The following is a 57,671-nucleotide window of genomic DNA, read 5'->3' as shown; positions in this document are numbered from 1 at the left end:
CCGAGCTTGGCGGCGTGTGCCTCAACTGGGGGTGCATTCCCACCAAGACGCTGCTGCGCTCGGCCGAGCTGTTTCGGCAGGCGCAGTCGAGCGGCGCCTTCGGTGTGGTGATGGATGGCACGGTACGATTTGACATCCGGGCGGCCGTCGCCCATTCACGCGAGGTGGCGGGCCGTCTGAACCGTGGCGTGCGTGGCCTGCTCAAGAAGCATGGCGTGCAGGTGCTCACGGGCCAGGCGAGCCTGCAGGGTGAGGGCCGGGTACGCATTGAGGGCGGCGACGGTGCTCGGCAGGTGAGCGCGGACCACATCGTGCTGGCGACCGGTGCACGGCCGCGCGAGCTGCCGGGGTTCACGCCGGATAGCGAATGCATCTGGACGGCCCGCGAGGCGATGACGCCCCAGGCCCTGCCCGCTTCGTTGACCGTCATCGGTGCCGGGGCGATCGGCGTGGAGTTCGCCAGTTTCTATGCGGCGCTGGGCGTCGAGGTCACCTTGCTGGAAGCGGCGGAACGGATCGTGCCGCAGGAGGACGAGGAAATCGCCGCTCATCTGCATGCGCGGCTCGCCGAGCAGGGCATCGACGTTCACGTCGGTGTGCGGGCCGAGGCGCCGGCGGTCACGGCCTCGGGGGTACGAATGTCGGTCGACGCAGCTGGAGAACGATTCGACCATCACAGCGAGAAGGTGATAGTGGCGGCGGGCATCGTCGGCAATGTCGAGGATCTGGGGCTGGAAAATACCGCAGTGCAGGTGGAGAACCGGCACATCGTGGTGGATCGCTGGTCGGCCACCGGCGAACCGGGAGTCTACGCCATCGGCGATGTGGCCGGTCCGCCCTGGCTCGCCCACAAGGCCAGCCATGAGGGCGTGGCCTGCATCGAGCGCATAGCGGGGCTTGCCGATGCGCATGCGCTGGATCCCGAAGCCGTTCCCAACTGCACCTACTGCCATCCCCAGGTGGCCAGCGTGGGGTTGACGGAAGCGCTCGCCCGGGAGCGCGGCCATGCGGTCACCGTCGGCCGTTTTTCCTTCGTGGGCAATGGCAAGGCCTTGGCCTTGGGTGACTCGCAGGGCTTAGTGAAGACGGTAATGGATGCGCACAGCGGCGAGTTGCTGGGGGCTCACCTGATCGGGCCGGACGTGACCGAGCTGATTGGCACCTATGCGCTGGGTCGAACTTTGGAGACAACGGAGCTGGAGGTCATGCGCACGGTCTTTCCCCATCCGACGCTATCGGAAGCCCTGCATGAGTCCGTGCTTGCAGCCTATGATCGGGGCATTCACTTATAGAACTAACGTCAAAGTTTTCATCGACTAACTCAGGTCCAAAATTTGATTAGTAGCATGTTGTTCTGGTCAAGTCAGAGCGAACACATTTTTCAAGCCATAACTGCACATTCAATCTCCCTCGGCGTCTGGTAGCCCAAGTCGCCGACCCGCGCGGCGGCCAGCGGTAGGTCGGTGTGCAGTGTGGGTACATCACAGCTAAAAACTACACCTTTCAGCAGGCTTCATCTCTATTTCGACGATTACGACGCCAAGGGGGCATCGTCTTCGCCAGACGAACTGCCCGCCTGCTGCTACCCGACCTGCGCTCGTGGATCTATCTGGATGAGCCAAAGTTGCGACCTTGCCGACAGAGCAGCAGAACTACCGCAGGCTCTGTGTGACCACGCCGCCCGCCTGCCTGTTGGATACCCATTTGCCGACTACCTCGTCATCCGGCTTCACGAGCAACGAGGCCTACTTCAGCAGTAGTTTGGTGATTCACTGCAAGGGGTGCCTCTGGGTGATTCTGGGCTATGAGGGAAATCTATCCGCTATTCTTCGTTCAAACCGAAACCTACCATGGATATCTCGGGATTAGACTTTTTACCTAGACAAATTGGTAGTACTACGTATATCAATAGGTAGTGAACGCGCCTAATCTGAGGTGTAATAACAAGCACCTCAGGAGAAGCTTCCCTTGAATGTGGCAAACTACCTGGAAGTCAACTCCAGGAAATTCCCCGAAAGAACTGCAGTCCTGACGGGCACCGCGGTGGCTCACACCTATGCCAGCTTGGATGATAAGGCGAGGAAGATTGGGGCGTTCTTACAGGAGCGCATGGCGTTACAGCCCGGCGACCGCGTAGCGGTATTCCTGCCAAACTCACCTGAATACATCGAACTGCTATGCGGAATCTGGTACGCAGGCTTGGTTGCAGTCCCCATCAACTACAAGCTGACGACACCAGAAGTACATTACATCCTAGACAACAGCGAGGCTCAGGTAGTCTTCAGCGACCGAGAAGATATTGCAAAAGATCTAGAATGTACCAAAGTCCTACCGCCAGCAATATCTGTTGATGAGCTAGGCTCCTCCTTGGAGCGACATTGCTTTAGAGGCTCAAGGGACCCCGCATGGATCTTTTATACCAGCGGAACGACCGGAAAACCTAAGGGCGCTACACTTAGCCACCTGAATTTAGCTGCTATGTCCAGCAGCTACCTTATCGGCATTGACTCAATTGGAGAGGGGGACACATTAGTCCACTTCGCACCAATGTCTCATGGCTCGGGGCTCTATCTCCTACCATTTTTGATGGCGGGAGGAGCCAATCTCATACCTGAACCTGCCAAATTCACGCCCGAAAATTTTGTGGCTACGGTCAATTCCCACGAAAAACTTTCGATGTTCTTGGCTCCGACCATGGTAAGGCGAGTAGTGGATTATCTGGAAAGCGGAAACCAGCAATTGGCCGTCGAGAACCTTGCGACCATAACCTATGGTGGTGGTCCCATGTATGCCAAGGACCTTAATGACGCACTCGACGTCTTTGGATACTGCTTGGCACAGGTTTACGGCCAAGGCGAGAGCCCGATGACAATTACCTACCTTGATCGAAACCAGCACCGTTCCTTGAAAGAGAGCATTTCTGGCGTTGGGGTCGACGGTACCCAGATACTCCCGGTGGGCCAACCACACCCTCAGCTTGAACTGGCAATCCGGGCTGAAGATGGCACCTTCTTGCCTGACGGGCAGGATGGCGAGGTGTGTGTGCGCGGGGACATTGTCATGGAGGGGTACTGGGCAAACCAAGAGGCGACCCGCGAAACCTTGGTCGACGGCTGGCTGAGAACGGGAGATGTGGGACACCTGGATGCAAAAGGATTCCTATATCTAACCGACCGCTTGAAAGACGTGATCATAAGCGGTGGAACTAACATCTACCCAAGGGAAGTAGAAGAAATACTCTTGAAGTACCCAGGCGTAAGAGAAGTTTCCGTAGTTGGAAAGCGAGACCCTGACTGGGGCGAGGTAGTGGTTGCCTTTGTTGTTACCTCTGCCAAGACAACTGAGGATGATCTCGACAGCTTCTGCGTGGAAAACATGGCCCGTTTCAAACGACCAAAGTCTTACCGATTCGTGGAAGAGCTTCCTAAAAATGCCTATGGCAAGATTCTCAAGACAGAGTTGAGAACATTGCTCTAACAGAACACCAATCAAGAGGTGGCACGATGAAAACCAATATTATTGGAACCGGACATACCAAATTCGGCAAGCTTCCTCAGACTGTAGAGGATCTGATTGCCGAAGCCGCGACCGAAGCATTGAAATCGTCTGGCATTTCTGCCGAGGAAATCGATGCCATATATGTTGGCAACTTCAACAGTGGCATGTGCGACCAAGAGTTTCCAGCTTCGCTAATTCTCAACGCTCACCCTGAACTGCGATTCAAACCCGCCACCAGAGTAGAGAATGCCTGCGCTAGTGGTTCAGCAGCTATACACCAGGGCATCAACCTTATCGAGGGAGGGTTAGCAGATAGGGTACTGGTCATCGGTGTGGAAAAGATGACAGAAGCCGATGCACCTCGAATCGCGAAGGGTCTACTGGGAGCCAGTTACCAACCCGAGAGCCTAGGACTCAAGGCTGGCTTTGCGGGTGTATTTGCCGATGTAGCAGAGAAGTACTTCGACGCCTACGGAGACAAATCATTAGAGTTGGCTCGCATTGCTGCCAAGAACCATGCTAACGGTGTACATAACCCCTTGGCACAGTTGCAGAAGGACCTTGGCGTCGAGTTCTGCCATGCAACCTCAGAGAAGAACCCTGTGGTGGCCGGCCCGTTAAAGCGTACCGACTGCTCGCCAGTCTCAGATGGTGCAGCAGCACTTGTATTGACCTCTGATCGGGCGACCCCGTCGGCAACGAAGAAGGTGCGCTTTCTGGCTCGGACGCAGGTGACCGACTTCATGCCTATGAGTAAGCGTGATCCTCTGGTATTTGAGGGGGCTTCACGGGCTTGGCATCAGGTGCTCTCGGACGCAGCTATTACTCTTGACGACCTCTCTTTTGCTGAAGTACACGACTGCTTCACTATTGCAGAGTTGATGATATACGAGAGCATGGGATTAACTCCCTACGGAGAAGGTTTCCGTGCGATCAATGAAGGCTGGGTTATGAAAGATGGGCGTCTGCCCATCAACCCCTCCGGTGGGCTCAAGTCGAAGGGGCATCCGGTCGGCGCCACTGGTGTTTCCATGCATGTCATGGCGGCCAGGCAGCTTCTCGAGGAGGCAGGTGGATGCCAGATTCCCGGTGCAAAACTGGGAGCTGTATTCAACATGGGTGGCTTGGCAGTTGCCAACTATGCCAGCATCCTTACGAGTGATGCATGACGATGAGGAGTGATGGAACCATGCCAAAACAGCCTGTACATCGTACTGTGCTAGTTACAGGTGCCCTTGGCGGCATCGGTCGTGCGGTCTGCGAGTCCTTCGCTGACCAAGGGCACTCCATCGTCGCACATGATATCCACCAGCCAGGATCTGAGCCAGCTCAGGGCTTCATGAAAGAGCTAGAAAGCCGCGGAGCACCTAAAGCAAGCTACTATCGGGCGGATTTACGCTGCGTCGAAGAAATAGATGCAATGTTCGACGGCATCATAGAAGACAATACCTGTATTGACATACTGGTCAATAATGCTGGCATTCAGAAGACGGCTCCGATTGAGTCTTTTGACTACAACACGTGGTCAGACATCCTGGCAACAAACCTCACAGCCGTCTACCGAAGTATCCAACGTGCGGTACCCGGCATGCGTAAGGGCGGCTGGGGGCGTATTGTGAACATCTCATCCGTTCATGGCTTGGTGGGGTCGAAGGATAAGGCTGCATACGTTGCAGCAAAACATGGCGTAGTTGGGCTGACCAAAGTGATATCCCTGGAGACGGCAGGACAGGGGATTACCGTTAATTCAATCTGCCCAGGCTGGACTGACACCCCAATCCTTGAGCCCCAGATCACAGGCAGGATGGAAAAGCTAAACTCGTCGCGCGAAGAGGCAGTGTTCGATCTCGTAGTAGAGAAGCAACCGACCGGTAAGCTGGTATCCCCACAGCAAGTGGCAGGTCTGGTCGAATACCTCGCTAGTGACTTGGCAGAGAACATTACAGGTACAGCAGTGCCTATCGATGGTGGATGGACTTGCCAGTAGGCTTATTTTCTAATTTAGAACGAGGCATATGAACTCGATGGCAGTACCTAATGAATTTGTTGGCATAGCATTTTCGAATGCTCCCTGTGCTATCGTCGCCACAAAAAACAGGCACGTCATCGAGTGCAACAAGGCATTCTGCGAGTTGTTCGGCTTCGAAAGGGCTGAACTCCTTGGACAGCTTATGCTGAAGATGTACCCCTCCTATGAGGACTATGTAACGATCGGCGAGCTTCGCTACAAGGAGCTTCTTCAAGAAAATCGCTGCATCGATGAGCGGTTCATGAAAAACAAACAAGGGGAAGTCTTCTGGTGCCAAACACAAGGAATCACCTTAACACCTGACTCCCCTTTTGACCTTGCTGTTTGGACATTTACCAAAATAAGCATCAGGCAAGAAAAAGCGAGAAATTTATCGATACGAGAGCGAGAGGTATCTGGGTATATTGCCAACGGCTATACTTGCAAGGAGGTGGCAAAACATTTGGGAATATCACACCGCACTGTTGAAGCACATAGAGCCAAAATAATGAAGAAGCTAGGATGCCGGAACACGGCAGAGCTTGTTTCAAAAATTATTCAGCTCGACGCGTAGCTTAGCTCCCCTTAGCCCTATACGTAGTACTACGTATACCGGCAGGTAGGTGAAGTGACTAGGATGAATAATGAGCTGGACATCCGCTATGAGGCACAGAGTCAAGCGCCGGATTTCTAGCCCTGATGCGACAAGTGCCCCAGCCTGAAGGCGGGCAAAATAAGAATTATCGATAGCGCCAGGAGATTACAAGATGACAATGAAGAGAAGAGAATTCCTCAAGCTAAGTGCGGTTTCTGTGGGCGGTGTCATGACACTAACCACGATGCCCAACCTTGCATTTGCTCAGTCTGTGCAGCGACTCAAGTATGACTCATACGTAACAGAGCATGCATCTCCTTCAGTACTCGATCGTTGGTTTTTAGACGAGTTGGTTAAGCGCACAGATGGTGCCGTTGAAATCGAATACTACTGGGCGCAATCCCTGAACAAGGCAGGCGCCCACCTTAATGCAATCAAGAACAACATTTCTGAAATCTCTCTGATCTCTCCTGGCTATTACCAGAGCGACCTTCCAGTTACGCGAGGCCTTGAGTGGTACTACAAGATGGACCGCGCCGATGCGCTGCTCAGGGTTTGTCGTGACGTCTACGATAACTATGAACCTCTGCGCCAGGAATGGGAGTCACGCCACAAGGCTAAGGTCCTGTATTGGACAAACTGGTACTACTGCCCGCTGATCACCCGTGAACCGATCAATAGTATGGAAGACCTCAAGGGGAAACGTATTCGTGGCTACGGTGTAGGCACTGATGTCGTTGAGAGCCTTGGTGGTCGTGCGATTCCCATGGCTGCTCCAGAGGTCTATTCTTCACTCGAGCGTGGCGTTCTAGATGGTGCTTTCGGTTTCGACTTCATCACGGCTATCAGTTATGCCCTGCATGAGCCTGCACCTTATATTACTGAGATAGGCTCCGGCCCGCATGCTCCATCAGCCACGGTCATCGGCATTGATGCTTGGAATGCACTGCCAGATGATGTGAAGAGCGTTGCAAATGAATTAGCAGACGAGATCTATCAAGGTAAGTATCGTGAAATCTATGCGGGGATCGCCGAGGATCGTGTGCGAAAAGCGCTTGATGAGGGCGCACAGTTCTCGAAATGGGATGACTCTGAAATTGAGCGAGCCGCCAACTTGGTTCAGCCCGAGCAAGTTAACAGCTGGATTGAGAACGTAGCAAGCCAAGCTGGAATCGATGGCAGTGAAATGCAATCTATCGTCGACGAGGCAATTAAGCGTCACGATAGTAGTGGCTCTCTGAAAACACCTTTCGAAATCTATCAAGACATGTCCTAGCATATCGACCAATTCAACTGGCCTCTGTGGCAGGAAGGCAATATGCCTTCCTGCTCTTAACAATTTTCCGAGAGTGAGATATGTTAGATCATCTTAGAAAAACCGAGGCCTGGCTATCCAATGCTGCAGGCTTCATAGCGGTTTCAGCGATGATTTTCATGATGCTGTCTACCGCGCTGGACGCTACATCCCGAAGCCTCTTCAATTTCCCTCTGCCGGGTGTTTATGAGTTCTCAGAGATTTCCATGGCCATTATTGTTTACCTTGGCCTCCTCTGGACTCAAAGAGACAATAAGCACATCCGGGTATCTTTGGTGAGTGACAGAAAGCAGAAACGGATACGCCAGGCATGGGAGGGTCTAGCATGGTCCTGTGCCGCAATCTTCCTATTTTTTCTAAGCATCCCCACTATCGAAGGAGCTTACAGCTCTTTTCTTGACCGTGAATTTCGATGGGGCATTATTCAAATGCCAATTTGGTGGGTGAAAATAGTAGTGGCTATAGGTCTGTCGCTAGCTTGTTTACAGATGTGTTTGCACGCCATCATCGCTTTCAATTCCGCACTAGGAAAGGCCAATGACTAACCCCATGGTGCTTGGACTGTTATCCGTCCTTCTGATATTTATATTTATGGGGCTTGGCATCCCAGTATTTGCAGCTCTTGGACTTGCAGGAATGATTGGCATCTTGTTTGTTCAAGACTTGACGTACGTCTACAACGTGCTTCAGAACTTTGCATTTGACGAGACCGCTGCGTATCTACTCACTGTCATCCCTCTCTTCATCATCATGGGAAATTTTGCGCTACATGCGGGTGTAGGGAAATCTCTCTTCCACGTCGCTAAACGCTGGTGCGGACATTTACCCGGAGGGCTTGCGGTATCAACAATTCTTACTTGTGCCGGCTTCTCAGCCACCTCTGGATCCAGTGTAGCTACGGCTGCAACGGTAGGGTCTATCTCACTGCCTGAGATGAAAAAAGCAGGATATGACAAGCGACTTTCGGCCGGCTGTGTAGCCGCTGGTGGTGTTCTAGGCGTACTAATACCGCCAAGCGTACTGCTTGTCTTCTATGCTGCGCTCACCGAGGTGTCTGCTGGCCGAATGCTGGTTGCAGGGGTGATACCTGGTGTCCTTTCTGTTTTGGTCTTTGTGCTGGGTGTTCTTCTCATCTCCGCCCGCAAGCCAGCAATGTGCCCAAAAGGCGAAAAATCTGATTGGGGCCAGCGTCTGAGGTCGCTTGTACATGCTTGGAAGCTGTTAGCACTTATCGTCGTGGTGCTCGGGAGCATCTATACAGGCTGGGCGACACCGACTGAGGCAGCCTCGTTAGGAGCTGTGGCATCAGTTCTTTTCCTGCTCACCTCAAAGCAAGACTTTTCCAGCAAATTAAAGGCCATTGCCGGTTCATCACGAGATGCCATCAATACGACTGTGATGATAATGATGACCATGCTCGGGGCCGGTATCTACAGCTTCTTTCTTAGCTTAATACAAGTTCCGCAAATGGTTTCTTCGCTGGTAATTGACCTGCCTCTCCCAGCCATCTTGATCATTGCATTGATATTGATTATTTACATCCCTATGGGCATGTTTCTCGATGCATTTTCCATGCTGGTTATTACTCTACCCATCCTTTTCCCAGTGGTAACTGGCCTTGGTTTCGATCCTATCTGGTTCGGCATCCTTGCTATTAAAATGTGTGAAATTGGGTTGATCACACCACCGATAGGCTTGAACGTCTATGTCATCGCGGGCTTAGATGAGGACACATCGCTCACGGATGTTTTTTCGGGTGCATCATGGTTCATATTGATGGAAGCCGTCACGATCATGATTCTGTTTTCCATTCCGTTCCTATCAACTTGGCTCCCTTATACAATGTAGATGTAGGAAAAAACTGCCACTGAAGCAACGTAATAAAGCATATCACCTCTGGACATGCTTCGTGGGCTTGAATGTTTTTTTAGCGTTGATGGTGGGCCGTTGCAATGCGAGCTCACCAGCTTTAAGTATGGCAGAGGAGTATAAGCTCAGTTGTTTTGTAGAACACGCATCGTGAATCAATAATTACCAAAAACTTTTGGCCTTCTATTCCACGGGCTTTTGTTTCTTTAGTTATGCAGACGTATCTGGATTCTGAATCCGTGCGACTGCTCACCTGAAGCGCTTCTAGCCCCCTGACCTGCATAGCAAACAATGGATATTTCCATTCACCCAGAAACTTTCATGCCCAAAGTCAAGTTTCGCGCCAGTCGCCTCACCCTCGCCAGCTACGCCGGGCTGTCCATCAGCGGGCAGTGCTTCTAGCGCGTGATGAGCCTGGTGGAGTGCACCGCCGATCGCGATGGCCCGTTGCTGCTCGAACCGGAGTATGAACTGGAAGGCTGGTGGGCCTGGCTGGACGAGGCGCCGAAGGCGGTGATCAAGCGCTATCAGGCGCATGCCACCCTCGAGCAGTTCCACAGCGAGATCAAGACCGATCTTGACTTGGAGCGGCTACGGTCGGGCAAGTTCGCCACCAACGATCTCATCCTGCATCTCGCCCAGCTGGCCTACAACATCCTACGATTGATGGGGCTGTTGGGCATGACCGGCGAGCTTAGCCCGGTCTGCCATCCCGGCAATCGGCGCCGGATACGGACGGTGTGGCAGGAATTGGTGCATCGTGCCGCCCTCGTCATCCATAAAAAACTGCAGACTATCCTCGACTTCGGACGGGACATTGGGCGCATGATGGTGTAGAACATGCTGCGAAGCCGCCTGCGCTATCCGCTTGGGACGCCATGCTGATCGCCTGTCGGACAAAGCCACCACGCAGAGGGCTGGTGGGCACCAGCAGCCAGCATCCCCGTCTCGGTGGGGAGAAATACATGACAAAGCGCTCCATCGTCGCCGGCCTGCGCAGCAATGGTCTGACATAGCTGACATGCCTTTGGCAAATGAGACGAAGGTGGTCAAAAATGCTCGCTGGCGATGACAGGGAAACTACCGGTGCCGGCATGGCTGATTAGCTACTCATTCAGCACGAGTTAGACTCAATTAGTTTATATCTTACTCACGAGTGTTAGGAGATACCCAGGAGGCGTGTGATGGAGGAGTTGCTTACATTCTTGGTGGGGGTGTCGCCTATCCTGTTTATTATGCTCGCCACTATCGGAATGGGGTTTTATGAGCTGCTGAAGCGTCATAGGAGTCGGCACAGCCGATGACCATCTCAAGGGTGAATGGAGGGGGCTTCTTCATTTCATGTGGATTTGGCTTGATCGAGAAAGCGGCCCAGCGGGCTGCCAATCAGGTAGATCGTGGTGATGAAGTTGGCCTCGTTTCGGTAGCCGCGTGAGCTTGATCGAGGCGCCTGGAACAGGCCGTTCATCTCTTCCAGTCGTGCATTCCTCAGTCCCGAGATCCAACGCTTCATAACCACGGCGGCGTGCCGCTCAATCGTTGCCAGGACTTTCCGCATCGGCTTCAGCAGTATCTTCTCGGAGACCGCTGCCCGCCTAGTCGGCGTAGTTCGTGATACGCCACTGGGGCTCTCACGGTGTTGGGGCCTTCTGGATCTAGTGTAGCTTCTCGTTGATTACCCAGGCATTGGCAGTCGCACTCTGACCGGCACCTCGTTCCTGGAAGGGTGACGGTCAGGTTCTCGTCTCCCAGGCTCTTCAACAGCACCCGCCGCAGCGACTTGGGGCGTCACTTCTCACGGCGCTCATTTCGCGGACCTTGTTCAGGGATTTGGTGAGGGACCACACGATGTGGACCCCGTCGACCGTCAAATCGGCCTTGGGAAGGAGCTCGGTCACGCTGCTCAGGAAAACCTGGAAGATGTTGTAGGCCACGTTGTTCGCTTCGCCGCCATGCGTCGCAAGCGAGGCCGAGGGTCAGAATCTGGGTGCCGTCCATGCCATGCTTCCTGTCATCGTGGAGGTAATATCCTGAGCCCTGCTCAGGGGGCGAATTCTACACCCAACGACGAAGAGCCTTTTTTTGCCACTTGTCCAATGAAAGTCACTTCGAGAGCTGGCAAAGCATGCTGGGCTCTGATAGGCATTTCATGTTGCCCTTAATTTTTTACCCATTAAGGTCAAGTTCAGGCTGGACTTGTGCTCAGGAATCGTGGTGGCTGATTTTGGCTCGTTTTGTTTCGTTCCTTTGCGGGATAGGGCCTGAGTTTACATCCGTTAAGAAACTGTGGTAGTGCGGTTTTTAGTTATCAGTCACCCTGCTTGTACGGGTGTCCCCCATTGCTGGCTCTCACGGTTACAGGCCTTGATGAGCCGGTAGGCGCGCTATGCGCTGTTCCAGTGGATTAGCCGGTTCTACGAGAACCAATCGCTGATTATCACTACCAACTAAGGATTACATCAGCGAAGGGAATCTCTTCCACGCCTAGTACGTGCCGATGCCTATCGAGGACCGAGCGAGTCCTCCATTACTTGCTCCTCTACCTGCTTGATAACGAAAGCTATTGAACCTGAATTCAAACAATAAGCGCAGCACCGTCAGGCCTTCAGCGTTCAACGAATGTGTGCGTTTTTCGGCGTCGCCCGCAGTGGCTACTACGCCTGGCGACTACGGGGTGGCGAACCATCTCCACGGCGCCGCCAACAGGCCATCACGGACCAGAAGGTGGCCCAGACCTTCTGACAGGGCAATGGGCGCTCAGGCGCCCCCAGGCTGACTCACGATCTGAAGGATGCCGGCGTATCGATCAGTCGGAATACGGTCGCCGCCAGCCTCCGTCGGCAGAACCTCCGGGCGAAAGCCGCCCGCAAGTTCAAGTCCACCACGAACTCGCGTCACACGCTGCCGGTGGCACCCAACCTGCTGGAACAAGACTTCACCGCTGACGCGCCGAACCAGAAGTGGGTTGGCGACATCACGTACCTGGCGACCGGTGAATGCTGGCTCTACCTGGCGTTGCTGATCGACCTGTACTCACGCAAGGTGATCGGCTGGGCGATGAGCGAGCGGATGACCGCCGACCTGGTCGGCGACGCCCTGCGGATGGCGCTGTGGAACCGGAAGATGCCGAAGGGCGTGATCGTCCATTCAGACCGCGGGAGTCAGTATTGCTCGACGCTGTACCAGTCGCTGCTGATGCAGCACGCCCTCAAGTGCAGCATGAGCGCTAAGGGCAACTGCTACGACAATGCCTGCGCCGAGAGCTTCTTCCACAGCCTCAAGGTCGAGGCCATCCACGGCGTGTGGTTCGAGACGCGAAAGACGATACGACAGCAGGTGTTCGAATACATTGAGTTGGACTACAACCAGCAACGCCGGCACAGTGCCATCGGGATGATCAGCCCAAAGGCCTTCGAGGGCAGAATGATCGCTTAGATCGGTGTCCACAATTGCTGGGTAAGATCAGGGGTCCACTTCAAGATCCAGTCCTGAGCGATGGAAGCTTTCTGCGACCATCCTATCGGTTAGCCGCACTCCATGACGGCTGTGGGCGTCACTTGGCATAATACCCTTTTGTCATCAGGACCGCTCATGACAGCCTGGAGCAAACTGCTCGTCCCTACCACGCGGCTAATCGACCTGCACGACAGCGGCCACGAGCCGGGATCGCCTTCCGTTCAGGTCAGCCAGGAGCAGCGTCGCGGTTGGCGAGACGGCTACTGGCTAGACCTCGGTTGCCTGCTGCTCGACTACCTACTCGACGTCGACTTCGCCACGAACAGTGCCTTTGTCTCCCAGACTCGCTGCCTGGCACACCTGCGCGAGAGTTATCCCGAGTCCTATTCCACGCTGCCCCATGACGATCTCGTCTACGTCATCAACCTTCTGGCCACCCCCAGTGAGATCCACTTTCGCCAGCCTCAGGGGGACCAGGACGGTGAAGCGGCGGGCCGCGCTGCGCGCAGCACCAAGCGTACGGCACTGATCGAGAAGCAGGGCCAGACAGGGCAGGTGCGTCTCACCCCCAGCGGCCGCCAGGCGGTGACGCTCGCCGGCCAGGTGGAGGATCTGCTCTATTCCGAGTACGACGCCGCCAAGGTACTGGCCGCACTGGCACGAGGCGACTTCGCGCGCATTCCCGACATCACCAACCAGATCCTGCTGGCGATCCGCGCCCTGACCCAGGAGCTGCGTCGAGTGCGTGAGAATCCCACCCGAGAAGGCAAGCTCTCGGCGCTGCTCGATAACGAACGTCACTACCACAATGCCTTGACCAGCATCCAGCAGACCCTGCTGGATGCCCGGGCACAGCTGTCGACGGCACGGCTGATGGAGCGCTTCGATGCCTGGCGAGAGATGCAGACCGAAGAGTGGGATCTGCGCATGCTCTCCAGCGCCATTGGCCGAGTGCTCACTGCCATCGAGAACTTGTCGCGGCGCCTCTCCGAGCTGCTGGCCGACATCGCCGAGGGGCGTATCCAGTCCATGGGCGTGGTCGACTTCCAGGCTCTGGCACGCCACCTGCTCGAAGCGCCCGGCGAGTCGAGCCTGCAGCAGGCCGTGGTGGCTCGACTGATGCCGCTGTACGCTCAGCCCGCCTTCCCGCGACCCGTGCCGCTGATTCCGCTGCTGGAAAGTCGTCGCGCCGAGGCTAGTCACGCCGCTCTGGTGTTCGACGAGACGCACGATGCCGACCCCGAGGATCCGCTGCTGGCCCGTTTCCTGGAGGCGCGCGGTCCGGCGCTGCGCGAGCGCCTGCGTGGCGGTCCGCTGCCGTTGCCCGAAGCGCTCGCCGAGGGCTGGCACCGCTTCGAGGGTGGCGACTTTCTGGCTCAGCTGCTCAACACCTTCGTGGATACTGAACTACTCGCGCCAGGGGTGACCGTGGGCATCGAGCCCCAGCCGTTCGCGCTACGTCTTGACGACGGGCGACGTGTCGAAGGGGCCGTGACCCCGTCACTCGGCTTCTTTGAGGAAGAACGCGCATGAACATGACCGAAATGGGCGAGGTCGTCGCCTACCTGCTGCGTTACCGCAGCGCCGAACGGGCGCCTGGTAGTGGGCGCAAGCGCCGCGCCGCACGCGAGGGACAGCTCGCCGAGCGCGATGTCTGCGCACTGATCGACGATGCCAGCGACATCGAGCGAGAGGCGCTGCGCGATTTCCTAGCCGGTCAGGGGCTACGCCTCAAGGTCTTCGAGGCCGGGGACTATCCGGGGATCGCGCCTGGCTCGCGCTACTATGCCCTGCTGCCGGACCCCGAGCTCGAGCAACCGCCACTCTATACCCGCGACCCGGTGTTCGAGGCCCTCAAGCTGCGACAGGAGAGCCGCACGGAGCTGGCCCATTGGTACCTGCAGTTGTGGCTGCTGATGCATACCCTGCTTTATACCCGCTACAACCGGGCGCTCTCCGATGTCAGCCGCTATCAGGAAGCCACCTTCACCACGGCGGAGCTCGCCGAGCTGCTGCGCGAGCAGCTCGAGGCGCTGCGCGAGCTGGGTGAGGCGGCGCCAGAGACGAGCCGCGCCCTGTGTGAGGAGCGTGGCGAGGACGTCAGTCGCCGGGTTCGCGCCTTCATCGATCTGCAGGCGCGGGCCGGTCTGCTCGAGGCTGTGCGTAGCGACGACCGCGAAGCGGAGGGAGAGATCTGGCAGCAGACGCTGCTCGGCGCGCTGGAGAGCGAGCAGGTGGGCGTGCACCAGCTCGCCCATCTCCAGGTCCTGGCCCAGGGTGGCGTCGGACGGACAGCCGCTGAGGCCGGCGATGATACGTTCGGTGGGATGTCCGCCGGCGAAGGAGACGAGGAGGTCGCCCCATGAGCGTGATCCACCGCATCGAGGTCGCCAACCTGCTCAACAAGCACGGTGACGTGGCCTCGCCCTGGGATGCCAAGATGCGCCACCTCCTGCTCGACCTGCGCGGCCAGTCGAGTGCCATCAGCATGGAAAACGGTTTCGGCAAGACCACCCTGGCTGAGGCATTGATCGGCCTGCTGTCGAGGGATCGCAGCCTGCTCTCGCGCACGCGGCGCAAGTGTTCCCCCTCCACGGTGTCGGGGGAAGGGCGCAGTTGGAGCCACTTGCGCGTGGAGTTCCGCTCGCGCAGTGCCGCGCCCGGGCAGGACGACATGCTGGCCGCAGCCGGCGAGGAGGTGGCCGGCGAGACATTCGTGTTCGGCTTATACGGCTACAGCGACGGCAGCGGGCTCTCCTTCTACCACTATCCCGGGCGGCTCGAGGACATTCCGGTCCACCACCTGACGCGGGACGGCAAGCTGGCGCTCTACGCCAATAGCGACGTCAAGGCGATGATGGCCGAACGCGGGGTGCGATTGACCCACAATCGTGACGAGTGGCTGGAGGCCGTGGGGGCTCACGTATCGCGGCGCGAACTCGTTCAACTTGCCGCCTTCCAGAAGGAGGGGGGCGCCGACAAGAGCCAGATCTTCAACGCCATCAAGCCGCGTCCCGGCGAGAAGGCCGACCAGGCGTTCTTCTTCGAGGTGCTGGCGCCGGAGATCCTCTCTGGCGCCACGCGCGGCGAGACCGACGAGAGCGAGGAACTGATCGAGGAGGTGATCCTCAATTCGGGCAACAACATCACCGAGCTGCGTCATCGGCTCGAAGAGGCCGAACACGACCAGCGTCGCGCCAGGGACAAGGTCGAACGTCTGGCGGCGCTCGAGGGCGAAGGCGAGGCCCTGTTCGCCGCTCGTCATGAACTCGCCGAAAGCGACCGCGAGCTGGCCCAGAGCGAGGCGCTGCTGGGCGGACAGGCGCTGGCCGGTCTGCCCGGCGTCCCCCGATTGTCGGATCAAGCCGCTGGCGACGCCGCCGTAGGTCTGGCCTGGGCGGTGGGCGACACCGACCGGCCACGGGTCTCCACCTGGCTGCTGGCCCGGCTGACAGGGGTGAAGGAGCGCGCCGTGCGCGGCGCCCTGGTCGAGCGTGGCGACCGGGTCGAGAGCCATCGGCGGCTCGTTCACCTGCCTGGGGCAGACTGGCCGGCGGCGCGCGAGGTGGGCCACGTGGGCTTTGCCGCGGCCCGCCAGTGGCTAGCCGAGAGCCTGGCCTTCGACGACGATGCGCCGCGCTATCGCGCTGTAGCGGCACTGGACGAGGGCGCCGAAGCGTTCGATGCGCAGGACGGCAACCGTTTCCGCGAAGAGGTGATCGGCGATACGGTCTACCTGGATGAATTGAAGCATGAACTGAGCGATCAGGAGGCGCGCCAGGAAGCGCTCGATAAGGAGCGCGAGCGCCTCGAGTCGCAGCAGCGCGACTTCGTCGACAACCAGAGCTTCTACACCCAGGCCCTTGCCGATGGTCTGTTCAGCGAGGCAGAGCTGGAGTCGCCAGAGACCACTGCCGCATTGGCCCGTGACGAGGCCGCTGCGGCGCGCACCGCGCTCAACGAGCACCTGGGACGTGTCGGCGAACTCAAACAGGTGGCCGGCTGGCATGCGGATTTTCGGCGAGAATGCCCCGACGTGAGGCCGGCCGAACGGCTGGCCGAGAAGCAGGCAACCGAAGCCGAGCTGAGTGAAACCCTCGACCGTCTTAGCGGCGAGCGCGACGAGAGCATCTCCGCCTACGATCAGGCGCGTGCCGAGCGCGAGCGGCTCAATGCCGAGCGCGAGCGTCTGACCGGGGAGCGCGGCCCTCTGGCCCACGGCCAGGCGCCGTGGCGTGCCTTCCTCGAGGGCTGGCCAGGCGAGTCGGTGCAGGGCTTCTGGGGGCGTCGCAAGAAGGCGCTGGCCGAGCTCGAGAGCCGCTGTCGCGAGGCCGAACAGCGCCGCCAGGAGGCCCAGCGTACACAGGCCCGTCTCGCCCCGCTGGCCGAAGCGGCGGCCCGCTACGCCGAACTGCACGGCGACGATGACCCGGTTCACCTGCGGGTGCACTTGCGCGACCGGGAGCGTGAACTGGGCGAAGAGGCGCATCGCCTGGAGACCGAAGAGGCGCGCTTGCGCCAACTGCATGCGGCCCGGCTCTCCTTTGCTGAGCTGAATGGCGCTAGAGAGCTCTCCCCCGAGGCGTGGCTGGCCGATGCACGGCGTCGCTATCCGCGTCTGCTGCGCGAGGCCGAGACGCTGGCGGCGGACATCGCCGCCCGTGAGGCCTACCTGGCGCAGTTGGCCGGCGACCCCCTGGAGCGCCGCGCTGCGGAAGCCGAGGCGCATCGTCTCCTCGAGGAAGCTGGCATTGCCTGGCAGCCGCTGCACGTCGTGCTCAATGCCAAGGACGTGGCCGAGGACCGGCGCCGTGAGCGATTGGCCCAGGCAGCAGGCCTGCTCTTCGCACCGGTGGTAGCGGGGAGCGAGGCGGCGCGGCATGCCGCTGAGGTACTGGTCGACGCGAGCTTGGCCGTTCCGGTGTTCGAGGCACAGCGGCTGGCGGCACTGCTGGAGCGTGGAGAGCCGCCCCTGGGCGCCGTGCAGGGCGTGGAGACGCTGGCGGTGAAGGCGGCCTTGGATCCGAGCTATCTGGAGACTCTGCGCGAGGCGACCGAGACGCGACTGTCCGCGGATCACGCGCGTCAGCAGGCGCTGGACGCCGAGTGCCAGCACCTGGACCCTCACGGCGAAACCTTCTCCCTGGCCCTGGAGGCCCGCGAAGCCGACGACAACGACGTGGAGCGTGCGCTGGAACGCTTGGCCGAGACGCAGTCGCGCCTGGACGAACGCCAGGAGAGTCTCGCGCCGCGCTTAAGCGAGGCGGCACTGGCCTGCATCGACGGCTATCAGCGCTATCTGCAGGAGGGAGGCGACCTGGCCCTGGAGCAAGCGGCCGAGACCCAAGTCGAGGCGGGCGAGACCCTGGCCGAGCTGAGGCCGCAGCGCGAGCAGGCGGCTCAGGAACTCGAGGCCCACGGCAGCACCTGGCTGGCTGCCGAGCAGTTCAACGATGCCGGTGGCGTCGAGCGCCTCGCAGCCCTGGATGAACGCCTCATCGAGCTGGAGAGGTGGCTTGGCGAAGCGGATGAGCGGCTAGGCGAAGCGGAGCGGCGGCGCGAGGTCCTGACCCGCCAGCATGCTCAGGTAGAGGTACGTCTGCGCCAGCTCTTCGCTGAGGGCGAGCGCGAACGTCTGCGCGCCCTGGCCGACTTCGAGGCCCAGGGCGGCGAGGAATTCATGGCCACGGCCACGGAGGTCCAGGAGACACGCGAGGCGGAGCTGGCTTTGGCCACGAAGCGTGCGGACTTCGACTTCTCACGCATACGCGCTTATCTCGACGTGCGCGATGCCAGCGGTGGTAGCCAGCAGCTCGAGCACGAGATCGCGCGGGTCAAGCGCGAAATTGCGGCGCTGCGAGAGGCGCGCAAGGCAAAGCAGCGCGAACGCGATGCCGTGGAGCAGCGTCTCGCCGATCATCGGCGTGCTCTGGAGCGGGTGGACCAGTTGGCCGTGGAGTGGCTGCGCGCCCTACGCGAGTTGCCGGCCGGCTGGGATCGGCGGCTGGCCGAGTCGGCATCGGCAATCTGGCCCGGCGATGACGACGAAGACGCCCCGCGCACCCAGGCCCTGAACGAGTGGCAGCGGCTGGCTGGCGAGTCGGTGGCCGATGGCGCCCTCGATCTGGAGGCCCTGGAGGCGTGCCAGCAGACCCTGCTGGACGCTCTGGCCGAGCTCAACCTCGGCGAGCGGGCCCGCCATCGCGAACGCCTAGCGAAGCGTGTGGCGGAGGCCGAGCGGCAGCTGACGGCATCGCTGGAGGAGGCCGCTCACAGCCGCCTGTTCAGCGATACCGAACGGGCCCGCCTGGGGGCGCTGGTCGGGGTCAGCCAGGCCGGTCTCGACGATCTCGCCGCCCTGCATTCCCAACTGGCCGGCCAACTCGAGGCACACCGCGAGCGGGTTGGGCGATTGCAGGCCACCCGCGAGCAGATAGAGGGCACCCTGGTGGAGCGTCTGAGTTCGATCATCTCGGACGCCGCCGGCAATCTCGACATTCTCAAGCGGGTGGCGAAGAGCCATGGTGCCGGCGGGGCCTTCTTCGAGGTCAAGGCCGCGCTGATCGGCACCGAGCAACTGCGCGAACTCATCGCCACTCTGCTGGCCGACATCGACGAGCATCAGGCGGCGATGCGCCGACGTGCCGAACGCGACGGTGGAGTGGCTGACGGTGAGGTGCGCCGGCGCGACGACGATTTACTGCGCCAAATCCGCCGCCGCATCTACCGCGGCCTTTTCCATGATGTCTCGATTCGCCTCAAGCACGACGCCATTCGCCCCCATGGTCGGCTCTTCTCGCTCAACGAGGAGATGTCGGAGGGCCAGCGCGAGGCGGTGTCGCTGATGTGGCTGGTCAAGCTCTCGGAATTCGCCATCGAACGCGAGCTGCGAGAGCTTCCGGGGCATCACAAGCGCCGCGCTCGCGCGAGTCGCGAGAGCGTGATCCTGCTCGACGGCCTGTTCTCCAAGCTTTCGCACCGCCGCCTGATCCAGGACTCTCTGGAGTCGCTGCGCAACACCCGTGGGCGCTTCCAGATGATCGGCCTGATCCACAATCCCAACTACGAGAACGACCCGGAGATCTTTCCCACCTACCTGGTGGGTAGCGTGATCGGCGGGGTACAGGGACAGGGCGGCCACGTGATGGTGCGCGACGGCCGCATAACGCCGCCGGAGATACTGGGTCGCAGCCAGGGCGAGGCGAGCCTGTTCGGGATCCATGTCAGCAAGCCGGCGACACAGGAGTGAGCCATGCACGATCCGACGCTCAACCTAAGTGAACCGGCCAAACAGGCTTTGGAAAGGCTTGAGGCGCAGTGGCGCCGGACCTATGTTCGCCATGGTCAGGGCAAGCGATGGCAAGCCATCTCGCTTGCCAAGGCATGGCAGAAGTCTGGGCTCTGCACCAGCGAGCTGCAGGCCTGGCAAGTGCTCGAAGAACTGGGCGAGGCGCGCCTGCTCTCCTTTCCCGCCGGCGTCCGGGTGTCGCCGCATTACCGCGTGAACGCCAGACTCGGCTTGAGCGACGGGCGTTGCGAGCGGATTGTCGCCGCACTACCGGTGGTAGACGCGATGCTAGCGCTGTCGCCTGAACGGAAGATGGCCTGGGGACGGGCGCTGGAGGGCACGCTGGGCGACTGGTCCCGCAACGATCAACAGCAGCTTGTTGCGGGTCTCGAGCAGTTGTCGGCGGCACTCCCCGCCGCTTACGAATTGACGCGCTTTGTGGCCAGCGCCCGCTACCTGCTAGGCAGCAGCAAGCTGCTGGAGGCATTGCCCAGCGAGCTGGTACGAGCCTTCGGAATCGAGCTGAATTGCTTCGCGCCTGCAGAAACCTGGCTATTGGCCAGCGTTCCCGCCAGGCCGGAAGGGCTTCTTTTGATCGAGAATCCCCAGAGCTTCACCCACGCTAGTCGGATGGGAATCGACCGGCGCCTGGCGCTGGTCTGCTCCTACGGCTATGGCCTCTCGTTAGGAGAGGCGCTGGGTGGCATCGATCGCGTGCAACTGGTGGGCCACGGAGCCGAACAGTGGACGTTGACCACATTGCTGAGGCTGCCCAATCTCACTTACTGGGGTGACCTCGATCCCGAAGGACTGCGCATCTATCAACGACTGCAGCAGCGGTTGCCGGACCTTCGCCTGTCGGCACTACTCGAGCCCATGATCGAAGCCCTAGGCGAGCATCGAGGCCACCCCCTGGATGCCTTGACGGGCAAGGGTGGCCAGCGTGAAGCAGGCGACTGGCGGCGGGGCCTGGATCAGGAGTGGCTATCCGACGATTGTCTGACGGCTCTGGCCGGAAAAGCTCTGGTGCCCGAGCAGCAGGCGCACCTGTTGGCCTGTCTGGGTCCGTGAACGATTCAGTAATGAGGAGCTTTTTTGCCACTTGCCCAATGAAGGCCAATTCAAGAGCTAGCAAATAATGCTGTGGTTTGATAGGCGTCTGAGCTTGCCCTTAATTCATGCCCATTAAGGGGAAGTGCGGTCTCGACTTCTGCTTAAGAATCGTGGCAGTTGATTTCGGCTCGGTCTTCTTCGTGCCTTTGGGGGTAGCACCCAGCTTTGCATCCGTACGGAAATTGTGATTGCACACGCAGATTTCGTTATCTGCAATCCTTCCTCAGCGGTTGTACCCCATTGCCCGGTTGGCTCGGTTTACAGGCCATGATGCCGATAGGCGCGCCAACGCGGTGGGTCAGTTGCCTGCCTCTCGGGACAGACGAATGCACGACTGGAAGGGATGAACAGCCTTTTCCAAGCTGGGTCACGCACACGCGGCTAGCGGAGCGAGGCCAGCTTCATCACCATGATCCACCTGATTGTCAGCCCGGTGGATCGCCTGCTCGATCAGGGCAAATCCATATGAGGTGGCGGAGAACCCCAACAATCGTGTTTGGCCAGAGGTCAGGCTCCCCGATCTGGGTATTCTGGTTCTTAACCCCCCGTGACCGGCGATTTGTCCTCCAGGGACGTGTTTCGTTGGCAATCGGTGTGGGCTGCAAACAGATAATCCGCTACGAGGCCCGTGGTTGTGGTGTTCTGGGTGATTAGGTGCTAAGTTGGTCTTGCGCGGTAAATGACTCGAAATGGTCTCCGAAGCCGAGGGTCGCAGGTTCGAATCCTGCCGGGCGCACCACGAATTTAAGGGCTTACAGCGGTGCTGTAGGCCCTTTTTGCTGTCTGTGACCAAATCGTGCCCACACTGGACCATGCTGCGTGCCATGTCGGCATAACCATTGTCATCTTCGGTACGGTGGCTACTGAAGATCACGGCGTAATAGGGCGGTTCGGGCGTATTGGCGATCTCCGACATGGCGGCCTCGAGGGGGAGTGGCAACACGCTGAGCTTAGGCGGCGGATGGCACGGTCGTACAGCGGTAAAGGCGCTCCCGGTGTCGGGTGGGGCCTGGCAACCGGGGTACGTCACTCATTCACGAAGCTCCAGGCGTCGGAAGGCAGGCTTAAGGCGATACACGAGTTTGTGAAGCTCGGCGGTCGAGGGGGCCGACGTCATCGGGCGGGCATAGGCCTCTTTCAGGCACTGGCCCTTGCGCGCCAGCTGGATGGCATAGCGCTCGACGCCTTGTGAGGCGAGGTCCAGCGCCAGGCAGTGCAGGTCCTCCAGCTCGAGATCGCGCCAGTGAACCGTGGTGCGACATTCGAATGCCACATCACTGGCCAACAGCTGGGCCAGGCTCTCCCGATGGGCGGCGCCCACGCCGGGCCGGCCGACGATGGCGTCGAAGTGCGCGTCTGGCCCCTTCACGTCGAGCCCCACCCAGTCGAGATAGGGCAGCATCGCCGCCAGGCGCCGGGGATAGACGCCGGCGGTGTGCAGCCCGACCTTGAAGCCCAGGGCGCGAACCCGCGAGGCGGCCAGCGGCAGGTCGGCGTGCAATGTGGGCTCGCCACCGCTGAACACCACGCCTTCCAGCAGGCCCCGGCGCGTGTCGAGGAAGGCCTCGACCTCCGCCCACTCATCGGGCTTGGCCCTTCTCGGTTCGAGCATCTGTGGGTTGTGGCAGTAGCCACAGCGCAAGGGACAGCCCTGCAGGAAGATCACGGCGGCCAGGTGGTCGGGATAGTCCAGGGTGGTCATGCGGGTCAGGCCGGCCACGGGGAGACGCGGCAAGCGGGGTTCGGAATCTGACATGGGCGCTTTCCAGGCAGGCGCCCCGGCGTCGACGGGGCGCCAGGGGTGGTGATGGCGTTATGCGTGGGCGGTCGATTCGCTGAAGTGCCTACGCTCGCGGTGCTCGGCCTGCTTGCCGTGGTTGAACTGGCTGACCGGGCGGTGATAGCCCATCACCCGGGTCCAGACCTCGCAGCGCTGGCGCTGTTCGGTGGGCAGGGTCTCGGTGGAGTAGCGCATGTGATGCTCCTTTTTCACGGTTGTCGGGTGTGACGAGGGAGAAACGCCTCAGGCCGTGGCATCGGCCGATGAGGCGTGCTGTGCCAGAAGCGCCTCGTCGCACTTCGGGCAGAACTCGTGTTCGCCGGCCAGGTAGCCATGCACCGGACAGATCGAGAAGGTCGGCGTCACGGTGAGGTAGGGCAGGCGGAAGCGGGACAGCGCCGTGCGCACCAGGGTCTTGCAGGCCTCGACCGAAGAGAGCCGTTCGCGCATGTAGAGGTGCAGCACGGTGCCGCCGGTATAGCGCGTCTGTAGCGGGTCCTGGTGCAGCAGGGCCTCGAAGGGATCGTCGGTGTGGCCCACCGGCAGCTGGCTGGAGTTGGTGTAGTAGGGCGCCTCCGGCGTGCCGGCCTGCAGGATGCCGGGGAAGCGCTTTAGGTCCTCCTTGGCGAAACGGTAGGTGGTGCCCTCGGCCGGGGTCGCCTCCAGGTTGTAGAGGTGGCCGGTACTCTCTTGGAACTCCCGCATCCGCTCGCGCACATGCTCCAGCACCTCGATCGCCAGCTGCTGGCCCTCCGGGTCGGCGATGTCGAAGCGGTCGTCGCTGAGATTGCGCACCATCTCGTTGAGGCCGTTCACCCCCAGGGTCGAGAAGTGATTGCGCAGCGTACCCAGGTAACGCTGGCTATAGGGGTAGAGGCCGTCGTCCATCCATTGCTGGATGCAGTCGCGCTTGATCTCCAGGCTGTCGCGACCCAGTTCGAGCAGCCGGTCCAGCTCGGCGTAAAGCCCCGCCCGGTCGCCGGCGAAACGATGCCCCAGGCGCGCGCAGTTGATCGTCACCACGCCCAGCGAACCGGTCTGCTCGGCGCTGCCGAATAGGCCATTGCCGCGCTTGAGCAGCTCGCTGAGGTCGAGCTGCAGCCGGCAGCACATGGAGCGCACCATGTGAGGCTCCAGGTCCGAGTTGAGGAAGTTCTGGAAGTAGGGCAGCCCGTAGCGGGCGGTCAGCGCGAAGAGCCGTTCGGCGTTGTCGCTCTCCCAGTCGAAGTCATGGGTGATGTTGTAGGTGGGGATCGGGAAGGTGAACACCCGGCCGCGGCAGTCACCCGCCTCCATCACCTCGAGGTAGGCACGGTTGAGCAGGTCCATCTCGGCCTGCAGCTCGCCGTAAGTGAAGGGCTGCTCCGCCCCGCCGATGACCGGCACCTGGTCGCGCAGGTCCGCCGGGCAGGTCCAGTCGAAGGTCAGGTTGGTGAACGGCGTCTGGCTGCCCCAGCGCGACGGCACGTTGAGGTTGTAGATGAACTCCTGCACCGCCTGCTTGACCGCCGGGTAGTCGAGCCGGTCGAGACGCACGAAGGGCGCCAGGTAGGTATCAAAGGAGCTGAACGCCTGGGCGCCGGCCCACTCGTTTTGCAGAGTGCCGAGGAAGTTGACCATCTGCCCCAGCGCGCTGGAGAGGTGCCGGGGCGGCGCGCTTTCCGCTCGGCCAGGCACCCCGTTGAAGCCCTCGATCAGCAGGGTGCGCAGCGACCAGCCGGCGCAGTAGCCGCTGAGCATGTCCAGGTCGTGGATATGCAGGTCGCCCTCGCGATGGGCCTCGCTTACCGCAGTGGGGTAGACCTCGTTGAGCCAGTAGTTGGCGATCAGCTTGCCGGAGGCGTTGAGGATCAGCCCGCCCAGGGAGTAGCCCTGGTTGGCGTTGGCATTGACGCGCCAGTCGGCACGCTGCAGGTATTCGTTGACCGTCGACGCCACCCTGACGGTGCCGGGCTGCAGGCTTCCCATGGAGTGCTCCTTCACTGGCTGGATAACTACATATGGTGTTTTTAACTATAAACGACACCACATATTGTGCATGAGAAGGATAGGCACCCTGCCGCGGCAGCGACATGATCCAGGTCAGGAAAAAGGAGAGTGGCTAGCATGCGGCCGCTACTTGCTGCCATGACACACCGGCATGGCTGGGTGCATGGCTCGGCTGAGGTAGTCATTGCTTGGTTATGCGCATTGCCTCGCCGAAATGGTTACCCACAAGAGGGTGTTGCCTCACATACTGAGTTACCAAGGGCAGTATCTGAGGTGGTGGTAATGGCGAAGAAAATGACGACTCCCGGTAGGCAAGAGCTGATAGGTGTTCTGAGGGAGCGCTATGCACAGGGCTCTCGCGCAGAGAAAGGCCGGATCCTCGATGAGTTTACTCTGATCAGTGGGTGCCATCGGAAATCCGCACCTGACTGTCTATGTGAGTGTTCATACACTCGAAATCAGGTGGCCAGATTCACTATGCCACTACAAAGCGATGCGCCGGTGACCTGGAAGCCATGTTTCATGCCGGGGCGTCACAAGCGAGTTTCTCCCCTTGCCTCGATAACCGTCCTTGACCTCGCGCCTTGCGGCCACCCTGCCGATTCACCATGATGGCCTGTATCATCAGCAGGCTAAGCGCATTCATCGCCGCCAGAACGACAGGGACGCCCCATGAGCCAGACCGACGCCCAGCTACGTGAGCTGCTTCTCTTACTCCTGCCCGAAGACGGCGGTACCATCGGGAACTTGCGGCTACGTAATCTGATGGCGGCCAAACTGTATGCCAGGGTAGAAGAGGAAGACTACGAGCGGGTTCGCGATGCGTTGGTCACAGAGGGCGTGCTGGGCAAAGGGCGCGGTCGGGGCGGCTCCGTGTACCGTCTTGCTGCTTCGGCCCCACAAGAAGCGTCGGCCCCTGACACCACTGCCCCCGACCTCACCCTGCAGATGCAGGAGGTCCCCGCCGAGCTGCCGCTGAACCAGCAGCAGGCCAAACCGAAGCGGGCCACCAGGCCGCGCCAGAAGAAGCCTGACCAGGCCGAGGTACTCTCCTACCGCTTTGAGGAGAAGCGCAAGAACAACCCCCACGTGGGCATGGTGGATACCGCCAGCGACGGTGTTGAGGAAACCACCGCCTGGGCCTACGACCCGCACCTGGACCCGGAGCTGCAGTTCGATTCCTCTGCCAACCGTGCCCAGGTCGAGGCGCTTATCGACGATGCCCTGGCCTCCGGTGACCAGGAGCAGATGAAGGCAGCGCTTGAAGAGCTCAAGCGCCTGCAGTCACCCTACCTGCAGTGGACCGGCAAGGCTGAGCGCACCAGCTTCGAGGTGGATACCGTCTCGCTGCATGTTCACGAGCGCATCGACCCCGCCACCATCCTCGGCGAGGTGCAGAAGCGCATGAAGGCCGGCAAGCAAGGGGGCAACGGCAGTGGCAGCGCCTTCCAGCCCGACCTGTTTCACGCCCCTTTCGAGAACCTGCCGCTGCGCGAGGCCATCGACTTCTACAAGCACGAGCGCGACTGGGCCAACCGCCTGATCGCCGGTGACTCCCTGCTGGTGATGAACTCCATGCTGCAGAAGGAGGGCATGGCCGGGCAGGTGCAGATGATCTATATCGACCCGCCCTACGGCATCAAGTACGGCTCAAACTTCCAGCCGTTCACGAACAAGCGGGACGTTAAGGATCGCAAGGACGAGGACCTGACCCAGGAACCGGAGATGATCAAGGCCTTCCGGGACACCTGGGAGCTGGGCATCCACTCCTACCTCACCTACCTGCGCGATCGACTGCTGCTGGCGAGAGAGCTGCTAAGTGATAGCGGATCGGTGTTTGTGCAGATTTCGGATGAGAACCTGCACCATGTCCGGGAGCTATTGGATGAAGTCTTTGGCCCAACAAACTTTGCAAGCCTGATCACAGTAGCCAAAACAAGCAGTGCGACAAGCTCGCTGCTTTCTGGTGTTTCAGACTATGTCATTTGGTATGCTAAAAGCATCGAAGATGTAAAATATAGAGAAGTTTTCCAAAAGAAAGAGCTTGGAGGTTCGGGTACCGGGCAATACACCCTCCTAAGGCGTCTTGATGGAAGTAAAACAAGGCTGTCATCTTCCGACCTTTCACCAGAAAGAATCCCTGAAGGCGGGCGAGTCTTTCGTCTTGACAACATGACAAGCCAAAGACCTCCAGGCGACTTTCCTGTACCAATAACTGGCAGGCAAATTAGGCCGGGAAGTGGGTACTGGAAGACTGGGGAAAAAGGGATGAAGCTCCTTTTGAAATCAGGGAGGCTAGACCTTATAGGGAATACTCTTTGCTATGTAAGGTATCTAGAGGATTTTCCTGTTTACCCATTCTCTAACTTGTGGACTGACACCGTATCTTCTGGGTTTTCAGATCAGAAAGTCTATGTAGTGCAAACAAATTTCTCAATCATCGAACGCTGCCTGCTAATGACCACCGATCCCGGCGATTTGGTGCTGGACCCCACCTGCGGTTCCGGCACCACCGCCTATGTCGCCGAGAAGTGGGGCCGGCGCTGGGTCACCTGCGATACCTCCCGGGTGGCGGTCACCCTGGCCAAGCAACGGCTGATGACCGCCAGCTACGACTACTACGAGCTGAAGTATCCCCAGGAGGGGCTGAGTGGTGGTTTCATCTACAAGACGGTGCCGCACATTACCCTCAAGTCGATCGCCAACAACCCGGAGATCGATGAGCTCTACGCGCAGTACCATCCGGCCATCGAGCAGGCGCTGGCCGAGCTGAACGACTCTCTCCAAGGTCATTCGATCAAGGACGAGCCGTTCACCTTTACTGTGACCGAGGGCGGCCGCAAGGGCGACAAGGTCGACTTCGCCGCGCCCGACAGCAGGACGGTCTCGCTGCCCTCCGGCGAGACCGCCAAGCTCAACGCGCTGCTCGAGTGGGAGGTCCCCTTCGACTTCCCCGACGAGTGGCCGGAGGCCGCCAAGCCGCTCTTCGAGGCCTTCCAGAACGCCCGCCAGACGATGCAGCGCCGCATGGACGAGAGCATCGCCAACCACGCCGGCCAGGAGGTGCTCTACGACCAGCCCGAGGTGAGCCGCGACAAGCTGCGCATCACCGGGCCCTTCACCGTCGAGGCGGTGCCCTTCGCCACCGTGCTGGGCCTGGACGAGGCGGAGCAGCCCAAGGAGGCCGACGTCGCCGTGGCTCGCTCAGGGGCCACCTCCCGCCATGCCCAGTGGCGGGAGGAGCTGCTCAAGGCCGGTATTCGCGGTAAGGGTGGCCAGCACCTCAAGTTGATGGACCTGGAGACCCTGCCCGGCGCCAAGTACCTGCATGCCGTGGGGACGGTGGCCGGCTCTTCACATGATGCGCAGAGCGCATCGAAGGGGGGTGAACGAGTCGCCGTCAGCTTCGGCCCTGAGTACGCCGCCCTGGAACAGCGCCAGGTGGAGATCGCCAAGAACGAGGCCGGTGACCTTTTCCCGTCGCCGAAGCTGCTGGTGTTCTGCGCCTTCACCTTCGACCCGGAGGCCGCCAAGGATATCGACAGCATCAAGGGCATCCAGGCCCTCAAGGTGCAGATGAACACCGATCTGCTCACCGAGGACCTCAAGAAGAACGCGCGCAGCAACGAATCCTTCTGGCTGATGGGCCAGCCGGACGTCGAGGTTCACACCCTCAAGGACGGCAAGCTGCAGGTCGAGGTGCATGGCTTCGACTACTTCGACACCAAAAGCGGCGAGCTCAAGTCCGGCGGCAAGCGCGACATCGCCGTGTGGGAGCTGGATACCGACTACGACGACCGCTCCCTCTTCCCGCGCCAGGTGTTCTTCCCCATGGCCAGCAAGCAGGATGGCTGGTACAAGCTCAAGAAGGACATCCGCGCAGAGCTCAACGAGGAGCTGCTGGGCAAGTACCACGGCACCAAATCGCTCCCCTTCGAGCCCGGCGACAACCGCTGCATCGCGGTGAAGATCGTCGATAACCGCGGCATCGAATCGCTGAAAGTCGTTCGGCTGGATTGACCCATGACACAGCAAACCAGCCTCTTCGAGGTGCTGGCCCGCCATGAGGGGGTCGATACCGAATACAAGGCGGCCCGGGGCGGGCTGCCCAAGAGCCTGTGGGAGACCTACAGCGCCTTCGCCAACACCGCGGGGGGAACCCTCTACCTGGGGGTGAAGGAGGGCGATGATAGCCCATCCACCGCCGGTCTCACTGAGGCGGATGTGGATAAGCTGCGCGGTGAGTTCTGGGCCACGCTCAACAACCCCCAGAAGGTCAGCGCCAATATTCTCCAGGAGCACCATGTCAGCGTCGAGACCTACCAGGGCGACGCCATCCTGGTGATCGAGGTACCCCGCGCCACGCGCAGCGAGCGGTCCTCCGACACTAGCTCCCCACACTCCGACACTAGCTCCCTACACTCCGACACTAGCTCCCCACACTCCGACACTATGTTCCCTCATAGTGAGCCGAGCTCCCCCCACAAGGGCACTACCTTCCCGCATAGTGAAGGGAGCTCCCCCCACAGCGGTGCCGATGAGCACGCCCCAGCGTGGGAAGCACTGCAGCGCATCGCAGCCCCGGTCGCTGCCGCCAAGCGCACTCAGCCCGAGACGATGCAGGCGACGCTGCTCAAGCTCTGCCAAGGCCGTTTCCTCACGCTGCGTCAGCTGTCCGAGCTACTCCAGCGTTCGCCCAAGAACATCGGTGAGCGGCATGTGGCCCCGCTGGTGAAGGCAGGCAAGCTCGAGCTGCGCTACCCCAATGTCCCGAACCACCGGCAGCAGGGCTATCGCACGGTAGAAGGAACCACCGCATGACGGCCAACTCCCTGATCATCAATTCGCCCTACGATGCCCCCTCGGCCTACTGGGAGCGCGACGGTAAGCAGATGACCCTCCAGCAGGGCCGTCGCCCCGCGGCCTACGAGATCTTCGACACCCGCAACAACACCCAGCGCACCGAGCCGCTGGAGCAGGTCAACAAGATTCGCCAGCGCGTGGACGAGTGGCGGGCGGATGGCTACCCCGGCGTCACCAGCGTCACCCGTCAGCTGCTCGAGCACTGGCACGCCCGGGGTGACTGGGACCCGGATGCCTGTCGCTGGGAGGGTGGCCCGCGCCAGTACCCGTTCTACTTCTGCCAGCTCGAGGCCATCGAGACGCTGATCTGGCTGCTGGAAGCGCAGGAACAGTACCGGCAGGGCATCTTTCTCAGCGGGGATGGCGGTCCCTGGGAGCGCATCTGTAACAAGATGGCCACCGGCGCCGGCAAGACCTCGGTGATGTCGCTGATCATCACCTGGCAGACCCTCAACGCCATCCACTACCCCAAGGACCGTCGTTTCTCCAAGGCGGTGCTGATCATCACCCCGGGGCTGACGGTGAAGAGCCGCCTGCAAGTCTTGAAGCCAGGCCACCCCCAGAACGTCTATGACGAGTTCAACCTCTGCCCCAACGAGGCGATGCGACAGCAGCTCAACCGGGTCGAGCTGGTCATCGAGAACTGGCACACCCTGATGCCGCTGAAGGAGCAGGCCCGCTCCGTGGTCAAGAAGGGCAAGGAGAGCGACGAGGCCTTCACCCGCCGGGTGCTGGGGTCGCTTGCTAGTGAACGCGACCTCATCGTGATCAACGACGAGGCTCACCACGCCTACCGCCAGCAGGCCGAATCCAAGGTCAGCAAGAAGCAGGCCGAGGAACTGGGCATCGACCTGGACGAGGCTACCCGCTGGATCGAGGGCCTGGACCGTATCCACAAGACCCGTCGTATCCGGCGCTGCTTCGATCTCTCCGCCACGCCCTTCGCCCCCACCGGCAAGAGCAACACCGAGTCCGGCCTGTTCGAGTGGATCGTCTCCGACTTCGGCCTCAACGATGCCATCGAGGCGGGGCTGGTCAAGACGCCTCGGGTGGTGGTGCGCGACGACGCCCTGGCCAACGCCAAGACCTACGCCAGCAAGCTCTATCACCTCTACCGCGAGGACGAGGTGAAGGAAGACCTCAACCGCCGAGCCGAGCCCACCGCCCCACTGCCGGACCTGGTGCAGAAGGCCTACGCCCTGCTGGCCTACGACTGGAAGGAAACCGCCCAGCAGTGGCAGGAGGCCGGCCACAGCATTCCCCCGGTGATGCTCACCGTCTGCAACCGCACCGAGACCGCGGCGCGCATCGAGCACTTCTTCAACGGCGGCGACTGCCTGATTCAGGAGACCCAGGCCCCCGATGCCACCCTGCGGGTGGACTCCAGGGTGCTCGAGAAGGCCGAACAGGGCGAAACCAGCAGCAAGGACAAGCAGTATGCCGCCCGGCTGGAGGCCCTCATCAAGGCCGCCGAGCTCCCCGCCGACAAGCAGGCCGACCTGCTGGCCATGAAGCAGGAGGAGCAGCTGCGTACCCTGGTCGATACCGTCGGCAAGCGCGGCCAGCCGGGGCAATACCTGCAGAACGTCATCTCGGTGGCCATGCTTTCCGAGGGCTGGGACGCCGCCAACGTCACCCACATCATGGGGCTGCGCGCCTTCACCAGTCAGCTGCTCTGCGAGCAGGTGATCGGCCGCGGCCTGCGCCGCGTCTCCCACGACATGGACGCCGACCGCCAGTTTCTCCCTGAATACGTCAACGTCTTCGGCGTGCCGCTCTCGATCTTCCAGGACGCCAGCGAAGGCGGCGAGGCACCGCCGCCACCCAAGCCCAGCGTGCGCATCGAGGTGGAGCCCGGTCGCAATCACCTGGAAATCCGCTGGCCCAACGTCGATCGCATCGACAATGTGCTCAAGCCGGCGCTGGTGATCGACTGGCAGAGCGTGCCTACGCTGACCCTCGACCCGGCCCAGACCCCGCTCAACGCCGACATCGCCCCCTCGCTGACCGGCTCCCCCAACCTGGCCATGGTCACCGAGATCGACCTCGAGCGGGCGGTGGAGGAGTTCCGGCTGCAGCACCTCATCTTCCGCGCGGCCCGCAAGCTCTACCAGCACAACCAGGCCACCTTCGGGGGCGACAAGCAGTACCTCGCGGTGCAGCTGATCCGGCTGGTCGAGCAGTTCCTCTCCAGCGACAAGCTGGATATCCCCAGCCTCTGGCATCAGGACCCGGTGCGCCGCCGCCTGCTGTTCGCCCTAAACATGGACACCGTGGTAGGCCATGTGAATCGCCACGTCACCGAGCAGAACGTGGAGCGTCAGGAGCTGATCTTCGATGAGCACCAGCCTATCGGCGCCACGGCCTACATGCGGCCCTGGCTTACCACCAAGCCATGTGCCCCGACGGAGCGCTCGCAGATCAGCCACGTGGTCTACGACAGCACCTGGGAGAAGATGGTCGCCGATATCTGCGAGGACCACCAAAGCATTGCCGCCTGGGCCAAGAATGACCACCTCGACTTCAAGGTGCGCTACCTGTGGCGGGGCTCATCGCGCAATTTCGTGCCGGACTACCTGATCCGACTCGCCAACGGCAAGACCCTGGTGCTCGAGGTGAAGGGCCAGGACAGCCAGCAGAACGCCGAGAAGCGCACCGCCATGGAGACCTGGGTGAAGGCCGTCAACGAGCAGGGCGGCTTCGGCCAGTGGGTCTTCGATAGCGTGTTCGAGCCGGCGCAGACCCGCGACGTCATCGAAAGGCATCTATGATGAGGAGCCGTACGGGCTGGCCGAAACCAGCTTGAACGGCTCGATATGGTGATGACATGCTTGTCAACGTCACCAAATCCGGCCCGCGTCGCTATGGGAAGATGTGCTGGTGCCTGACGTCGACACCGCCTCCATCAGTCATCAGCATCTGTGGTGCACCATGGACAGCCTGTCGGACTGCAGCGAAGCCCTCAACGAGGTGCTGGCACACGCTGATCGATCAAGAGCTGTCGATCGTCTTTGACGACCTCACCACGATCCGAGCAGAGGGGAGCACTTCACTCGAAGGCGTTTCATCTCCAGGCTAATCAGTGGTTTACACTTCTATCTGTCGAGCTCGGGGACCCGGCACATACTCGTCATCAGCACTTCAGCCAGTGAGGTACCGTTTCCTGTAGACCCCGGGTGTCACGCCGACGACTCTCTTGAAGGCAGTATTGAAGTAGCTGGGATGGCGATAGCCGACTCGCTCGGCAACATCGGCGACGCTGAGGTCGGTGTTGATCAGCAGGGACTGGGCTTCACCGACCCGGCGTCGAATCAAGTAGTGGATGGGCGAGCAGCCGACCGTGGCCTTGAAGCGGTGCGCGAGATGGAAGTGGCTGACCTTGAAGCGTTGGGCGATGGCTTGCAGATCGAGTTCCTCGGCATAGCGCTCGTCGATGTAGCGCCGAACCTCCTCGCCGAGGTCGTAACCGGGCATATCGAGGCGTGGCTCCGGCCGCTCGAGCAGCCGCCCCACCATCTGTACCAATGCCTGCAGTAGGTGGTGGCAGGTCTCGGCGGCACCGACCTGCCCTACCTGATCGTAGAGTAACTGCATCAGGCCCTCGAAGGCGGCTTGCTGCTCGCCACTGGCCAGCACCGGGCACCCCTGCTCGGACACCAGATAGTTGGCCGGCAACCCCCTTAGCTTGAGCCCACGGAAGCCGCAACAGTAGGCGGTGATGCCAACCTCGGGCCGGGCGGATTCATCATGCAGGATACCGCTGTTGTAGATCAGTACGTCGCCCTTGTGGGTCTGGTACTCGTGTCCGCCGATGATATGCGTGCCCTGGCCTTCGCGGATGAAGACGATCTCGGTACGGCCGTCATGGCGGTGCATGGCGCGGGGCATCGCGCTCTGGCTGCCCTCGGCCTTGCACATGTAGAGCAGTTCGGCCGGGTGCTCCACCAACAGCGATCGACTGGTGCCAGGATTCATGAAACGCTGAATCACCGCGGTCCCTCCGCAATGGCGATGTTTACCTGTCATCTTCGCGCACCCTCGGCGTCACCTGCCAGCCCGTCGGAGCTTTCCGGCGGGCCGGCGTGAGTCGTTAGACATAGTCGACCCACACCGCCCCGGCATCGGCGGATCGTACGCAGTTCTCCACCCAGCGCACGCCCTCCACCCCGGCATCAATATCGGGAATTCCCAGCGCCTCGACGGCCTCGGTATCGCCGCGATCCTGTGCTTCCATGGCCAACGCGAAGCGGTAGTAGAGGTTGGACCAGGCCTCGAACAACCCCTCGGGATGGCCTGCGCCGATGCGGTCGTCCTGTCGCGCCTGGGGATAGAGGTAGTCCATGCCGCGCTCCAGAATCCGCACCGGCTCGCCCTGGACCTCGTAGCGCAGCTGGTTGGGGTGCTCGTCCCACCACTCGACGCTGGCCCGGGAGCCGATGACCCGTACCTTCTGGCCATGCATGGAGCCGGCATTGACCGCCGAGGTCCAGAGGTGGCCCATCACGCCGCCCTCGTACTCCATCAGCACGTAGGCGTTGTCCTCCAGCGGGGCGCGGCTGGCCACGAAGCTCTGGCGTGAGCAGAGCAACCGCTTGATGCGCAGCGCCGGAAGCATCATCTCGGCGATGTAATAGGGGTGGGTCGCCAGGTCGCCGAGCACGTAGCTGGGCCCGGCATGGCGGGGATCGACACGCCATCGGGCGCCGGGATCGGTCTGCTCGACGGCATCGCTATGGAAGCCATGGGCAAACTGCATGTGGACCATGCGGATCTCACCGAGATCGCCGTTGGCGATCATCTCCCGCGCCTGGCGGATCAGCTGATGCCCGGCATAGCCATAGGTCACCCCGACGATGCGCCCCCGCTCATCGGCGAGGGCACGGAGTTCCTCGGCCTGCGCCACGCTGAAGCACAGCGGTTTCTCGCAGATCACATGCAGCCCGGCCTCCAGTGCCGCCTTGCAGATGGCGAAATGGGTGCTGTTGGGTGTGGCGATGGAGACCGCCTGAATCCCGTCCTCGCGCTTGGCTTCCTCGGCGAACAGTGTCGGGTAGTCCGCGTAGCAGCGCTCGGGCGCCACCCGTAGCGATTCGCCGAACTCGCGGCCCCGAGCCGGATCGATGTCGAAGGCACCGGCCACCAGCTGGAAACTGTTGTCGCGCAGCGCCGCACAGCGGTGGCTATAGCCGATCTGGCTGCCGCGGCCACCGCCCACCATCGCCCAGCGAATCGGGGCGGCAACTTTCAGGTCACCCTGGATCATGGTCATGTCTCCTCGCATACTCATCTTGGTGACTCCGCTGGCTGTTGTCATTGGTAGCGGGCTTTCGCCCGATCGCCTCCATTACAGCAGCCGTCAGGACACCATGATTTCACTTTCTTGCTATTTCTGGTGTGCTTTTGCCTGACCGACGGTAAACAAGACATCGTTATGGTAAGGGCTTGCAGGGACGTTGGTCCCCGCTGAATAAATCTGATTGCATTTTCTTGTGCTAAGCGGCATCAGGATATAGTGGACCCCGAAAGATCGGGTACAGGGTGGCCGTCACCAGGATGCCTGGGAGTGCGGTGGTCGAGGCCGGGCACGCAGACGGGCACACAAGGATAGCGTTTGCCAGCGAGCAGGTGGTGATGCCGGAAGCCAGCTGGGGCGGCTTCGGCCTCGGCGATGCCGCTGGCAGACGCGTCGAGCCTATTCGGCCGTCGCCAGCAGGCTGGCGTTGCCGCCCGCGGCGGTGGTGTCGATGCACAGGTGGCGCTCCACCACGTAGCGCTCCGGCGAGATGGTCTGGGTCTCGAGCGGCACGATGGCCCCCTCGCGCCCGGCCAGCGCAATGCGCAGCTCGCGGGTCCAGTCGCTGTCACCCGCGGCGGCCACGGCCGCTACCTCCTTGACCGTGGTCAGCGTCTTGGCCGCGACGCTGCCGTCGAGCGCGGCGACGGGGGCCCCGGCACTCTTCAATTGCTGCACGGCCTGTGCCGCCCCGGGTGCGACGAGCACCGCCGCACAGCCGGCGCCGAGCGCCTGCACCGCCTGGGCGATGGCGATGTCCAGGGTCGGCCCGAGGCAGAGCACCGGGCCCTTCGGATACATCGCCAGCCGGTTGCTCTCTCCCGTCGGCCCCGGCAGCGTCTGCGGGGTCATGTCCAGGGCCGCGGTCTCGGCCAGTGCCTTGCGGATCACGCCGCCCTTGCCGCTCATTGCCTTGCGCAGCACCTCGACCCGGTCGGGGCGTGCCGCCCAGTTGCGCGGGTCCAGTCCGTCGATGGCCGACTGCAGATCCTCGAGGGGCACGGATTTTCCCTGGGGAGCGTCGTGACGCTCGACGGCGGCGGTGCGCCGGAAGCGGGTGAGATAGAGGGGCCCGCCGGCCTTGGGGCCGGTGCCCGAGAGCCCCTCGCCACCGAAGGGCTGGGAGCCGACGATGGCGCCGATCTGGTTACGGTTGACGTAGACGTTGCCGACATGGACGCGCTCGACGATCTGCTGCACGCGGTCGTCGATGCGGGTATGCAGGCCGAAGGTCAGCCCGTACCCCCGGTCATTGATCGCGTCGACCACCTTGTCGATGTCGCGCGCCTTGAAGGTGGCCACGTGCAGGATCGGGCCGAAGATCTCGCGCTCGAGATCCTCGATGCCCCCCACCTCGACCACGGCCGGAGTGACGAAGGTGCCGGTGTCCGGCGCGGGCAGCGTCTTCAGCACCTTGCCGGCTTTTTTCTTCGCCGCCACATAGGCGCTGATGTCGGCCTGGGCCTCGGCGTCGATCACCGGCGAGACGTCGGTGTCGGTGTTCCAGGGGTCGCCGATGGTGAGGGCGTCCATGGCGCCATCGAGCATGTTGAGCAGCCGCTCGCGTGCCTCTTCCTGGACGTAGAGCATCCTCAGCGCCGAGCAGCGCTGGCCGGCCGACTGGAAGGAGGAGATCAGGATGTCGCGCACCGCCTGCTCGGTGAGTGCCGTGGAGTCCACGATCATCGCATTCAGCCCGCCGGTCTCGGCGATCAACACCGCATCCGGTCCCGCATTCTGGGCCAGGGCCTTGTGGATGATCTGCGCCACCGGGGTCGAGCCGGTGAAGCAGACGCCCGCGATCCGCGTATCGCTGGTCAGCGGCCCGCCCACCGTCGGCCCGTCGCCGGGCAGCAGCTGCAGCGTCGCCTCCGGCAGGCCGGCCTCGCGCATCAGCTCGATGGCACGCGCGGCGATCAGCGGCGTCTGCTCGGCGGGCTTGGCGAGTACGGCATTGCCGGCCGCCAGCGCCGCGGCAATCTGGCCGGTGAAGATGGCCAGCGGGAAGTTCCACGGGCTGATGCAGACGAAGATGCCGCGGGCGCTGCCGGGCTCCTCCGCCTCCAGCCGTTCGCCCTCGTTGGCGTAGTAGCGCAGGAAATCCACCGCCTCACGCACCTCGGCGATGCCATCGAACATCATCTTGCCGGCCTCGCGCGTCGCGATCACGGTCAGCTCGGCGATATGCTCCTCGTAGAGGTCGGCGATGCGGCGCAGCACCTTGGCTCGCTCGGCCGCCGGCCGCGCTGACCAGTCACGGAACCCCTCCTCGGCGGCGTCGAGGGCGGCCGCCACCTCGGCCGGGGTCGCCTCGTGGACCTTGCCGACGACACGAGAGCCGTCGGCGGGCGACACGGCATCGCGGGCCAGCCCTTGTGGTGCCGGGCTTCCGGCCAGCATGGGGCCAGCGGTCCAGGTGGTGTCGGCAAACGCTTCACGCGCCTTGAGCAGCGGGAGGATCGAGGCGGGTTCGTTGATCCGGTAGCCGCGGGAGTTCTTGCGATCGGGCGCAAACAGCTCGCCGGGCTGGCGGATCAACGGGCTGGCGAAGGCGTCGCCGAGTTTTTCCATCCCCTCCACCGGGTCCTTCGAGACCTCACTCGGGGGAATCGACTCGTCCACCACCTGGTTCACGAACGAGGAGTTCGCGCCATTCTCCAGCAGGCGCCGCACCAGGTAGGCCAGCAGGTCACGGTGCGCGCCGACCGGGGCGTAGAGTCGGCAGTGCGTGCCCTCCGATTGCTTGACGATCTGATGCAGCGATTCGCCCATGCCATGCAGGCGCTGGAACTCGTAGCTGTCCTTGTCGTCGCCTGCCATGGCCACCACGGCGGCACAGGTATGGGCATTGTGGGTCGCGAACTGCGGATAGATGCGGTCGCGCCGGTCGAGCAGCAGCTGGGCGCAGGCCATGTAGCTGACATCGGTGTTGACCTTGCGAGTGAAGACCGGGAAGGTCTTGACCCCCATCTCCTGAGACAGCTTGATCTCGGTATCCCAGTAGGCGCCCTTGACCAGCCGCACCATGATCTTGCGGTCGAACCGCTCGGCGAGCTCGTAGAGCGTCTCGATCATCGGCGCGGCGCGGCGCCCGTAAGCCTGCACCACGACCCCGAAGCCATCCCAGCCATCGAGGCTGGGGTCTGACATCAGTGCCTCGATCACGTCGAGGGACAGATCCAGCCGGTCCTGCTCCTCGGCATCGATGTTGAAACCGATGTTGGCCTTGGCCGCCTGCTGCACCAACTCCTTGGCTCGCGGCACGAGTTCCGCCATCACCGTGTCGCGATGGGTGTATTCATAACGCGGGTGCAATGCCGAGAGTTTCACCGAGATGCCGGGGCTTCCTCGCACGTCGCCCTTGGCCTGCTTGGCGATCGCGGTGATCGCCTTGGCGTAGGCCTGGTGATAGCGAACGGCATCGTCGTCGGTGCGCGCGGCCTCGCCGAGCATGTCGTAGGAGTAGGTGTAACCCTGCTTCTCGAGCTCGCGGGCATTCTTCATGCCCTCCTCGATGGTCTGGCCGAGCACGAACTGGCGCCCGAGGATCTTCATCGACTGGCCGACCGCGGTACGCACCACCGGCTCGCCCATCCGGCGCACCAGGCCGCGCAGCGCCCGCACCGGGCCCTTGGGATCGTCGTCCAGCACCTTGCCGGTCAGCATCAGCGCCCAGGTCGAGGCGTTGACCATCGACGACGACGACTTGCCCAGGTGCGCGCCCCAGTCGGACGGCTCGATCTTGTCGTGGATGAGGTCGTCGATGGTTTCCGCATCGGGCACGCGCAGCAGCGCTTCTGCCAGGCACATGAGCCCGACGCCCTCGGCGGTCGAGAGCCCGTACTCGGCCAGGAAGGCCTCCATCATCGAAGGTGACTTTTCCTTGCGCACACGCTCCACGTATGTGGCGCCGACGGCGGCCACCTTGCGGCGGTCGTCCTCGGACAGCTTGATACGCTCGACGAGCCCGCGCAGCACATCTGCCTCGTTGGCGTCGTAGTTGGCGCGGATGCGCCCCCGCAGCTCGCTCGCGCCATGCGGATGAAGGTTAGCTTCATTCATGTTCGATACCCTTATTGCTACTCGTAACGCATCGTCGATGCCTAGGCTCGGATGCCGTCATCATTGTGAAAGGCATTCACCTAGCGTAGGCGTCCTGGCCGGGCTTGCACCCACAGTCTGCGGTCACGCGATCAACGGACGACTCACAGGGTATAGTGGACCCCATGGTCAAGACAGAAATCACCTGGATTTAAGCTATCACCTCAGTCATGGGTGTGAACGTCGATGAACCCCGGCGCCATCGACGATCCGGGCGCCGCGGCAACCATGCGGGCAGCAGTGAATGTGAGTAGGCGCTGATCGCATAGCCTAGGGAATTGAAGTTCCTGGGCGAAGCCGCTAAGAGGAGTGCAAGCAATGCGCGAAGCGAGGATGTGCTGCGACAAGGGCACCGTCGAAGCCGGTCCCGAGCTGTTGACAGGGGTCAGCCTGCCGGCAGCAGTGATTCATGAGGCGCCGTTGGCTCAAAACTTGGAATGGATGCAGTGCTTCGTCGACGATCATGGCGCACGGCTGGCACCTCATGGCAAGACCACCATGGCACCGGCGCTGTTTCACCGTCAGCTCGAGGCTGGCGCTTGGGGCATCACCCTGGCTACAGCCCCCCAATGCCGGGCCGCCTTCGCCCACGGAGTCACGCGGTTACTGATGGCCAACCAGCTGGTGGGTGAGGTCAACATGGCCATGGTGGCGGCGCTGATCGAGGGCGGCGCCGATTATTACTGCGTGGTGGATGGTGTCGAAAATGTGAGCCAGCTGGGGCGTTTCTTTGCCGCCCGGGGGCTCAAGCTGCAGGTGCTGATCGAGCTTGGCTTGCCAGGCGGGCGCTGTGGCTGTCGCGATACCGAGCAAGTCGAGGCTCTGGTGGCGGCGATCGCGGAGCAGCCGGCCTTGGCACTGGTCGGTATTGAGGGTTACGAAGGCATGATCGCTGGCGGCGATGAAATCGCGGCAGTGCGCGCCTACGGGGAGAGACTGGTAGAAACCGTTAGGTCGCTTGTCGACAGTGGCTTGCTGGCCTGCGAGGCGCCGATCGTCACCGCTTCCGGTTCCAAGTGGTTCGATCTGATCGCCGAGGCGTTCGACAACGCGGCGTTGCGCGAGCGATACACGCCGGTGCTGCGACCGGGCTGTTACGTGGTGCACGATCACAAGCTTTATGCTGGCGCCATGGCCGAGGTGAAGGCGCGCCATCCGCACCTTCAAGGTGAGTTGCGGCCGGCGCTGGAGATCTTTGCCCATGTGCAGTCGTTGCCCGAGCCGGGGTTAGCCATCATCGCCCTGGGCAAGCGCGATATTGGCCACGAGCCGGACCTGCCACTGCCGCTGCGGCGCTATCCGGTGATCTCGCACCCGGCGGCAGCCACGACGCCAGTTGACGTAAGTGACTGTCACACGACGCATATCATGGATCAGCACCTTTTCCTGGCGATACCGCAGAATGCCGGGATCGCCGTCGGTGATGTGGTGGCTTTCGGCACCTCCCATCCCTGCCTGACCTTTGACAAATGGCGCCAGCTGTTGCTGGTGGACGAGGCGCTGAAGGTTAAGGAGAGCCTGGTAACCTGTTTCTAAGGGTTAACGCCGAAGCTTCTCGACAACGTTTTCCGCTCGCATTCGTCCGCCACTCGAACAGTGTCTGGCCGCCGATGCGATTGGCGATGCGCAGCGGCTCGATGGCCGAGAAGAAGGCCACCATGGCGAAGCGCGGCAGCAGCAGAAAGCCGATGCGCTCGGGGGCGGTGTCGGGGGGCTGGAGTCTCATGGTCTAGGAGGAAGGATACACCAGGCGCCGCATCTAGGTGTCGGGTCCCGGGTGATCAATTCGTTTTTGTGCGACTGAAGCATTCGGCGGCCACTTGGCCTGATGTCATATCGATAGTGGGAACCTTCGGGGCTCTCACCCTCAGCTGTGGTTCAAGGCATATCTCGTCAAATGACGAGTTGCGGTCATTTGCATGACGAATTGGTGACTGTGGTTTGTAACCAGTTGATATATAGAAAAGTTGATAACGTGTGACATGTATCGTGGCATGAGTTACCTCAACAGTGTCACGAGATCATCATTGTCTAGACAACTGACGTTAACCTGAGTCCGCGATACTGACGCCATCCCAACGAGGAGAGGTGTCATGTCGATCCCCAGCATTCTGGTTGACCAGCTAAGCAAGAGCTTCGGTCAGCATCCCGTGCTTCGCGACGTCGGTTTCTCGGTGAAGCCCGGTGAAATGGTGGCGTTGATCGGGCCGTCGGGCTCCGGCAAGTCCACCCTGCTGCGTCACCTCGCTGGCCTCACCCGTTCCAATCGTGATGGAAAGAGCCGCGTTCAGGTGCTTGGTCGCAATATCCAGAGCGGTGGACGCCTGAGCCGCCGTTCCCGCGCCGATCGCTGCCGCACTGGCTACATCTTCCAGCAGTTCAACCTCGTCGGCCGACTGAGCGTGCTGACCAACGTGCTGATCGGTCAGCTGGGCAACATGCCCCGTGGACGCGCCCTTTTGGGTCGCTTCACCGAGGAAGAGAGGCAGTCCGCGCGCCGCGCCTTGGCACGGGTGGGGATCGAGGCCCTGGCCGGCCAGCGTGCCAACACCCTGTCCGGCGGACAGATGCAGCGCGTGGCGATTGCCAGGGTGCTGATGCAGGACGCCGACATCATCCTGGCCGATGAACCTATCGCCTCGCTGGATCCGCGCAGTGTCCGCGAGGTCATGGAAATTCTGGCGCGCATCAATGCCGAAGATGGCCGCACCGTGCTGATCACCCTGCATCAGGTGGAGGTTGCACGGCGCTTCTGTCCGCGTGCCATCGCCCTCAAGGAGGGACGCCTGTATTTCGATGGCCCCGCCAGCGATCTCACCGATGCCCGCCTCGAGTCGCTGTACGAGAACGCTGGACTCGACGAGCTCCACTCCCGTTCCACCTCCGTTGACCTGGCCACCCCCGTGGCTGCGCTGGGCTGACCTCACTCGCTTGATCATCACCCCGAAGGAGTCCTTGCCATGTCCCGTTTTACCCTGCGTCGTATCGCCCTGCCGCTGGTGGCTGGTGCCACCCTGTTCGCCAGCCAGCTGACTCTTGCCGCCGATGCCGCCGACACCTTGAACTTCGGCATCATTTCCACCGAATCGAGCCAGAATCAGTCCACCCAATGGGAGCCCTTCCTGGCCGAGATGTCCGACACTCTGGGCATGGAAGTGAAGCCATTCTTTGCCACTGACTACGCCGCGGTCATTCAGGCCATGCGTTTCGACAAGGTCGACCTGGCCTGGTACGGCAACAAGTCGGCCATGGAGGCCGTCGACCGCGCCGGCGGCGAGGTCTTTGCCCAGACCGTGGCCGCCGATGGCTCGCCGGGCTATTGGGGCCTACTGATCACTCATCGCGACAGCAACCTCGAGAATGTGGAGGACGTGCTGAGCCGCGCTGATGAACTGATCTTTGGTAACGGTGACCCCAATTCCACCTCCGGTTTCCTGGTGCCCGGTTACTACATCTTTGCCAAGAACGGCGTGGATGCGGCATCGGCCTTCAAGCGGACGCTGAATTCCAATCATGAAACCAACGCGCTCTCCGTGGCCAACGGCCTGGTCGACGTGGCCACGTTCAATACCGAGAGCATGGAGCGTCTCGAAATCAATCATCCCGATAAGGCAGAACAGATCAAGGTGATCTGGAAATCGCCGCTGATTCCCTCCGACCCGCTGGTGTGGCGCAAGAACCTTCCCGAGGAGCTGAAGGCAGAGCTGCGTGAGTTCTTCTATTCCTACGGCGAGACCGAGGCCCAGCGCGAGATCCTCGAGCCGCTGCAGTGGGCACGCTTCGACGAATCCAATAACGATCAGCTGCTGCCCATTCGTCAACTGGAGCTATTCAAGGAGCGTGCTCAGGTCGCCCAGGACGAGAGCTTGTCCGAAGAAGAGCGCGACCGCCAGCTGGCCGAGTTCGATGCTCAGCTCGAAGAACTGAACCAGCGACTCGAGGCAGCCAAGGCTCAGGCCGATGAGGCGCCAGCGACCGCGATGGTTAGTCAGTAACGACATCCAGCGCTGAATGACGAGGGGCTTGCGGGCCCCTCAACGGGAGTTCCCATGAACGTGCATCACTCCACATTGGACGCCCGACCGGCACGGCGAGGCTGGGTCCCGCTGGCGGGATGGGCCCTGACCCTGGCGGTGCTCAGCTGGGCCTGGCAGGGCGCGGAAATGCAGCCCGGGCTGCTGATTGCCAATACTGACAACATGGCCGAACTGGCCGGGGATTTCTTCCCGCCGGCCCTGGGCAATCTGGAGCACTACATCGACCAGATGCTGATCACCATCCAGATCGCCATCTGGGGCACCTTGCTGGCGGTGCTATGCGCCATTCCCTGCAGCCTACTGTCCTCCGAGAACCTTGCTCCGTGGTGGGTATATCAGCCCATGCGCCGGCTGATGGATGCCTGTCGTGCGATCAACGAGCTGGTGTTCGCCATGATCTTTGTGGTGGCCGTGGGACTGGGACCCTTCGCCGGCACCCTGGCGCTGTTCGTCCACACCACCGGGGTGCTGGCCAAGCTGTTTTCCGAGGCCGTGGAAGCGAGCGATTCGGGCCCCATGGAAGGAGTGCACGTGACCGGTGCTGGCCGCATCGAAGAGATCATCTTCGGCCTGATTCCTCAGGTCCTGCCGCTGTGGATCTCGGTCAGCCTGTACCGTTTCGAGTCCAACATTCGCTCGGCCACGGTGCTGGGCATGGTGGGCGGCGGTGGTATCGGCGTGTCGCTGTGGGAGACCATGCGCGGCTTCCAGTACACCGAGACGGCCACCATCATGCTGGTGATCATCGTGGCGGTGACGCTGCTCGACATGGCCTCCCAGCAGGTTCGCAAACGCTTCATCTGAAGCGCTTTTTTTCAGGAGGCGACATGTCTAGACAAGCCCTTCGCGAGCCCCGCTACCTCACTTTGGCTGGAGCACTGTCCGAAGAGGTACGGACCCACTTCTCCCCGGGACAGTGGTTGCCGAGCGAGTCCCAGCTGGCCCGGCGCTTTGGTGTCAACCGCCACACCGTGCGCCGAGCCCTCGATGAGCTGGTGTCGGACGGCATGGTGACTCGCCACCAGGGCCTGGGCACGCTGGTGGTCGATCGGCGGCTGGACTATGCGGTGAGCGCTGGCAGCAAGGTGACGCACAACCTCGCGGAGCTGGGCATCACCACCACGACCGAATGCCTCCAGCAGTCGCTGGTCGTGGCGCCGGAGGCAATTGCCGCGCGATTCTCTCAACCCGCCGGCATGACCCTGATGTGCGTCGATACCCTGCGCTGGGTGGACGAGGCGCCGCTACTGCGTCTGCGCCACTGGTTCGACCCAGCGCGGGTACCCGGCTGGCTGGAGCGATATCGGGGCGGCTCCACACGCGCACTGCTCAATCAGCACTATGGTCTACGGCTCACACGTCGCCGGGTCCGGGTCGAGGCCGGGGTCGCCGACCGTGAGGACCAGCGCTTGCTGCAGTGCCCGCATCAGGCCCCACTGCTGCAGCTGGCCAGCGACAACGTCGATGCCGACGGCGCACTGGTCGAGGTCTCGATCAGTCGTGCACGGGCCGACCGTCTCTCCTACCACATCGACTTCAATGACCCACTGTCTGACGAGGTGTCTTCATGACGTCTGCACGACGCCAGCGCATTCTGGCGCTGACTCCCCGCGAGCGTCTGGCCGAGCACTGGGCTCGGTTGGGCATCGCTCCCGACTACCGCTGTGTCCGCGGCCCCGAGACCGGCATGGCTATGGTGCGTGGCCGCATGGGCGGCAGCGGCAAGGCTTTCAATCTCGGTGAGATGACCCTGACCCGGGCGAGCGTAGCCCTGGACGACGGCACGCCGGGCGGCGGTCCGCTAGGCCACGGCTGGGTCAAGGGCCGCGATGCGCATCACGCTGAGCTCATCGCCCTGGCTGATGCCTGCGCACAGCGTGACGACTGGGGACAGCGCATCGACGCTGAACTGCTGACGCCGCTGGAGGCCGCACTGCACGTCGAACAGGAGGCGCATGGGTGCCGTGCGGCGGCGACCCGTGTCGATTTCTTCACCATGGTCCGAGGGGAATGAGCATGCAGTGGTCCGCTTTTGACGATCCCGTCCACGACAGCCAGCGCGCCTATCGCCAACTGCTGTCGACCATGGCGGAGCCCGGCACCGTTGAAGACATGCTGGAGTCCCCGCTCAGGCCTGAGGACGCCGCCATCGGCGCAGCCTGCTGGGCGACACTGCTTACGCTGTGCGATCTCGACACACGGGTGTGGCTGACCCCCGAATTGGCCGCAGGTGGCCTAGGCGAGGGGTTGAGGTTCCATACCGGCAGCCGTCTGGTCGACACGCCCGCCGAGGCGGACTTCGCGCTCGTGACCCCGGCAACCCTGGCCGATCCCACTCGTGTATTCAACGAGGGCAGCGATATCTACCCCGATCGCAGCACCACGCTGCTGGTGGTGCTGGAGCGGTTGGATACCGAGGGTCCCTGGCGGCTTCAGGGACCGGGTATCCCCGGATTCCGGCGCCTCGGCATCGGGGAGGGCGATGCCCTCATGAGCCGCCTGGCGGCCAATCAGTCCCGCTTCCCACGTGGGCTGGACGCCATCCTGACCTGCGGGGCCCGGCTGGCAGCAGTGCCGCGCAGCACCCGCATCACATCTTCCCGGGTAGAGGAGGCTGATCCATGTATGTCGCAGTGAAGGGCGGAGAGCAAGCCATTGCCAATGCGCACCGTTGGCTGGCCGATCGCCGGCGAGGCAGCCGCGAATCCGCCGAACTGGAGGTGGCTCAGGTGGAAGGGCAGCTGCGCCTGGCTGTGGCGCGGGTGATGGCCGAAGCCTCGTTGTATGACCCGGAGCTCGCTGCCCTGGCCATCAAGCAGGCTAGCGGTGACATGGTCGAGGCGGTATTCCTGCTGCGCGCCTATCGCACCACACTGCCGCGGCTGGCTGAAACGGTGCCTCTGGATACCGCGGCGATGCATATCGAGCGACGCGTCAGCGCCACCTACAAGGACATCCCCGGCGGCCAGGTGCTGGGGCCGACCTACGACTACACCCACCGCCTGCTGGACTTCCTGCAGCTGGCCAAGGGGGAAACGCCTACACCCGTCGAGGCTGAGGAGATGCTGGCGACCTGCCCGCAGATCCTGGAACTGCTCGACGACGAAGGGTTGCTCGAGCGCGAGGCAGACGACGGCAGCGAGCCCTATGACATCACCCGTGACCCCCCTGACTTCCCGGTAGATCGGGCCACCAGGCTGCAGATGCTGGCTCGCGGCGATGAGGGCTACTTGCTGGCCCTTGGCTACTCCACCCAGCGCGGCTATGGGCGCAACCACCCCTTCGCCGGGGAGATTCGCCTGGGTCGTGTGGCGGTCGAGATCGAGGTGGAGGAGTGCGAGGTGCCCATGTGCATTGGCGAGATCGAGATCAGCGAGTGCCAGATGATCAACCAGTTCGGCGGCTCGCGTGAAGTGGCACCGCAGTTTACCCGCGGCTACGGGCTGGCCTTTGGCCACAACGAGCGCAAGACCATGGCCATGGCGCTGGTCGACCGCGCCCTTCGCGCCGAGGAACTGGGCGAGACCCCAACGGGCCCTGCCCAGCAGGCGGAATTCGTGCTGGCCCACGCCGATAGTGTCGAATCGGCAGGCTTCGTTTCACACCTCAAGCTGCCGCACTACGTGGACTTCCAGTCGGAGCTGGAGTTGCTGCGGCGCCTGCGCCGCGAGCATGCCGCCCGCCGGCTACAGCCTGACGAACAACCCACTACCGCGCCGGAGGAGCAGCAGGCATGAACGACTATTCTGATGCCACGACCGGTTACAACTTCGCCTACCTCGACGAACAGACCAAGCGCATGATCCGCCGCGGCTTGCTCAAGGCCGTGGCGATTCCCGGCTATCAGGTGCCCTTCGGCGGGCGCGAGATGCCGATGCCCTACGGCTGGGGTACCGGTGGCATGCAGCTGACGGCCAGCGTGCTGGGTCAGGACGATGTGCTCAAGGTGATCGACCAGGGCGCCGACGATACCACCAATGCGGTGAGCATCCGCGCCTTCTTCGAGCGGGTGGCCGGTGTCACCACCACCTCGGCGACGGCCGAGGCCGATGTGATCCAGACGCGTCACCGTATCCCCGAGCAGCCCCTGCGCCAGGGCCAGATCCTTGTCTTCCAGGTGCCGATACCCGAACCGCTGCGCTTCATCGAACCCAGCGAGGAGGAGACGCGGCTGATGCACGCCCTGGAGGAGTATGGGGTCATGCACGTCAAGCTCTACGAGGACATCGCGCGTCACGGGCATATCGCCACGACCTATGCCTATCCCGTGAAGGTGGACGGGCGCTATGTCACCGACCCCTCGCCGATCCCCAAGTTTGATAACCCCAAGCTGCACATGGCCGAGGCGCTGATGCTGTTCGGTGCTGGACGCGAGAAGCGGCTCTACGCCATTCCGCCCTATACGCGGGTGGAGAGCCTGGACTTCGAGGACCATCCGTTCGAAGTGCAGCAGTGGGAGGAACCCTGCGCCATCTGCGGGGCTCGCGACACCTTCCTCGACGAGGTGATTACCGACGACCGGGGCGGGCGGATGTTCGTCTGCTCGGATACCGACTACTGCCAGTCACGTCGTGAGGAGGTGGCATGAAGTGTCCCGAACTGCAACGGCCCGCGCTGCTGGAAGCGCGCGGTGTCTCGCGCCTGTACGGCCCCGGCAAGGGCTGCGAGGCGATCGATTTCACCCTGCATCGCGGCGAGGTGCTGGGTATCGTCGGTGAGTCCGGCTCCGGCAAGTCGACCCTGCTGCGCGTGCTCTCAGGGCTGGAGCGCCCGGATACCGGGCAGGTGGCCTATCGCTCGACCGTCGCCCAGGGCCACGACGGAGCGGGCCATGAGGGGGAACTCGATCTGTATGCTCTTGGCGAAGCGCGACGACGGGCACTGCTGCGCATGGAGTGGGGGTTGGTGCACCAGAATCCGCGTGATGGGCTGCGCCTTGGGGTTTCGGCCGGTGCCAATATTGGTGAGCGCCTGATGGCCCTGGGCGAGCGTCATTATGGCCAGCTGCGGGCGGCCGGCCAGGACTGGATGGGTCGAGTGGAGCTCGACCCGAAGCGCATCGATGACGCGCCCAAGACCTTCTCGGGCGGCATGCAGCAGCGCCTGCAGATCGCTCGCACCCTGGTGACCCGGCCGAATCTGGTGTTCATGGACGAGCCGACCGGAGGCCTGGACGTCTCGGTGCAGGCCCGGTTGCTCGACATGCTGCGCACCCTGGTTCGCGAGTTGGGCCTCTCGGTCATTCTAGTGACCCATGACTTGGCGGTTGCCCGACTGCTGGCCCACCGCTTGATGGTGATGCGCCGCGGCCAGGTGGTCGAAAGCGGCCTGACCGATCAGATTCTGGACGATCCGCAGCATGCCTATACGCAGCTGTTGGTGTCGTCGGTACTCACGCCTTGAGGAGCTGTCACCCATGACATCCCTGACGCAACCCTTCCTGACCGTAGACGCCCTGCACAAGTCGTTCGTGCTGCACGGCCAGGGCGGCATGACTCTCGAGGTAATGCGTGGCCTTTCGTTCTCCCTGTTACCGGGCGAATGCCTGGTGCTGGCCGGACCCAGTGGTATCGGCAAGAGCTCGCTGCTCAAGATGCTCCACGGCAGCTATCGCGTCACCGGTGGGCGCCTGCGCCTGCACTTTGATGGTGACGGGGAGGAGGACGGCGAGCTCGAGCTTGCCGATCTGCCGGCCCACGCCTGGCACTCTCTGCGCCGCGACGTGATCGGCTACGTCAGTCAGTTCCTGCGGGTGGTACCTCGCGTGCCAGCGGTAGAAGTGGTGATGGAGCCGCTGCTGGCGTGTGGTGTCGAGCCTGACGAGGCCCGTGAGCGTGCCGAGACAATGCTGGCTCGGCTCAATCTGCCACCGCGGCTGTGGTCACTGCCGCCGGGCACCTTCTCCGGTGGTGAGCAGCAGCGCGTGAACATCGCCCGAGGCTTCATCGCCGAGCACCCTCTGCTGCTGCTCGACGAGCCGACCGCCTCGCTGGATGCCGCTAACCGCGAGGTCGTGGTGGGTTTGATCGAGGAGGCCAAGGCGCGCGGTGCGGCATTGCTGGGCATCTTCCATGATGAGGATGTGCGAGAGCGAGTAGCGGATCGCCTGTTGCCGCTGGAGGCCCACATGGGAGCCGTGCTGGAAGCGGCCGAGTCCCCGTCCGAGGAGATCCGCTGATGAATGCCGCCGAACAGATTCTCACCAATGCGCGTCTGATTCTGGACGATGAGGTGTGCCTGGGCTCGCTGAAGATTCGCGACGGCCGTATCGCGGGCATCGACGATACACCGAGCCGGCACCCGGGTGCCCTGGATTGCCAGGGCGACTACCTGATGCCGGGCATGGTCGAGCTGCACACCGACAACATGGAGAAGTATTTCCAGCCGCGCCCCAAGGTGGCTTGGCCGGGACGCCCCGCGGCGCTGGCGCATGATGCCCAGATGGCCGCCAGCGGCATCACCACGGTGTTCGATGCGCTCTCGATCGGCGATGTCGACGAACAGAGCATGCGCCACGGCGCGCTGCTCGACATGGTCGACTCGCTGCAGGCGATCATGACCGACGACATGGCGCGCATCGATCACCGCCTGCACCTGCGCTGTGAGGTGTGCCACCCCGAGACGCTCTCTCGCTTCGAGTCACTGGCCGGCTCGCCGCTGCTGGGCCTGGTGTCGTTGATGGACCATGCGCCGGGCCAGCGTCAATTCGCCAGCCTGGAGGCCTACCGCACCTACTACCAGGGTAAGTACCGGTTCAGCGACGAGGCACTAGAGGCGTTCATCGAGAAGCAGCTGGCCAACAGCGTTCTCTACAGCAGTGCCCATCGACGCGCCATCGCCGAGGCGTGTCAGGCGCGGGGTCTGGCCCTGGCCAGCCACGATGACGCCACCATCGAGCATGTGGCCGAGAGCGTCGAGTATGGCACCCGGGTGGCAGAATTCCCCACGACCCGCGAGGCGGCCGAGGCCTCTCACCGCCACGGCCTGGCGGTGATGATGGGCGCGCCCAACGTCGTGCGTGGCGGCTCGCACTCCGGCAATATCGCGGCGGAGGAGCTGGTGCGGCTGGGTGTGCTCGATGTGCTCTCTTCGGACTACTATCCTGCTGCACTGCTGGATGCGGTGTTCCGCATTGCCGGCATGGCGGAGGGGTACCCCCTGCCTCAGGCGGTGGCCACGGCCACACGAACACCGGCCGAGGCAGTGGGGCTCACTGATCGCGGTCGGCTCGCCCCGGGGCTGCGCGCCGATCTGCTGCGGGTGCGCGTGGTCGACGACCATCCGCTGGTGCAGCGGGTATGGTGCGCTGGCCGGCAGGTGCACTGATGGGCCGCCTGGTGTATCTGGTGGGTGCCAGTGGGGTGGGCAAGGACACCCTGCTGGAGGCGGTCCGCCAGCGCCATCCCGAGTGGATGGTCGCCCATCGCTATGTGACCCGTCACAGCGGACCCACCGAGAACAGCGTTGCACTGACCGGCGAGGAGTTTGCCGCCCGCGAGTGCTCGGGTCTGTTTGCCCTCTCCTGGCAGGCACATGGGTTTCAGTACGGTTTGGGCATCGAGGTGGAGGCCTGGCTGGCTTGCGACAAGGTGGTGCTGGTCAATGGCAGCCGACGGGTGCTTGGCCAGGCCCAGGCGCGCTTCGGTGAAGCGCTCCTCCCCGTGGTGATCACGGCAGCGGAAGAGGTGCTGCGCGGTCGGTTACGACGGCGTGGGCGAGAGAGCGAGACGGAGATCGAGGCCCGTCTGCAGCGTCATCGGGAACTGCGCGAGGCCTTGCCGGACGTGGTGCACATCGATAACGGCGGGCCTCTGGATGCCAGCCTGGCGGCGATGGACCGGCTGCTCGAGGCGGAGGTCCCAGCGTGAAGTTTCGCTTCGTGGGGACCGGCGACAGTGCCCAGGTGCCCTGTTTTGGCTGCGACTGCGACGCCTGTGCTCGTGCGCGGGTGCTGTCCAGTCATCGCCGGGGGCCGTGCAGCGCCGAGGTGCGTGTCGATGGCCACCGCTATCTGATCGATGCGGGACGCATGGATCTGGCGGAGAGCTGTGAGCGAGAGCGGCCGTCGGCGATCCTGCTCACCCACTATCACGCCGATCATGTGCAGGGCCTCCTGCATCTGCGTTGGGGCAGGGGGGAGCCGCTGCCGGTCTATGGCCCCAAGGACCCCCAAGGTTTTGCCGACCTCTTCCGCCACCCCGGGGTGCTGGACTTCAAGGCGGGCCTCAAGCCGTTTCGGCCGCTGCTGCTCCCGTCGCTGACGGTGACTCCCGTACCACTCCATCACAGCAAGCCGACCCTGGGCTATTGCCTCGATGACGGAGGCGGGCGATTGGCCTACCTGACCGACACCTGCGGTTTGCCGGGGGCGACAGAGCGCTTTCTGCGCGAGTGGCAGCCGGATGTGGTGGTGCTCGACACCGGCCACCCCAGCAGCGTCGTCAACCCGACCAATCATAATTCCCTGCCGATGGCGCTGCAGATCATCGAGCGGTTCGAGGTGCCTGCAGTTTATCTGACCCATATCGGACACGATCTGGATCGGGAGCTTGTCGAGTCGCCGATCTCTCTGCCCGCCAATGTGCGGGTACCGAAGGATGGTAAAGAGGTCTGCGTTGGTCCAGTGACACCACCCACCATGGCCCACGACAAGATGGGAAACGTAGGATGAGTCCGCCGAGGATGACGCGGTGTTTGCGTGGTGTCAGGCCGCGCGTGTGGTAGTGGGCCATGACGTATGGTTCGGTCATGGCGTCGCCGGGCGTGTGTATCGGCAACGGCGCGATCATCTCGGCTGGAAGCCTTCCTCTGGCCGCTGCCTGGCACGCCGCCGTGGTGGTCATCGTCTTCCAGTCGCTGGTCGAGCTGTTCGGCATGGTCACTGACTTGAGCTGGGTGCCGAACAAATTGATCCCCGAGCCTTCTTCCACATAGCCTACGGCTCCGTAGATGTTTCTTCTCGCGGCGCCTGGGGATCTACACCATCGCACCGCACCGGGCGTTTTCTGTTGAAGCAGTGTTCAATGATGATCATACTTCCCCGGCATATATCCAAAGACGGAGACAAGATGTCGATCCTCAGTTCCTATCTGCAGAAAGAACAGCAATTGAAACAGCTTCAGGACGAGCTGAAGACCCTTGAAAACGACGAGGGTCTGAAGAACGAGCTCGAGTTCAAGGAAAAATTAGAAGCGCTGATGCGCGAGTTTGGAAAGTCCGCTGCTGACGTGATCGCCCTGCTGAATCCGAAGCCTACGGCGGCCCAAAGCACTGCCAGCAGCCCGAGTACTGGACGCGCCAAGCGCAAGCTGAAGATTTTCAAGAATCCCAATACGGGTGAGGTGGTCGAGACCCGCGGCGGAAATCAGAAGACGCTGAAGGCCTGGAAGGCAGAGCACGGCGCCGAGGTGGTCGAGTCCTGGCTGGTGCGCACCGAAGACTGATGTGGCCGACCTGCTGCCTGCTGGGTAAACAGCAGGCAGTAACCTCGCTTTCGCCGCGAATGGATCCGCTCTGACGACCCATCAACTGGCATCGGCAAACCTGAGCCACTCAAGCACAACGTGTCAGGCCTGTGGTCAAGACGCCTCTCACCGAGGGACAGGCTCATTTGTCGGTTCGACGACAAGTCTCTTTATATTTTCGTCATTGGCGGACACTACAGCGGACACTACGATCAGCATTAACGCCCATAAAGGTTGTTTGCACCTCCTTATCGGACTTATAACGCTGGCGTCGACTCTTGGGGCAAGCGGCGTCGTGCCGACTACCTGCTGAGCTACCAGAAGCACCAGCCCATTGCGGTGATCGAGGCCAAGGACAACAAGCACGGCCCGGGCTCCGGCAGGTGCCGATAGGCCCACAGCCAGTGGCCGGCCACCCCGAGGACATAGCCGGCGGAAAAGGAGAGCCCGGAGACGATCCCCTGAGCAGCTGCATCTGGTCTGTCGCCTCCCTTTCCACTGGTAGAAGCCTGAGGCCCATGAGCCTACCGACTCCGTCAGGGAGCGTCCAACCGCTGGCAGGGTAACGGAAGGTTCTGCGGGCACACGACGGCTATATCCGCCCGCTCGGTGAGGTTGCGTCTCACTCAGCCCCTACGATACTGAAGGGAATGGTTGCGGCAGTTGGAGAGCAGCATATCGACTCTGACGCGTCGACCCGCCTCCGGGTCGGACGAGGCCGCTATCGCGGAGCACTCCACCAGGGGGCAAGGCCATGAATGACCAGAAACCGTCTTCAGCGAAGCCAGACGATCAGGCGACGCCACCCGATGAGCTGGCACAGCGCTATGCCGAGGTTCTCGAGCGACTATCGACCGGGTCGTCCCGGGCGTGGAAGGGCTGGCTCGAGCGCCAGACACGCGGGGACTTCTTCACCATGCCCGACCCGGCAGTCGCGGCCAAGTCGCTTGCCAGTCTGGGCCAGCAGTTCCTGCTCCATCCGCAACGCGCCATGGAATTCCAGCAACAGCTAATGGAGGGCTATACGACCCTCTGGCAGAACGCCGTGCAGCGCCTGTCCGGCGAGGCGCCCTCGTCGGACCGTGTTCCTGCTCAGCGCGACCGGCGATTCAAGGGCAAGAGCTGGGAAGAGAACCTCTTCTTCGACACGCTCCGCCAGGCCTACCAGTTGACGGCCGAGCAGTGGTTGAAGGGGGTGCATGAAGTCACCGAGGATCTGGACGACGACGAGCGGGCCAGGGTCGAGTTCTATGCCCGTCAGCTGATCGACGCCCTCGCCCCCAGCAACTTCGCCACCACCAACCCGGAGGTGATCGAGGCCACGGTGCGCACCGGCGGCGCCAACCTGCTGCAGGGGCTGGCCAACCTGATGGAGGACATGGCGCGGGGCGAGGGGTTGCTGCGCATCAAGCAGAGTGATTCGGCCGGGCTGGAGCTGGGCAAGGACATCGCAGTGACCCCGGGCAAGGTTGTCTACCAGAATGAGCTGATGCAGCTCATCCAGTACGCCCCCACCACCGAAACGGTCGACCGCCGGCCGCTGCTGATCGTCCCGCCATGGATCAACAAGTACTACATCCTGGACCTGACCCCGAAGCGCTCGTTCATCCGCTGGGCCGTCGACCAGGGCATAACGGTCTTCATCATCTCGTGGGTCAATCCCGACGAGCGCTATGCCGAGGTGGCCTTCGACGACTACCTCACCCGGGGCACCCTCAAGGCCATGGACGTGGTGGGAGAGATCACCGGCGAGGAGACGCTCAACACCATCGGCTACTGCATTGGCGGCACCCTGCTGGCCAGCACCCTGGCGCATCAGGCCGCCCGGGGCGACGAACGGGTGCACAGTGCCACCTTCTTCACCACCCTGCTCGACTTCAGCGAGGTGGGGCCGCTGAAGGTGTTCATCGACGAGGAGCAGATCCGCTACATGGAACATCACATGGCCCAGCGCGGTTACCTGGAGGGCACCCACCTGGCCAATGCCTTCAACCTGCTGCAGTCCGCCGACCTGATCTGGGGCTTCGTGATCAACAACTACCTGCTCGGCAAGGAGCCCCAGGCCTTCGACCTGCTCTACTGGAATTCCGACTCCACCCGCATGCCACGGCGCATGCAGAGCTTCTACCTGCGCAATATGTACCTGGAAAACCGCCTCGCCGAACCCGGGGGCATTACCCTGGCGGGGGAAGCCATCGATCTGAGCAAGGTGAAGACCCCGGCGTTCTTCGTGGCCACCGAGAAGGATCATATCGCCCCCTGGCAATCCAGCTATCGCGGCGCCCACCTGCTGGGTGGCCGGCCACGCTTCATCCTGGGGGGCTCCGGCCATATCGCGGGCGTGATCAACCCGGCCGACTCGACGAAGTACGGCTACTGGAGCTACGGCCACCTGCCCAACGACCCTGACCGCTGGCTGGAATCGGCCACCCACCACGAAGGCTCCTGGTGGCCGGAATGGCGCCAGTGGCTCAAGCGCCATGCCGGCAGCCAGGTGTCCGCCCGCGAACCCGGCAGCGAGGAATACCCGCCTATCGAGGAGGCACCCGGCTCCTATGTTCGGGTGCGCGTCGATGACCCGGGCACGAACGGCGAGTGAGGGATTCGGTGGAGCCGTTAATTGACCGCACCGCTGGCCCCCAGGTGGCCAACCATTACGTAAGAAGCGGATGATCGCGGGGTAGGGCCGAAGCGGAGGTTTTGGCATCCGGTGCATGGCCTGGTTACACCTCACTTTGGTCAGTGAAGCTGACTAAAAACTTCCGGGTGTTGCTCAGCTATGCGCAGAAGCGCAACCGCAGGCCCCTGCGGCTCGCGACGACCCTGTTCCCAATCCTGAAGGGTTCGCACACTCACACCCATAAGACCGGCAAATGCTGACTGCGACATGTGCAATTTCAGCCTGATCACTTTGGGCGGTGAAGGCTCTGAAAGCTCATGCGTTCGTAGAGCCAGTTTGCCTTTCTTGAACTGCTTGATTTCATTGATACCGTCAAGAATCTCTGCCCCAAGGTTCCTGTCACCCATTTTTGATTGCCTCCGCTATCTGCTTGAGCGTGTGGCCAGGAATGCTGGCGCGTTCTGATTTACTGTACAGCGTGAGCATCCATATCTCGTGGTCAGATTTCTTCCAGTAATAAATGGCTCTGATACCACCGCTCTTTCCCGAACCCGCTGGTGCCCATCGAACTTTACGAACACCACCCGAACCTTTAATCAGATCCCCGGCATCTGGCTTCTGCAGAAGGTAGGTTTGAAGCCCACGGTATTCCTCATCCGTGAGATAGTTCGGCAATAGCTTGGTGAACGTTGAGGTTTCGATGAAAAGCATTGCTAAAATATACGGCCTTGCCGTACAGTTGTCAAGGCCGGATCAGTGAGGTGTAACTGTTCAGCATTTCTTCGCCGTGCGGAGCATGGCGAAGAAATGCCTGTTGGACTAAGCCGCCCATCAGGCTGTCAGACAGCTTCAGCCGTTGAAGCTGATGGACGGGCATACCCTGTTCCAGTACATGCGTGGCGTAGGCATGGCGCAGGCTATGAATACCACCGATCCGCTCGACACCGGCCAGTCGCTTGGCCTGGGTAAAGGCTTTCTGCGGCGCGCTCGGGTGCAGTGTCAGTAACGATGCTAAAAGTCCCCTGAATACCGAAATAAGGTGTCCCCCCACTCAAGCGGGGTACCCTCTGATTGGGAAACAGAACGATCAGGAGGTACCCGATGCTCAAGCAGGAGGACTTTCCTCATGATACGCCAAAAGGTCAATCAGGGAGCCTATCTCAAGGATGTCGCCGCCGAGCTCGACGTGCATCGCCGGCCGGGTGCTCGGCGCAGCAAGCTGGATCCGTTCAAGCCGCAGGTCGATACGTTGCTCGCCCAGGGGGTCTGGAATGCTCAGGTGATCTTCACCGAGCTGCGCCACTGCGGCTATGCGGGGGGCTATTCGATCCTGTGTGATTACATCCGGCCCAAGCGCTCGCTGCAGCCGTCGAAGGCCACGGTGCGTTTCGAGACGCGCCCCGGCCACCAGCTGCAGCATGACTGGGGCGAGCTGACGGTCGAGGTCGATGGCCAGTCCACCCGGGTCAACATCGCCGTCAATGTGCTGGGCTACTCGCGGCAGATGCATGTCTACGCCGCGCCGGCACAGGACGCCGAGCACACCTACGAGAGCCTGGTCAGGGCCTTCGAGGCGTTTGGCGGGGTGCCCGCCGAGGTGCTGGTCGATAACCAGAGAGCGGCGGTCCTGAAGCGCGAGAACGGCCGTGTGGTCTTCAATCCGCGCTTCCTCGACCTGGCGGGTCACTACGGCTTCCAGCCACGTGCTTGCCGGCCCTATCGGGCCCGGACCAAGGGCAAGACCGAACGCATGGTCGGTTACGTCAAGCATCACTTCTTCGTCGGCCACCGGGTGTTTCAGTCCTTCGCCGACATCAACCGCCAGTTGCGCCAGTGGCTGGCCGAGTCGGCTCATCAACGTCGGCATCGCACCCATGGCGAGATTGTGTACGAGCGCTTCCAGCGGGACGAGCAGCCGGCCCTCACCCTCTTGCCGCGGCAGCGCTTCGATACCGCCTATCTCGACCACCGACAGGTGGCCTGGGACGGCTACGTCGAGGTACGTGGCAACCGCTACAGCGTGCCCGACGCCCTGTGCGGCCAGACCGTACGGATCCGCATCACCCTGGACGACGAGCTGCAGATCATCGACGCCCAGGAGCAGGTCGTCGCCGAGCACCTGTTGGCCCTGCCGGATGCCGGTTGGCAGCGGCAGGCCGACCACCACCGCCGCCTGTGGCGCGACGCGCTGCAGGTTGAGCAGCGTGGCCTGGAGATCTACGAGGAGGTGACGTCATGACCCTGGAGCAACTGCTGCAACAGCTCAAGTTTGACCACTTGGCCGACCAGCTGGAAACGGTCTGTGAGCAGGCGGCGAGCCGGGATCTCGACTACCGCGAGTTCCTGGCCGAGGCGCTGCAGTGCGAGTGGGCCGGGCGGCAC

At 62.1% G+C, this 57,671-nt stretch carries 43 protein-coding genes and 5 pseudogenes (1 of these 48 running past the window's edge); 36 read left to right on the top strand and 12 right to left on the bottom strand.

The features are described 5' to 3' along the window. The 9 genes from lpdA to OP498_RS13915 form a co-directional block, all read left to right on the top strand. Positions 1-1,292, top strand: the 3' portion of a protein-coding gene (gene lpdA, locus OP498_RS13955) for a dihydrolipoyl dehydrogenase (protein ID WP_280553943.1). 103 nt of this gene lie to the left of the window's left edge; the window shows 1,292 of its 1,395 coding nt (coding positions 104-1,395); the start codon falls outside the window, past its left edge; the stop codon is at positions 1,290-1,292. 682 nt (positions 1,293-1,974) lie between these two features. Beyond that, the gene (locus tag OP498_RS13950) at positions 1,975-3,477 is read left to right on the top strand and encodes an AMP-binding protein (RefSeq protein WP_280553941.1); all 1,503 of its coding nucleotides are present in this window, start codon (positions 1,975-1,977) and stop codon (positions 3,475-3,477) included. Between the two features lie 26 nt (positions 3,478-3,503). After that, positions 3,504-4,667, top strand: a complete 1,164-nt coding sequence (locus OP498_RS13945) for an acetyl-CoA acetyltransferase (protein ID WP_280553939.1) — start codon at positions 3,504-3,506, stop codon at positions 4,665-4,667. A 20-nt stretch (positions 4,668-4,687) separates the two neighbouring features. Next, positions 4,688-5,485 (top strand): 3-hydroxybutyrate dehydrogenase, encoded by a 798-nt coding sequence (locus tag OP498_RS13940; RefSeq protein WP_280553937.1) that lies wholly within the window; start codon positions 4,688-4,690, stop codon positions 5,483-5,485. Positions 5,486-5,513: 28 nt separating this feature from the next. After that, positions 5,514-6,080 carry a helix-turn-helix transcriptional regulator gene (locus tag OP498_RS13935; RefSeq protein ID WP_280553935.1) on the top strand — a complete coding sequence of 189 codons (567 nt, stop codon included), beginning with the start codon at positions 5,514-5,516 and terminating at the stop codon, positions 6,078-6,080. A gap of 193 nt (positions 6,081-6,273) precedes the next feature. Beyond that, entirely contained in the window at positions 6,274-7,377 is a 1,104-nt protein-coding gene (locus OP498_RS13930) for a C4-dicarboxylate TRAP transporter substrate-binding protein (RefSeq protein WP_280553934.1), read from the top strand. Positions 7,378-7,457: 80 nt separating this feature from the next. Further along, positions 7,458-7,961, top strand: a complete 504-nt coding sequence (locus OP498_RS13925; RefSeq protein WP_280553931.1) for a TRAP transporter small permease — start codon at positions 7,458-7,460, stop codon at positions 7,959-7,961. Beyond that, complete coding sequence (locus OP498_RS13920) at positions 7,954-9,264, top strand: TRAP transporter large permease subunit (protein ID WP_280553930.1); 1,311 nt, start codon at positions 7,954-7,956, stop codon at positions 9,262-9,264. The genes OP498_RS13925 and OP498_RS13920 overlap by 8 nt, the downstream gene beginning before the upstream one ends. A 429-nt stretch (positions 9,265-9,693) precedes the next feature. Beyond that, on the top strand, positions 9,694-10,122 hold the full coding sequence (locus tag OP498_RS13915; RefSeq protein WP_280553929.1) for a hypothetical protein: 429 nt from the start codon (positions 9,694-9,696) through the stop codon (positions 10,120-10,122). Between the two features lie 502 nt (positions 10,123-10,624). Here OP498_RS13915 and OP498_RS13910 read toward each other — a convergent pair. After that, positions 10,625-10,843, bottom strand: a complete 219-nt coding sequence (locus OP498_RS13910; protein ID WP_280553928.1) for a transposase — start codon at positions 10,841-10,843, stop codon at positions 10,625-10,627. 1,043 nt (positions 10,844-11,886) lie between these two features. On the opposite strand from OP498_RS13910, the pseudogene OP498_RS13905 reads away from it, so the two are divergent. The 5 genes and pseudogenes from OP498_RS13905 to OP498_RS13885 form a co-directional block, all read left to right on the top strand. Next, a pseudogene (locus OP498_RS13905) lies at positions 11,887-12,720 on the top strand (IS3 family transposase); the annotation flags it as partial. Positions 12,721-12,876: 156 nt separating this feature from the next. After that, positions 12,877-14,274, top strand: a complete 1,398-nt coding sequence (locus OP498_RS13900; protein ID WP_280553927.1) for a hypothetical protein — start codon at positions 12,877-12,879, stop codon at positions 14,272-14,274. Next, positions 14,271-15,107, top strand: coding sequence for a hypothetical protein (locus OP498_RS13895; RefSeq protein ID WP_280553926.1), 837 nt, complete (start codon positions 14,271-14,273; stop codon positions 15,105-15,107). Before OP498_RS13900 ends, OP498_RS13895 begins: the two co-directional genes overlap by 4 nt. Further along, positions 15,104-19,990, top strand: coding sequence for a hypothetical protein (locus OP498_RS13890; RefSeq protein WP_280553925.1), 4,887 nt, complete (start codon positions 15,104-15,106; stop codon positions 19,988-19,990). The genes OP498_RS13895 and OP498_RS13890 overlap by 4 nt, the downstream gene beginning before the upstream one ends. A 3-nt stretch (positions 19,991-19,993) precedes the next feature. Beyond that, positions 19,994-21,100 (top strand): Wadjet anti-phage system protein JetD domain-containing protein, encoded by a 1,107-nt coding sequence (locus OP498_RS13885; RefSeq protein WP_280553924.1) that lies wholly within the window; start codon positions 19,994-19,996, stop codon positions 21,098-21,100. Positions 21,101-21,947: 847 nt separating this feature from the next. Here OP498_RS13885 and OP498_RS13880 read toward each other — a convergent pair. From OP498_RS13880 to OP498_RS13865, 3 genes and pseudogenes are all read right to left on the bottom strand, one after another. Further along, a pseudogene (locus OP498_RS13880) lies at positions 21,948-22,058 on the bottom strand (antibiotic biosynthesis monooxygenase); the annotation flags it as partial. 114 nt (positions 22,059-22,172) lie between these two features. Next, positions 22,173-22,898 (bottom strand): anaerobic ribonucleoside-triphosphate reductase activating protein, encoded by a 726-nt coding sequence (locus OP498_RS13875; RefSeq protein WP_280549973.1) that lies wholly within the window; start codon positions 22,896-22,898, stop codon positions 22,173-22,175. Between the two features lie 57 nt (positions 22,899-22,955). Next, a pseudogene (locus tag OP498_RS13865) lies at positions 22,956-24,890 on the bottom strand (ribonucleoside triphosphate reductase). Between the two features lie 786 nt (positions 24,891-25,676). Here OP498_RS13865 and OP498_RS13860 point away from each other — a divergent pair. From OP498_RS13860 to OP498_RS13850, 3 genes are read left to right on the top strand one after another with little or no spacing between them, the layout of a single operon-like run. Beyond that, positions 25,677-28,931: a site-specific DNA-methyltransferase gene (locus OP498_RS13860; protein WP_280553921.1), complete on the top strand. Its 3,255-nt coding sequence runs from the start codon at positions 25,677-25,679 to the stop codon at positions 28,929-28,931. A 3-nt stretch (positions 28,932-28,934) separates the two neighbouring features. Beyond that, the gene (locus OP498_RS13855; protein WP_280553920.1) at positions 28,935-29,732 is read left to right on the top strand and encodes an ATP-binding protein; all 798 of its coding nucleotides are present in this window, start codon (positions 28,935-28,937) and stop codon (positions 29,730-29,732) included. Further along, entirely contained in the window at positions 29,729-32,545 is a 2,817-nt protein-coding gene (locus OP498_RS13850) for a DEAD/DEAH box helicase family protein (protein ID WP_280553919.1), read from the top strand. The genes OP498_RS13855 and OP498_RS13850 overlap by 4 nt, the downstream gene beginning before the upstream one ends. 370 nt (positions 32,546-32,915) lie before the next feature. On the opposite strand, the gene OP498_RS13845 is transcribed toward OP498_RS13850, so the two are convergent. From OP498_RS13845 to putA, 3 genes are all read right to left on the bottom strand, one after another. Then, positions 32,916-33,764, bottom strand: coding sequence for an AraC family transcriptional regulator (locus OP498_RS13845; protein ID WP_280553918.1), 849 nt, complete (start codon positions 33,762-33,764; stop codon positions 32,916-32,918). Positions 33,765-33,864: 100 nt separating this feature from the next. Beyond that, positions 33,865-35,061: a Gfo/Idh/MocA family oxidoreductase gene (locus OP498_RS13840; protein WP_348533490.1), complete on the bottom strand. Its 1,197-nt coding sequence runs from the start codon at positions 35,059-35,061 to the stop codon at positions 33,865-33,867. A 405-nt stretch (positions 35,062-35,466) separates the two neighbouring features. Beyond that, positions 35,467-39,129 (bottom strand): bifunctional proline dehydrogenase/L-glutamate gamma-semialdehyde dehydrogenase PutA, encoded by a 3,663-nt coding sequence (gene putA, locus OP498_RS13835; RefSeq protein WP_280553917.1) that lies wholly within the window; start codon positions 39,127-39,129, stop codon positions 35,467-35,469. Between the two features lie 357 nt (positions 39,130-39,486). Between putA and OP498_RS13830 the strand changes: the two genes are divergently transcribed. Beyond that, on the top strand, positions 39,487-40,704 hold the full coding sequence (locus tag OP498_RS13830; RefSeq protein WP_280549994.1) for an amino acid deaminase: 1,218 nt from the start codon (positions 39,487-39,489) through the stop codon (positions 40,702-40,704). A gap of 49 nt (positions 40,705-40,753) precedes the next feature. Here the strand turns inward: OP498_RS13830 and OP498_RS13825 are convergent. Continuing rightward, positions 40,754-40,894: pseudogene (locus OP498_RS13825) on the bottom strand (GlxA family transcriptional regulator); the annotation flags it as partial. 367 nt (positions 40,895-41,261) lie between these two features. On the opposite strand from OP498_RS13825, the gene phnC reads away from it, so the two are divergent. From phnC to OP498_RS13745, 16 genes are all read left to right on the top strand, one after another. Next, positions 41,262-42,089, top strand: a complete 828-nt coding sequence (gene phnC / locus OP498_RS13820) for a phosphonate ABC transporter ATP-binding protein (protein WP_280553915.1) — start codon at positions 41,262-41,264, stop codon at positions 42,087-42,089. 39 nt (positions 42,090-42,128) lie between these two features. Beyond that, a complete protein-coding gene (gene phnD, locus OP498_RS13815) occupies positions 42,129-43,163 on the top strand; it encodes a phosphonate ABC transporter substrate-binding protein (RefSeq protein ID WP_280549997.1) in 1,035 nt (344 codons plus the stop codon). 54 nt (positions 43,164-43,217) lie between these two features. Further along, on the top strand, positions 43,218-44,009 hold the full coding sequence (gene phnE, locus OP498_RS13810; protein WP_280549999.1) for a phosphonate ABC transporter, permease protein PhnE: 792 nt from the start codon (positions 43,218-43,220) through the stop codon (positions 44,007-44,009). A 23-nt stretch (positions 44,010-44,032) separates the two neighbouring features. After that, positions 44,033-44,776 (top strand): phosphonate metabolism transcriptional regulator PhnF, encoded by a 744-nt coding sequence (gene phnF / locus OP498_RS13805; protein WP_280553913.1) that lies wholly within the window; start codon positions 44,033-44,035, stop codon positions 44,774-44,776. Then, positions 44,773-45,219 (top strand): phosphonate C-P lyase system protein PhnG, encoded by a 447-nt coding sequence (gene phnG / locus OP498_RS13800; RefSeq protein ID WP_280550003.1) that lies wholly within the window; start codon positions 44,773-44,775, stop codon positions 45,217-45,219. Before phnF ends, phnG begins: the two co-directional genes overlap by 4 nt. 2 nt (positions 45,220-45,221) lie before the next feature. Further along, positions 45,222-45,842: a phosphonate C-P lyase system protein PhnH gene (gene phnH, locus OP498_RS13795; protein ID WP_280553911.1), complete on the top strand. Its 621-nt coding sequence runs from the start codon at positions 45,222-45,224 to the stop codon at positions 45,840-45,842. Then, on the top strand, positions 45,827-46,942 hold the full coding sequence (locus OP498_RS13790; RefSeq protein ID WP_280553910.1) for a carbon-phosphorus lyase complex subunit PhnI: 1,116 nt from the start codon (positions 45,827-45,829) through the stop codon (positions 46,940-46,942). The genes phnH and OP498_RS13790 overlap by 16 nt, the downstream gene beginning before the upstream one ends. Beyond that, positions 46,939-47,793 (top strand): alpha-D-ribose 1-methylphosphonate 5-phosphate C-P-lyase PhnJ, encoded by an 855-nt coding sequence (locus OP498_RS13785; protein ID WP_280550009.1) that lies wholly within the window; start codon positions 46,939-46,941, stop codon positions 47,791-47,793. Before OP498_RS13790 ends, OP498_RS13785 begins: the two co-directional genes overlap by 4 nt. Then, on the top strand, positions 47,790-48,608 hold the full coding sequence (gene phnK / locus OP498_RS13780) for a phosphonate C-P lyase system protein PhnK (RefSeq protein ID WP_280553909.1): 819 nt from the start codon (positions 47,790-47,792) through the stop codon (positions 48,606-48,608). Before OP498_RS13785 ends, phnK begins: the two co-directional genes overlap by 4 nt. Positions 48,609-48,621: 13 nt before the next feature. Then, entirely contained in the window at positions 48,622-49,383 is a 762-nt protein-coding gene (gene phnL / locus OP498_RS13775; protein ID WP_280550014.1) for a phosphonate C-P lyase system protein PhnL, read from the top strand. Beyond that, the gene (locus OP498_RS13770; protein WP_280553908.1) at positions 49,383-50,531 is read left to right on the top strand and encodes an alpha-D-ribose 1-methylphosphonate 5-triphosphate diphosphatase; all 1,149 of its coding nucleotides are present in this window, start codon (positions 49,383-49,385) and stop codon (positions 50,529-50,531) included. Before phnL ends, OP498_RS13770 begins: the two co-directional genes overlap by 1 nt. After that, a complete protein-coding gene (gene phnN / locus OP498_RS13765) occupies positions 50,531-51,073 on the top strand; it encodes a ribose 1,5-bisphosphokinase (RefSeq protein WP_280553907.1) in 543 nt (180 codons plus the stop codon). Before OP498_RS13770 ends, phnN begins: the two co-directional genes overlap by 1 nt. Further along, entirely contained in the window at positions 51,070-51,876 is an 807-nt protein-coding gene (gene phnP, locus OP498_RS13760; RefSeq protein ID WP_280550021.1) for a phosphonate metabolism protein PhnP, read from the top strand. Before phnN ends, phnP begins: the two co-directional genes overlap by 4 nt. 59 nt (positions 51,877-51,935) lie before the next feature. Continuing rightward, positions 51,936-52,139 (top strand): hypothetical protein, encoded by a 204-nt coding sequence (locus tag OP498_RS13755; protein ID WP_348533489.1) that lies wholly within the window; start codon positions 51,936-51,938, stop codon positions 52,137-52,139. Between the two features lie 134 nt (positions 52,140-52,273). Beyond that, positions 52,274-52,648 (top strand): histone-like nucleoid-structuring protein, MvaT/MvaU family, encoded by a 375-nt coding sequence (locus OP498_RS13750; RefSeq protein WP_280553905.1) that lies wholly within the window; start codon positions 52,274-52,276, stop codon positions 52,646-52,648. A gap of 63 nt (positions 52,649-52,711) precedes the next feature. Further along, positions 52,712-52,891 carry a type II toxin-antitoxin system YoeB family toxin gene (locus tag OP498_RS13745; protein ID WP_280553966.1) on the top strand — a complete coding sequence of 60 codons (180 nt, stop codon included), beginning with the start codon at positions 52,712-52,714 and terminating at the stop codon, positions 52,889-52,891. 92 nt (positions 52,892-52,983) lie between these two features. Here OP498_RS13745 and OP498_RS13740 read toward each other — a convergent pair. Then, positions 52,984-53,130: pseudogene (locus OP498_RS13740) on the bottom strand (hypothetical protein); the annotation flags it as partial. 293 nt (positions 53,131-53,423) lie between these two features. Here OP498_RS13740 and phaC point away from each other — a divergent pair. Continuing rightward, complete coding sequence (phaC, locus tag OP498_RS13735) at positions 53,424-55,268, top strand: class I poly(R)-hydroxyalkanoic acid synthase (RefSeq protein ID WP_280553904.1); 1,845 nt, start codon at positions 53,424-53,426, stop codon at positions 55,266-55,268. Positions 55,269-55,408: 140 nt separating this feature from the next. On the opposite strand, the gene OP498_RS13730 is transcribed toward phaC, so the two are convergent. The 3 genes from OP498_RS13730 to OP498_RS13720 are packed head-to-tail and all read right to left on the bottom strand — an operon-like array spanning position 55,409 to position 56,340. Next, complete coding sequence (locus tag OP498_RS13730; RefSeq protein WP_099620053.1) at positions 55,409-55,696, bottom strand: helix-turn-helix domain-containing protein; 288 nt, start codon at positions 55,694-55,696, stop codon at positions 55,409-55,411. After that, entirely contained in the window at positions 55,689-56,000 is a 312-nt protein-coding gene (locus OP498_RS13725; RefSeq protein WP_012137896.1) for a type II toxin-antitoxin system RelE/ParE family toxin, read from the bottom strand. Before OP498_RS13725 ends, OP498_RS13730 begins: the two co-directional genes overlap by 8 nt. A gap of 31 nt (positions 56,001-56,031) precedes the next feature. Continuing rightward, a complete protein-coding gene (locus OP498_RS13720; protein WP_280550048.1) occupies positions 56,032-56,340 on the bottom strand; it encodes a tyrosine-type recombinase/integrase in 309 nt (102 codons plus the stop codon). Between the two features lie 75 nt (positions 56,341-56,415). Between OP498_RS13720 and istA the strand changes: the two genes are divergently transcribed. Further along, positions 56,416-57,528: an IS21 family transposase gene (gene istA / locus OP498_RS13715; RefSeq protein ID WP_280553903.1), complete on the top strand. Its 1,113-nt coding sequence runs from the start codon at positions 56,416-56,418 to the stop codon at positions 57,526-57,528. The last annotated feature ends 143 nt before the right edge of the window (positions 57,529-57,671 follow it).

Origin of the sequence: Halomonas sp. 25-S5 (assembly GCF_029889845.1) — a bacterium.
GTDB lineage: Bacteria > Pseudomonadota > Gammaproteobacteria > Pseudomonadales > Halomonadaceae > Halomonas.
This window is presented reverse-complemented; position numbering and strand designations above follow the sequence as displayed.

What these genes read in the sequence shown, in the direction of transcription:
- OP498_RS13945 (WP_280553939.1), top strand. Translation starts at nt 3,504, where the DNA reads ATGAAAACCAATATTATTGGAACCGGACATACCAAATTCGGCAAGCTT.
- OP498_RS13940 (WP_280553937.1), top strand. Translation starts at nt 4,688, where the DNA reads ATGCCAAAACAGCCTGTACATCGTACTGTGCTAGTTACAGGTGCCCTT.
- OP498_RS13935 (WP_280553935.1), top strand. Translation starts at nt 5,514, where the DNA reads ATGAACTCGATGGCAGTACCTAATGAATTTGTTGGCATAGCATTTTCG.
- OP498_RS13930 (WP_280553934.1), top strand. Translation starts at nt 6,274, where the DNA reads ATGACAATGAAGAGAAGAGAATTCCTCAAGCTAAGTGCGGTTTCTGTG.
- OP498_RS13925 (WP_280553931.1), top strand. Translation starts at nt 7,458, where the DNA reads ATGTTAGATCATCTTAGAAAAACCGAGGCCTGGCTATCCAATGCTGCA.
- OP498_RS13920 (WP_280553930.1), top strand. Translation starts at nt 7,954, where the DNA reads ATGACTAACCCCATGGTGCTTGGACTGTTATCCGTCCTTCTGATATTT.
- OP498_RS13915 (WP_280553929.1), top strand. Translation starts at nt 9,694, where the DNA reads ATGAGCCTGGTGGAGTGCACCGCCGATCGCGATGGCCCGTTGCTGCTC.
- OP498_RS13910 (WP_280553928.1), bottom strand. Translation starts at nt 10,843, where the DNA reads ATGCGGAAAGTCCTGGCAACGATTGAGCGGCACGCCGCCGTGGTTATG.
- OP498_RS13900 (WP_280553927.1), top strand. Translation starts at nt 12,877, where the DNA reads ATGACAGCCTGGAGCAAACTGCTCGTCCCTACCACGCGGCTAATCGAC.
- OP498_RS13895 (WP_280553926.1), top strand. Translation starts at nt 14,271, where the DNA reads ATGAACATGACCGAAATGGGCGAGGTCGTCGCCTACCTGCTGCGTTAC.
- OP498_RS13890 (WP_280553925.1), top strand. Translation starts at nt 15,104, where the DNA reads ATGAGCGTGATCCACCGCATCGAGGTCGCCAACCTGCTCAACAAGCAC.
- OP498_RS13885 (WP_280553924.1), top strand. Translation starts at nt 19,994, where the DNA reads ATGCACGATCCGACGCTCAACCTAAGTGAACCGGCCAAACAGGCTTTG.
- OP498_RS13875 (WP_280549973.1), bottom strand. Translation starts at nt 22,898, where the DNA reads ATGTCAGATTCCGAACCCCGCTTGCCGCGTCTCCCCGTGGCCGGCCTG.
- OP498_RS13860 (WP_280553921.1), top strand. Translation starts at nt 25,677, where the DNA reads ATGGCGGCCAAACTGTATGCCAGGGTAGAAGAGGAAGACTACGAGCGG.
- OP498_RS13855 (WP_280553920.1), top strand. Translation starts at nt 28,935, where the DNA reads ATGACACAGCAAACCAGCCTCTTCGAGGTGCTGGCCCGCCATGAGGGG.
- OP498_RS13850 (WP_280553919.1), top strand. Translation starts at nt 29,729, where the DNA reads ATGACGGCCAACTCCCTGATCATCAATTCGCCCTACGATGCCCCCTCG.
- OP498_RS13840 (WP_348533490.1), bottom strand. Translation starts at nt 35,061, where the DNA reads ATGAGTATGCGAGGAGACATGACCATGATCCAGGGTGACCTGAAAGTT.
- putA (WP_280553917.1), bottom strand. Translation starts at nt 39,129, where the DNA reads ATGAATGAAGCTAACCTTCATCCGCATGGCGCGAGCGAGCTGCGGGGG.
- OP498_RS13830 (WP_280549994.1), top strand. Translation starts at nt 39,487, where the DNA reads ATGCGCGAAGCGAGGATGTGCTGCGACAAGGGCACCGTCGAAGCCGGT.
- phnC (WP_280553915.1), top strand. Translation starts at nt 41,262, where the DNA reads ATGTCGATCCCCAGCATTCTGGTTGACCAGCTAAGCAAGAGCTTCGGT.
- phnD (WP_280549997.1), top strand. Translation starts at nt 42,129, where the DNA reads ATGTCCCGTTTTACCCTGCGTCGTATCGCCCTGCCGCTGGTGGCTGGT.
- phnE (WP_280549999.1), top strand. Translation starts at nt 43,218, where the DNA reads ATGAACGTGCATCACTCCACATTGGACGCCCGACCGGCACGGCGAGGC.
- phnF (WP_280553913.1), top strand. Translation starts at nt 44,033, where the DNA reads ATGTCTAGACAAGCCCTTCGCGAGCCCCGCTACCTCACTTTGGCTGGA.
- phnG (WP_280550003.1), top strand. Translation starts at nt 44,773, where the DNA reads ATGACGTCTGCACGACGCCAGCGCATTCTGGCGCTGACTCCCCGCGAG.
- phnH (WP_280553911.1), top strand. Translation starts at nt 45,222, where the DNA reads ATGCAGTGGTCCGCTTTTGACGATCCCGTCCACGACAGCCAGCGCGCC.
- OP498_RS13790 (WP_280553910.1), top strand. Translation starts at nt 45,827, where the DNA reads ATGTATGTCGCAGTGAAGGGCGGAGAGCAAGCCATTGCCAATGCGCAC.
- OP498_RS13785 (WP_280550009.1), top strand. Translation starts at nt 46,939, where the DNA reads ATGAACGACTATTCTGATGCCACGACCGGTTACAACTTCGCCTACCTC.
- phnK (WP_280553909.1), top strand. Translation starts at nt 47,790, where the DNA reads ATGAAGTGTCCCGAACTGCAACGGCCCGCGCTGCTGGAAGCGCGCGGT.
- phnL (WP_280550014.1), top strand. Translation starts at nt 48,622, where the DNA reads ATGACATCCCTGACGCAACCCTTCCTGACCGTAGACGCCCTGCACAAG.
- OP498_RS13770 (WP_280553908.1), top strand. Translation starts at nt 49,383, where the DNA reads ATGAATGCCGCCGAACAGATTCTCACCAATGCGCGTCTGATTCTGGAC.
- phnN (WP_280553907.1), top strand. Translation starts at nt 50,531, where the DNA reads ATGGGCCGCCTGGTGTATCTGGTGGGTGCCAGTGGGGTGGGCAAGGAC.
- OP498_RS13755 (WP_348533489.1), top strand. Translation starts at nt 51,936, where the DNA reads ATGACGTATGGTTCGGTCATGGCGTCGCCGGGCGTGTGTATCGGCAAC.
- OP498_RS13750 (WP_280553905.1), top strand. Translation starts at nt 52,274, where the DNA reads ATGTCGATCCTCAGTTCCTATCTGCAGAAAGAACAGCAATTGAAACAG.
- phaC (WP_280553904.1), top strand. Translation starts at nt 53,424, where the DNA reads ATGAATGACCAGAAACCGTCTTCAGCGAAGCCAGACGATCAGGCGACG.
- OP498_RS13730 (WP_099620053.1), bottom strand. Translation starts at nt 55,696, where the DNA reads ATGGGTGACAGGAACCTTGGGGCAGAGATTCTTGACGGTATCAATGAA.
- OP498_RS13725 (WP_012137896.1), bottom strand. Translation starts at nt 56,000, where the DNA reads ATGCTTTTCATCGAAACCTCAACGTTCACCAAGCTATTGCCGAACTAT.
- istA (WP_280553903.1), top strand. Translation starts at nt 56,416, where the DNA reads ATGATACGCCAAAAGGTCAATCAGGGAGCCTATCTCAAGGATGTCGCC.